Here is a 57,501-nt window from a genome sequence, read left to right on the forward strand (position 1 = left end):
CGGACACCGCCCGCCGGCCCCCGAACGATCCCGGTGATCATTCGTGCCCGTGTCGCGGGCCGGCGGTGAGGGGATGATGCCGGAGGGCCGAGGGGGTGGGGATAAGTTTTTCTGCCGGGGGTGCCGCGATGGACCGAAAGGCGGCAGACCGATGACGATGCGGCATGTCGCCCGTGCCACACCCTTGAGCGAAGCGACGGGCTTTCAAGCGTCCGTGATGGTGGAACCGATTGGCCGGACGGCGGTTTGTGTAAAAAGGTTTTCCGAAGGATGCGCCCGTAGAATGGCCGCATCGGCAAAAATACGTACAAGGCTGGAACGATGAGTGATTTCAACGAACGACTTCTGTCGCGGCGCGGCTTCCTGACGGTTGCCGGTCTCGGCGCCATGGTGGCGGGTTCGGGCTGCGCCAGCGCCTCGCGCGCGACGATCTCGACGCTGACCGCGTTTTCCGGCGGCGGAAGCTACGGCAGCTCCCGTTACCGGGCCATGTATGGCCGCATGGTCGACAATGGCGAGGTGATTCCCGCGGTCAATCTCAGCCGGGTCCCCGAGCAGTTCCTGCGCCGGGAAGTCGCCGATCCGACCGGCGAGAAGCCGGGCACGGTGGTCGTCGATACGGGTGCGAAATTCGCCTATTACGTCATGCCCGGTGGCCGGGCGATGCGCTACGGCGTCGGCGTCGGGCGTGAAGGCTTCGGCTGGAGCGGCCGCGCGGACGTCCGGATGAAGCGCATCTGGCCGACCTGGACGCCGCCCCGCGAGATGATCCAGAGGAAGCCCGAACTCGCCGAATATGCCGGCGGCATGCCCGGCGGCATCATGAACCCGCTCGGCGCCCGGGCGCTCTACCTCTTCCAGGGCGGGCGCGACACGCTGTATCGTCTGCACGGCTCGCCGGAATACTGGACCATCGGCACCAACGAATCCTCCGGCTGCATCCGCTTCATGAACCAGGACATCATCGACCTCTACGATCGGGTCAATGTCGGCGCGCCGGTCCTGGTAAAGAGCGGCGTCTACGTCTAACAGACCGGACGAGCCGAGGCCGGAGCACGCTTCCACGGCAGAGACGCGCCCGATCGAGACCGGGCGCGAACATCCCGTCCGCGTGATCCGGCAGAAGCTCATTTCCTTCCAGACCTGATTCGAGGCGAGTGGCTCAGTCACTCGCCTTTTTCATGCGCCTTCCGTCCTCCCCGTGTTCACCGCCTGTCCGGTGGCTCGCAATCGCGCGGCGCAGGCAGACCGCCGGGAACCCTCGCCGATCGACACCGTTGGCTTCGAACCATTCCAGACAGACAGGGACCGGCTCGATGCAACACGACGTCGCCGCTTTCGCCGACCTTTCCGAGGACGGCCTCCACGAAGTCGAGGCGGGCGGGATCAAGATCCTGCTTGCCCGCGACGGCGACCGGGTGCTCGCCACCGGCGCCCACTGCACCCACAAGGGCGCGCCGCTGAAGAACGGCACGCGCATCGGCACCCGCCTCATCTGCCCGTGGCATCACGCCAATTTCGACCTTGCGACCGGCGATCACATCGAGCCGCCGGGCCAGGGCTGCCTCAATCGCTTCGAGGCGGCGGTGGTGGACGGCCGCGTGCTGATCGAAGTGCCGGAGGGTGCCGGCGAGCATCGGCCGGAGGTCGACCCCGCCACTCGCAAGGCCGGCGGCAACCGGATCTTCGCCATCATCGGGGGCGGCGCGGGCGGCCTCGCCTGCGCGCAGGAACTGGTGCGCCGGGGCTTCGATGGGCGCATCGTGATGTTCTCCGACGATGGCGAGACCCCCTACGACCGCACCGCGCTGTCGAAGACCTATCTGGCGGGCAAGACCTCCGACGACGATCTTCCCCTCGTCGGCACCGGGGGGCTCGATGCGATCGGCGTCGAGCGGATCACCGAGAAAGTCGAGCGGATCGACGCGGAGAACCGCACCATCCATTTTGCCGGGAAGGAGGGCGTCGGCGAGGGCCTCGTCTACGACCGCTGCTTCGCCGCACCGGGCAGCGATTCCGCCACCCTCCCCCTCGAAAACGCCGATCTGCCGAACGTCTTCACGCTGCGCACCCATGACGACGGCAAGACGCTGAAGGCAGCGGCCGATGCTGCGCAGAACATCGTCATCGTCGGCTCCGGCTTCATCGGGATGGAGGCCGCCGCAAGCTTCGCATCGAACGGCAAGACGGTGACGGTGGTTTCGCAGGAAACGTTGCCGTTTGCGAGCAAATGGGGCGATGCGGTCGCAGGCCAGATCGTCGGCCAGCACCGCGCCAAGGGCGTCACCGTCAAGACCAACACCGGCGTCGCGGCGATCGAGGAAAAGCGCGGCCATGTGAGCGCCGTGCATCTTTCGAGCGGCGAAATGGTGTCGGCCGACATGGTGCTGATCGCCGTCGGCGCCAAGCCGCGGCTGTCGATCTTCGGCGAGGCGGCCGAGGAAGCCGGCGGCGTCGACGTCGGGCCGGATCTGTCGGTGGATGCCAGCCTCTTCGTCGGCGGCGACGTGGCGAACTTCCCGCTGCACGGGCGGGGCTACGCGACGCGGATCGAGCATTGGCGGGTGGCCGAGCAGCATGGCCGCTACGCCGCCCGGGCGATGCTCGGCGAGACCAGCCCCTTCACCGGCATCCCGTTCTTCTGGTCGGCGCAATACGGCCCGATCCACTATGTCGGCCACGCCAAGGACTATGACGAGTGCCATGTCGAGGGCGATCTTGCGGCCGGCAGCTACACCGCCTTCTACGTCAAGGACGACAGGGTGATCGCGGCGCTGGGCCGCGGCAAGGCGGATGTCACGGCCGACCTGCACGGCCTGATGCTGACGTCGGACCCGACGCCGTCGAAGACCAGCCTCCAAGCGGTCGGCTGGCAGCCGAAGCGGCTGCTGTGAGGGCGGCGTTGCGGGAGGCGATCCTGCCTCCCGCGCCTTCGCTCAGACGGGGCGCGTCGCCGGCCCGCCGCTGCCGGCCGACCGTTTCGCGAGCAGCGCGTCCAGCGACAGCCTGCCGCCGCCATAGACGATCAGCGCCAAGGCCATGGCTGCCCAGGGCAGATGGAAATTGGCCCAGCCGCCGGGAATGGTCAGCTGAATCACCGCCGTCATCGCCAGGATGGCGACGGCGGCAAAGCGGGTGCCGAGGCCGAGGACGAGGAGGATCGGCAGGACGATCTCGGCGATGCCGGCCAGCGAGGCCGACACCAGCGGCAAGGGATAGGCGAACTGGCCGCCGAGAATGTGGAGCTTGAACTCCTGCTGGAACAGGTATTTCGCGCCGGAGGACAGTTGCAGGAAGCCGTCCCACTTGGTGAGGCCCGACCGGAAGAACGGCACGGCGAGGGCAAGCCGCAGGGCGAGCAGCGGCAGGGACGCGGGGATGGCGGCGAGCATCGCCTCGACGCGGTGCAGTCTTTCAAACATGGCGAGCTTCCTTCTGAGCTGAATTCACCGCGGCCGAAAAGGCGCCGGCCGACACGAGGCGAAGCAGCGCGCGGCCGAAGTCGAAGCCGCCGCGGCTCGCCGCGTCTTCGGCGGCCGGGCCGAGCGCCTCGCCGGACAGGAGCGCTGTGGCAAAGCCCGCCTCTTCGTCCGGCAGGACCTGCAACTCGCAGCGTGTGTGGGGCCGGGTGACGAGGACGGTCTCGGCGCGCCAGTGCGTGACGGGCGAGACGGCATCCCGGTTGTGCCGGGCGTAAATCGTGCCGACCGGATACGGCGAGGAGACGAGCCGGGCGGCGGGATGGGCGGTGAGCCGGACGTCGCCGAGGTCGTCCGGCGGGATCGCCGTCAGCGCATCCATGGCGAGGCACGCCTCGTCGGCGGCATGGAAGGCCGAGGCCATGGCGTCCTCGAGCCGGGCGACGTCGGCAAGATAGGCGATGCCGGCCGCCGGCGGGAAGCTTGCGACGAACTCCGGAAACTGCGAGCCATAGGCGAGCATCACCGGCGAGGTCGGCGGGGCGAGCGCGACGGATTCCCGCGCCATCGCCCGGAAGAAGTCCTCGCCGACGAGCCGCAGCGTCACCGGATAGCGACGCTCAAGCGCCCTTGTCAGCCCGACGCCGACATTGTTGCGATAGACGGCGAAGCGGGCGGCGTCGCGCCGGCCGGAACGGGTGGAGAGACCTTCCGGCATCGCCGCCTCGCGCGGCAGGAGCGCGGCTGCGAATTGGCTCGCGCCCACCCTCTTCGCGGCGGCCCCGCTCACGCGGCGGAGCGGCGAAGCGCCGCCTCCGGCAGGCCGCGCCGAGCGTCCTCCAATGCTGCCGCAACACGCTGCGCCTCGGCAAACAGCACCGGAAACTCCGGCACGTCGTTGTCCCATTCGACGAGGGTCGGCAACGGGCCGGCCCGCTTCAGCACGTGGCGATAGAGGTCGAACACGTCGGGCAGGACCGGCGAGGCATGGGCGTCGATGAGGAGGCGCTCGCCGGCCTCGTCGACGACCTCGTCATAGCCGGCGAGATGGATCTCGCCGACCTTGTCCAGCGGGAAGCGGTCGATGTAGGCGACGGGGTCGAGGCGGTGGTTGATCGATGAGACGACGACGTTGTTGACGTCGAGCAGCAGGCCGCAGCCGGTGCGCTCGCTGACCGCGGCGAGGAAGTCGATCTCGTCGATCGTCGATTCCTCGAAGACCAGATAGGTCGAGGGGTTTTCGAGCAGCATCCGAGCCCCGAGAAACGCCTGGGTCTCGGCGACGTGGCGGGCGACCCGCTCCAGCGTTTCGGGCGTATAGGGCAGCGGCAGCAGATCGTTGAAGAAGGTGCTCGCGTGGGTCGACCAGGCGAGATGCTCGGAAAAGCTCGCGGGACGGTAGCGCTCGACGAGGCGGCGCAGGCGTTTCAGATGGTCGCGGTCGAGATCGCCCTCGCCGCCGATCGACAGGCCGACGCCGTGCAGCGACAGCGGATAGCGCCCGGCGATGGCCGCCAGCTGATGGTGGGGCAGGCCGCCCTCGCCCATGTAGTTCTCGGCATGGACCTCGAAGAAGCCGAGTTCGGGCCGCGTTGCGAGGATTTCGTCGACATGTTCCGGCTTCAGCCCGACACCTGCAGCGATCGGCAGCGCCATGGTGGTTTCTCCCGGCGGATGAAGGAGGCGGAAAGGCGGATCCGGCGCCATGCCGGACCCGCCCGTCGGATCAGGGCCGGATCAGCTCGGCAGGTCGCGGGTCAGCGGCTCGAGCGAGCCCATGCGCTCGCCCGGCAGTTCCATCGTCTCGCAGGTGCCGGCCGGCACGGCCTTCCAGGAATTGCCCTGGTAGTCGACGGTGGAGGTGCCGGCGCAGGTGGTGCCGGCGCCGGCGGCGCAGTCGTTCTGGCCGGCGAGCGCCACGCCGTAGCACTTGACGGTCTCTTCGGCGGCGGATGCGGGAACGGTGGCTGCAAGGGCCGCGGCGGCGGCGAGCGAGCCGGCGAGTGCCAGGCTGAAGGTACGACGATCCATGTCGGGTCTCCCGTTGAGGACGTTGCTTTACGAGGCCGTTCGTGGCCTCGTTCCGCCGGTTCGCCTTCGCCGGGAATTCCGTTACGATATCGCATTGCTTTCACGCGCAAGTGAAGGCAATGCGATGCCAGCCACGAAAAAATTCGGCATGGTCGAAACAAAGTCGCGGACCGCTTCGAAGGTACCCTCATGCAGCCTGCCTCCTCGTCCAAGCTCCAGGGGCTCGACGACCTTCTGCGGCGTGCGCTGGCGGGTGACGAAAGGGCCTATCGGGCGTTCCTGACCGATGCGGCGGTGATCGTCCGCCGGTTCGCGGCGAGCCGCATGCCGCGACACTCGGCCGGCTTCGACGTGGAGGATCTGGTCCAGGAAATCCTCCTGGCGGTTCACTCCAAGCGGCACACCTGGCGGCCGGGTGAGCCGGTCGCGCCATGGCTGTTCGCGATCGCCCGCTACAAGGCGATCGACGCCTACCGCCGGCGCGGCAGGCGAATCGAAATCGACATCGAGGCGATGGGTGACGTCTTCGAGGATCCGTCGGCGACGCCGACCGCCGTCGCCCACGACGTCGGCCGGGCGGTCGCCTCGCTCGGCGGCCGGCAGCAGGCCGTCGTTTCGGCGCTGTCGGTGGAAGGCAAGTCGATCAGCGAGACGGCCCGCGAGCTCGACATGAGCGAAGGGGCCGTGAGGGTGGCGTTTCACCGGGGGTTGTCAGCGATCGCCAAGAAGTTTGGAAGAGAATGATGCAGACGGACGAGTTGATCGCGGATCTGTCGGGGGAATTCACCCGGCGCAAACGTCAGGCCGGATTGCCGCTGTGGCTCGCCGCCGCCGCTTCGCCCGTCGTTGCCTTTGCCGTGTTCATGCCGCTGCTCGGCCCGCGACCGGACTTCCTCGCTTCGTTCGGGTCGATCCGCTTCGACATGAAGTTCATCGAGGCCGGCCTGCTGGCGGTGACGGCGCTCGGCCTTCTCGCCGCCCTGGCCCGGCCGGCGCGGCCGTGGCGGAGCCGCCTGCCGATGCTGCTCGTCCCCGCGCTTCTGCTGCTGGCGGCGGCCGGGGTCGAGCTCCTGGTGATGCCCGAGGCGACCTGGCCCATCCGGGCGATCGGCCAGAATGCCATGACCTGCCTGATCGCCATTCCGACGATCGGCGCGCCCGTCCTCCTGCTGCTGCTCTATGCCCTGTCCCAGCAGGCGCCGACGCGGCCGGGGCTGACGGGCGCCACCGCGGGACTCGTCGCCGCGGGGATCTCGGCGACCTTCTACGCGGCCCACTGCTCGGACGATTCGCCGCTCTTCGTCGCCATCTGGTATCCGCTGGCGACGATGATCCTGGTCGCGGCCGGCGCGCTCGCCGGCAGCCGGCTCCTGCGCTGGTAGGGCCGGCGGGCGGCGAGCGAGCAAGGGACGGGCGGGCGGCAGGGCCGCCGGGCTCGCCTCAGGCCTCGCCTTCCGGCTGCATCTGGCCGAAGGACGGCATCCCGTCGCGGATGCGCGACAGGACCCCGACGAAGGCCCGGGCAAAGCCGTGGAAGCGATCGCCCACCTCGTCCCGGTCGGCGACCCGCATGGCGTCGCCCTCGGCGTTGAGGACGGCGAAGAACACCCGGCCTCGCCCTTCGTCGGACTGGGCCATGTGGATCGCGGCGATCTCGCTCGCATCCTCGAAGGAGCCGTCGGTCGGCATGGCGAAGAGGAATTCGCCGCCGATCATCTCGGCGGCCCGCCGCACGCAATCCTCGAACAGCGTCTCGCCGATGTCGCTCGCCCCGAGCGCCAGCTCGAACTCGACCGCCTCGACGCCTTCGCCCGTCTCGAACGGATCGCCCTCGACCGCCTGATCCATCTGCATGACGAACTCCTTTTGCTTTCGTCCCTTGCCCGGGTTGTGACGAGGGGAAATGTCCAAACTTTGTCCGTGTGCCCCCGGCTGGACAAGGCGCCGGCTTTCACGACACACTGCCCGCAACGAAAAGGCTCGGCGCCGGGGATGCGGGCGATGCGAGCGAAGTTCTCAGCGGGAGGAAGACGATGCGCGGATTGATGCAGGACTGGCCGCTCTTGTGCTCGAAGGTGATCGACCATGCGGCGAACGAGCATCCGCTGCGCGAGGTCGTCAGCCGCTCGGTCGAGGGGCCGATGCACCGCACCAACTACCGCGAGGTGCGCGGACGGGCGCTGAAGATCGCCCAGCTCCTGGAGCGGGAAGGCTACGGCCTCGGCGACCGCATCGCCACCATGGCCTGGAACACCTGGCGGCATCTGGAATGCTGGTACGGCATCATGGGCATCGGGGCGATCTACCACACGCTGAACCCGCGGCTGTTCCCCGAGCAGCTCGCCTGGATCATGAACGACGCCGAGGACAAGCTCGTCTTCGTCGACCTGACCTTCCTGCCGCTGATCGAGGCTTTGGCGCCGGCCGTGCCCAGCCTGACCAAGGTGATCGTCCTCACCGACGCCGAGCACATGCCCGAGACCAAGCTTCCCAACGCCGTCGCCTACGAGGAATGGCTGAAGGGCGCCGACGGCGACTTCGCCTGGAAGGAGTTCGACGAGAACACCGCGGCGGGCATGTGCTACACCTCCGGCACGACAGGCAATCCCAAGGGCGTCGTCTATTCCCACCGCTCCAACGTCCTGCATTCGATGATCGCTCAGGCGCCGGACGCGATGAACCTCGCCTCCTCGTCCCGCATGCTGCCGATCGTGCCGTTCTTCCACGCCAATGGCTGGGGCATCGCCCTGACGACGCCGATGACCGGGGCGACGCTGGTCATGCCCGGTCCGAAGATGGACGGCGCCTCGGTCTACCAGCTGCTCACCGAGGAGCGGGTGACCTGCACCGCCGCGGTGCCGACCGTCTGGCTGATGCTGCTCCAACATCTCGAAGCCCATGGCGGCGAGCTGCCGGATCTGGAGCGCGTCATCATCGGCGGCTCGGCCTGTCCGCGCCGGGTGATCGACGCCTTCCAGAACCGCTACGGCGCGCAGGTGGTGCACGCCTGGGGCATGACCGAGATGAGCCCGCTCGGGACGCTCTGCGCCATCAAGCCGGAATATGCGGGTCTTGCCGGCGACGAGCTTCTCGCCGTCGAGGAGACGCAAGGGTTTCCGCCCTTCGGCGTCGAGATGAAGGTGACCGACGACGAGAACCGCACCCTGCCGCGCGACGGCAAGACCTTCGGCCGGCTGAAGGTGCGCGGGCCCGCCGTCGCCAAGGCCTACTACAAGGACCAGGGGGCCGAACTCTTCGATGAGGAACGCTGGTTCGACACCGGCGACGTCGCCCATATCGACCAGCACGGCTACATGAAGATCACCGACCGGGCGAAGGACGTCATCAAGTCCGGCGGCGAGTGGATCTCGTCCATCGAGATCGAGAACATCGCCGTCGGCCATCCCGACGTCGCCGAGGCCGCGGTGATCGGGCTGAAGCATCCCAAATGGGACGAGCGGCCGCTGCTCGTCTGCGTCAAGCGGGAGGGCCGGGAGCCGACCAAGGAAGAGGTGCTGGGTTATCTCGACGGCAAGATCGCCAAGTGGTGGATGCCCGACGACGTCGTCTTCGTCGAGGAGATCCCCCACACGGCGGCGGGCAAGATCCGCAAGACGGCGCTGCGCGACACGTTCCGCGACTATGTGCTGCCGACGGCGTGAGGGGGGCGGCCTTTGCCGCCACGCGGCGATTTGCGGTGTGGGATCAGGACGATGGATGCGTTTCCGGCGGGGCCCGTTTCGGCTAAGACTGGGATCATGACCATGATCGAGCCCGCTCCATGACCCTCGCCTTCGGCAATCTTCCGGTCCGCGGCCATTATCTGCGCAAGCGGCTGCGGCTCGCGGGCTTCGCCCGCTGGCTGGCGCTCTTTGCCATCGTGCTCGTCGTTGCGGGCTTCACCGTCTTCCGGCTCGGCGGCATCGAGCCGCGCGCCCTGGCCGGTCTCCTGATCCTGTCGGCGGTGATGGCGAGCCTCGGCCTGATCATCGCCGTCTGGGGGATCGCGCGGGTCTGGTTCGGCGGGCTGCTCGGCGGCGGCAAGGCGATCGGGGCCTTCGTCCTGTCGCTCCTGGCACTGGCGCCCTTCCTCTTCGCTGCGTGGCTGGCGCTCGAAAATCCCCGCGCCAACGTCGCCTACAGCGAAGGCATGGAGCCGGACGCCGTCGCCGACGTGATCGCCGCGGCCGGTCGGACGCTGCCGGGCTGGCAGCGGGCGATCAGCGCGGAGGACGCGCCCAGCATCGTCACCGGACGGCGCTATCTCGCGGCCGCCCCGGAGATCTACAAGGCCGTCCGCCTCGCGCTGGCGGAGAAGGGCTGGGAAGTCGACGACGTCGTCCTCGGCGATCCCGAGGACCTGCCGGACGGCGAGGCCGGCGACCTCGGTGTCAGCGGCACAGTCGACGTGCCGATCCCGACGTCGCGGGCGGAGGCCGAGCAGATCAGCGCCGCCGATCTCGCGGGAACCCGCGACAGCGACCAGTACCGGATCGACGCGACGGCGCGGGACATGCTCCTCGGCCTGCCGAGCGCCGTCACCATCCGCATCGTCGAGGACGGCCGGGAGACCTTCGTCGACGCCCGCTCCACCTCGCTGCAGATAGAGGTCGACTTCGGCCAGAACCGGCGGTTTCTCGAGAGCTTCTTCGCCGATCTCGACACCGCCCTCGCGGGGCAGGTGTCGACCGGTTCGTGAGGCTCGCTCAGTCCGCCGCCAGCCGGTATCGGGCGCCGCCGTCGCCGTCCGCCCGTTCCTCGCGAACCTTCCCCCGCGCCTGCAGATCGAGGAGATGGGCCAGCACCGACAGGCCGGCCGCGCCGGCAAGCCGCGGGTCGAGGCCGGGATAGGTGGCGGCGACGATGGCCGGAATCGTCTCGTCGCCGGCTTGAAGCCGCCCGAGGATCGCCGCCTCGCGCATGCGCCGATGCCGGATCAGGCCGCGCACGAAGGGGATCGGCCGCTCGACCGGGCCGCCATGGCCGGGCAGATAGCGGGTCTCGGCCCGGCCGAGGAGCTTGTCCAGCGAGACCATGTAGTCGCCCATCACGCCGTCCGGCGGGGCGACGACCGGGGTCGACCAGGCCATGACGTGGTCGCCGGACAACAGAATGCCGAGATCGGGAAACGCAAAGGCCAGGTGGTCGGAGGCATGGCCCGGCGTCGCCACCACCTCGATGGCATGGCCGCCGAGGCGGAGCGTCTCGCCGTCATCGAGGTGGCGCTGATAGGGTAAGTCGCCGGCAGGCGGGGCGTCGAGGTGCTGGATGTCACCGGCCTCGACGACGGAGCCGCGGCGCGCACCCAGAAGCGGCGCCGCGACATTCGACGAGAAGTCCGCCGCGAGCGAGGAGTGGTCGGAATGGGAATGGGTGAGGAGGACGGCGTCCACCGCCCGGCCGCCGACGGCATCCAGCAAGGCGGCGAGATGCGCCGCGTCCGCCGGGCCGGGATCGACGACGACGCAGCGATCCGCGCCACCGACGACGTAGCTGTTCGTCCCGGCAAAGGTGAAGGGAGAGGGATTGTTCGCCGTCACCCTCAGGACGCCGGGCGCGACCGGAACGGAACGGCCATGGTCGGGGGTGAAGGCGGTGGTGAATTGCGGCTCCTGCGAGTCGCCGGAAGATGCGTCTGTCATGGCGCGATCCTTATCAGAAGATCGGGGTTTTCGCGCGGCGGGGACATCACCGGGCTCCTCCTTCGACTGCAAAGAGGCCGACGGGGACGGGCATCGATCGCTCGCGCGAGTTGCCGTTCGAGCCGATCTCGCATATCTTCAAAGAGCGGGAGCCGGAGCGCTAACTCCGACCCCCTGTGCTTACCGGATGAATTGGACCCGGATCTCGACAGCCCAGCCGGTCCGGGTCCTTTCGACCCTAAGCACGACGGTCAGCGGAATCATCCACATACCCGTCACTCCTTTCGAGGACAAAGCCCCCGAACCCTGGAGGCGCCTCGGCCGCGGTGGCTCATCCTCCGCGGTCCGCGGGCTGGGACGCGGCGCTGCTTCTGCCCTCCACCCATTCATGACGTGCGAGACAAGACGGCGCAACTTCTGCGTCGAGGCTTTCGCTACGGGATCGTCTGCGATGACTGCCCGCGTCTTGGCCCGTGAAGACGGGGCCCTTGCCTCCCGGCCCGTCGGCCGGAGCGGCTTCGATATTCGCAAGGCAGAGCCACTCATGGTTGCCGACTGGCGCCCACGGACGAGCCGGCGCCTGATCGTCCTCCGTGCATCCGGCGGCGATTTCGCCAGTCCGCCAAGCGGCTTCCCGCGTTCCAGCTGCGATCCCGCCCCCTTCTCATCGGACCTCGGCTTGCCATAGGGTTGCGGCCACGACGCAGAGCGATTCGGGACAGCCTGATGGACCAAGCCAACGGAACCCGCGACACCGGCGAGGCGATCGATCTCGCCTTCCAGAGCAGGGAGATCGCGCGGCTGCGGGAGAAGCTGCTCGACCTGACCCGGCGCAACGGCCTTTTGAATTTCCGCCATTCGCGGGGCGGCGCCTTCGTGCGCGTCGTCGACGAATTGCCGGACGCGCTGCTCGAGACCCTGCGCGGCGGCGAGATGGCCTTCGAGCCGCTGCCCGACCCGGAATCCGAGCCCGCCGACGAGCGCACCGAGACATTCCAGAACGCCCTGGCGATCGGCCGGCTGACCGACGAGACCTATCTCGGCGCAACGGTGGAGCTCGGCGAGGCGGAGGCCGACACCGAAAGGCTCGCCGAGGCCGACGAGGCGCTGCGCCACCGCGTTCGCGCGTCGCTGGGCCTGCCGAAGCTCGACGGCGGCAAGAAGCTCGACATCGCCGAGCTCGCCCGGGCGAACGGCTTCGACCCGAGCTTCGAGCTGCGCCTGCCGCCCCACCGCGATCCCGAGCTCGACGGCACCGCGCCGGCCCATCTCGGCGACGACCGCATCCGCATCCTCCTCACCCGCTCCCAGGCCGAGCGGCGGCTGCGGACGATCTTCGACCGCAACCGGACGCTGGAGAACGAGACCGGCATCCACACGCTGCAGATCGCCTTCGGCTTCATCGAGTGGATCGATCCCAAGCAGCCCTCGACCGGGCCCTACCACGCGCCGCTCTTGACGATGCCGCTCAACCTGCGGCGCAAGATCGTCGGCGGCAGCTATCATTTCTGGGCCAGCGCGCCGGAGGGGGAGCTGTCGGTCAATCTGGCGCTGGCGGAGCTTCTGAAGCGCGACCATGGCGTGGCGCTCCCCGCCGTCGAGCCGGAGGAGACCCCGGAGGACTATTTCGCCCGGCTCGCGCCGGCACTGAGGGAGGCGAAGTTCCTCGGGCTGAAGCGCTTCGTGACCATCGCGATCTTCCCGTTTCCGCGCATGGGCCTGTGGGCCGATCTCGACGAGACGATCTGGCCTGGGGACGGGCTGCGCCGGCATGCGGGGCTGGCGCGGCTGATCGGCGGCCTGTCGACGGAGGGAGCGGCCGGCAGCTTCGGCGCCGACCATCCGATCGAGGACGAGGCCTGGGCCGGCCGCGTCCCGCCGCTGGTCATGCCGGCGGACGTCTCCCAGCATTCGGCGATCCTCGACGCCATGGAGGGCAAGGACCTCGTCGTCGAGGGCCCGCCGGGCACCGGCAAGAGCCAGACCATCGCCAACCTCATCGCCGCGGCGATCGGCGCCGGACGGCGCGTCCTGTTCCTCGCCGAGAAGCGCACGGCGCTCGAAGCCGTCGCCAAGCGCCTCGACGAGCGCGGCCTCGGGCCGACGCTCCTCGAACTTCACTCGGAGAAGACCTCCAAGCCCGAGGTGATGGCGTCGCTGGCGGCAGCCGTCCACAATGGCGAGACGCCGCCGGGCCGGCTCGCCGGACTGCGCGCGGAGCAGCAGCGCGAAGGCCGGCTGCTGCGGGCCTATCACGCGGCGCTGCAGGACAGGCCCGACGGCCACGAGCGCACGACCTGGCAGCTGATCTGGCAGGAAACGGCGCTGCGCCGGGCGCTGTCCGGCCGGATGGCCGAGACGATCCGGCCGCACCATGTCGCCGGCGTCGATCTCGCCGACGAAGCGGTGTTCCGTGAGACGACGGACACGCTGAAGGAACTCGCCGCGGCCGCCGAGACGGTGGCCGAGCGCCTCGGCGGCCTGCGGTCGAGCCCGTGGCACGCGGCGAGCGGCCTGCCGGTCCAGCCGCATGTCCAGGACGCGCTCTTGCGCGAGCTCGGCGAGGAGCTCGCAGGCCCGCTCCGTGCGGTCGAGGATGCGCTGGCCCCGCTCGGGCAGACGGCGGACGGATCGGCGATGTCCGACCGGGCGGCACCCGATCTGGAAAGGCTCTGCGAGGAGGTGGACGGCCTCGTTCTGCCCCCGCCCCTGCCCGAAGCCGAGCGACTGGCGGCCGCGGCGTTCGAGCAGCGGCTGGGGCCGGAGACGCTTGCCGCCGCGACGGAGCTGGCGAGACTTCGGGACGAGCGCTCGGGGCTGGTCGATGCGGCCTTTTCCGACGCGGCGGCGCTGGACATGCTCCAGCAGCAGCTGGCGGCGATGGGATTCGGCCATGTGTCGATCGAGGATCTGGACCGCCGGGCGCAGGACTACACCGGCGAGGCGGAAGCGTTCGACGCGATCGAGGCGCGGTTGCGCGAGCGGTTCGCGGGCTTCGGCGTGGATTTGCCGCCGGTGGCGGGCAGCGTCGAGACGATCGCCGGGCTCGCCGCGATCGCCCGGCGCTATCCGGGGCGCGCCTGGAGCCTGCAGTATTTCACGGCGAACAAGCGGCGGCGCGAGCATCTGGAGGAGCTGGCCGATCGCTCCAGGGCGCTGCAGGAGCGGCTGCGGCGGCTCGGCGCCGAGATCGATCTCGGCCGGGCGGCAGCCATGGGTTCCCGCGAATTGCGGCAGATCGGCGATCTGGTCGGCGATGCCGGCCTGTTCGCGCGTCTGTTCAGCAGCGACACCAAGCGCGCCCTGGCGACGGCCGGCACGCTGGCGCGCGGCACCGAGGACCGCGCGCGGCTGCGCAGCCTCCTGCACGAGGCCGCCACCACCCGCGACGAATGGGCCGCGATCCTTGCCGACGAGCAGGGCAAGGCGGCCTTCGGCGACGACTGGCAGGGGCCGGAGACGGCCTTCGACGGGCTGGACGAGGCGGCGTCGTGCCTCACGGATGTCGAGGCGTTCCTGCGTCGCCGCAGTGCCGATCACCTGATCCGGGCGGCCCTGCAGATCGAGGTGGAGGCCCTCGCCCCGGAATTGCTCTCGGCCCCGGAGGCGGCCCTGATCGAGCGCGCGCCGAAGGATACGCCGCTTTCGTCCCTCGCCGAGGGACTGCGCCAGCGGGCGGAGGAATTGCGGGCGATCGCCGCCGCCGGCCGCCGGGCCGGCATCCGGCCGTCGGCGCTGATCCTCGACGGCGAGATCCGGCTCGCCGACCAGCTGGACGGCCTTGCCCGGCAGGCCGAGGCGGCGATCGCAGCGGCGCCGGCCGAGAGCCGCGACGTGATCGAGATCGCGGCGGCCGATCCGGGGGCCACAACGATGGCGGCGGAACTTGCAGGGGCGCCGGTGCTTGCGGCCTTCTTCGGGACCGGGCCCGCCGCGAGCGGTGCGGCGCGTCTCGCCGCGATCCGCACGCTCCAGACGAATGCCCGGACGCTTCATGACAGGCTGGCGAGGCTGGAGGCCGCGAGCGCCGCGCTGCGCCAGCGTCTCGGCGAGCGCTTCGTGCCGATTGCCGAGACGGCGGGCATCGCCGCCCGCGCCGGTGATCTCGCGACGGCGCTCCGGGACGTCGAGGGGCTGCGCCTCCACGCCAATCTGGAGCGCTATCTGAGGCAGGCCGCCGCCGCGGGGGTGCTGCCGCTCTACGAGACCCAGGTCGGCGCGGGAAAGCCGGTCGCGGCGCTGGCCGACATCCTGGCGCTCTTGCGTTGCCAGAAGGCGCTGGAGGCGCCGTTCCAGGATCCCGCCTCGCCGATCCGGCAGTCGACCACCGGCCGGCTCGACACGGCCCGCAGCCGCTTCGGCCGCGCCGAGGCGGAGCTGTACCGGCTCGAGGCGGACAATGTGCTGGCGAGCGCGAGGGAGCGGACCGGGACGGCGCCCTGGGGACAGGATTCCGGCCCGGTCGGCACCTACACCCAGCTCGCCTTGATCAAGCACGAGATGAGCAAGCAGAAGCGGCACATCCCGATCCGGCACCTGATGGAGCGGGCCGGCGCCGCCCTGCAGGCGCTGAAGCCGGTCCTGATGATGAGCCCCCACGCGCTGGCGCAATACGCCCCGCCGGGCACGCTGGAGTTCGACCTCGTCGTCATCGACGAGGCCTCCCAGATGAAGCCGGAATTCGCTGTCGGAGCCCTGGCGAGAGGCGGGCAATATGTCATCGTCGGGGACCAGAAGCAGCTGCCGCCGACGGACTTCTTCGCCGCCCAGAGCGACGACGACGGGGATGGCGACGACGAGGCGGGGGCGGCCGACCTCGCCGAGAGCGTCCTCGACCTCGCCGCCTCGCGCATGCCCCACAAGCGGCGGCTGCGCTGGCACTACCGCTCGCAGCATCCGGCGCTGATCGCCTTTTCCAACCGGGAATTCTACGACCGCGAGCTGGTGATCTTTCCCGCCGCCGCCGAGAGCGAGACGGCGGGCGTGCGCTGCGTCGAGGTGGACGGCGTCTACCAGGCGAATGTCAATCCGAGGGAGGCCGAGGCGGCCATCGAGGAGGCCCGCCGGCTGATCTACAAGGCGGCCGACGACGGCAGCGACCTCTCCCTCGGCATCGCCACGATGAACCTCAAGCAGCGCGATCTCATCAACGCCGAATTCGAGCGCCTGGCCGCGAGCGACCCGATCGTGCGGGCCTATGTGGAACGCTGGGAGAATACGGTCGAGCCGGTCTTCGTCAAGAACCTCGAAAACGTCCAGGGCGACGAGCGCGACGTCATCGTCATCTCGACGCTGTTCGGCCCGGCTGAGCCCGGCGGCAAGGTCCGCCAGAACTTCGGCGCGATCAACCGCGGCGCCGGCCACCGCCGGCTCAACGTCCTGTTCACCCGGGCCAAGCGCGCGATGATCATCGTCACCTCGCTGAAGACCGGCGACATCGTGCCGACGCCGACCTCGTCGCGCGGCGTCCAGGTGTTCAAGGGGTTCCTCGACTATGCCCGCGGCGGCGCGGTCTATGACGACGCGCAATCGCGGGACGCCGAAAGCCCGTTCGAGGAGTTCGTCGCGGCCAAGCTCGCGGCGGCCGGCTACGAGGTCGTCCACCAGATCGGCGTCGAGGGGTTCCGGATCGATCTCGCGGTGCGCCATCCGGACGATCCGTCGGTCTTCGTCGCCGGCATCGAATGCGACGGTGCGCCCTTCCATACGGGGCTCACCATCCGCGACCGCGACGTCATCCGCCAGAAGGTGCTGGAAGGCCTCGGCTGGTCGATCTGGCGGATCTGGTCGACCGACTGGTACAACGACCCGGACGGCGAGGCCGAGAAGCTGGTCCGGTTCCTCGCCCGCCGCACCGCCGAGATGAGCGTCGCACGTCCCGCCACGGTGTCGGCGGACGCAGGCCGGGCGCGGCAGGCGGTCGATACCCAAGCCGCGACTGGAGCCGGGGACCGGGACGAGACGAGCGATGCCCTGTCGGCGGAGGTTGACGGCGACGAGGCGGTGGCGGAGAGCCGCTCTCACGCCGTCGCTGATCCCGGCGCCGACGGAGCTCCGACGCCCCTCGTCGTCGAGCGGCCGGAGCCGGCCGACGGTGTCCCGGCGAACGACCTGTTCGCGCACCCTGCGGCCGCCTCGGCTGCCGTCCCCTCGGCTGCGGTCCCTCCGCCTGCGGTCCCCTCGGCTGCGGCCCTCTCGGCTGCGGCTTCCCCAAGCGATGCCGGCGCGCCGGCGCCAAAGTCGCCGCCGCCGCGGGGGCGGCACATCCGCCGCAACGCCCTCGACATCTACGAGGTCATGCCCGGCCTGTTCGAGGTCCGCCGCGAGGGGATGGTGCTCGGCGAGGTCGAGCGGGTCTCCGGCGTCGGGGTGGACCGGCGCCTGACCGCCGGCTCGGCGCCGAGCCTGCCGCGGTTTCGCGGCGTGCCCGAGGGAAGCGAGGTGACCTTCACCACGACCGACATCTACGAGGCTTTCGACCGGCTGGCGCGGGAGGCTGTGGCCGAGCCCGCCTGAGACCGCAGGCTCCGGTCTTCGGCCGGCGCCGAGGGGTATACGCTCGAGCGCCGAGCAGGCTCGCTACCAGGCGCGGCCCGCCAAAGCTCCGGCGGGAGACGAGCGTCGCCGGGGCGTTCAGCCCGTGTCGCCGAGCCGCTCCAGCTCGATCGTCACATGGGCGGTGTCGCTGAAGCTCTCCGTCCGCTCGGCCCTGAAGCCGAGGTCGTGGGCGAGCTTCAGCATGGTGACGTTCTCGCGCAGGATCTCGCCATAGACGCGCTTCAGGCCGCGGGCCCGGCCATAGGCGAGGATCGCGGTCATCAGGAGATAGCCGAGCCCCTTGCCCTTCATGTCCGAGCGCACCAGCACGGCGAATTCCGCCGCCTCGTTCTCCGGGTCGGCCACCAGCCTGACGACGCCGAAGATCGCCCCCTCGCCATAGAGGCTCCCCGGCTCGATCGCGACGAAGGCCATCTCGCGGTCGTAGTCGATCTGCGAGAAGCGCGCGGCCGTCTGGTGCGGCAGCGCCTTCATCGGGCCCATGAAGCGCAGCCGCAGATCCTCGGGGGCGCATTGCAGCACCATCTCCGCCAGCGCTCCCTCGTCCTCCGGCCGGATCGGCCGCAGGAGATAATGGGCGCCGTCGCGAAGGCTGATCCTCTGCTCCAGCTCGCGCGGATAGGGCCGGATCGCCGGCCCGGCGGCGCCGGCGCCGTTGGCCCGCAGCGCGATGCGCGCGTCGAGGGCGAGGACGCCGTCGCCATCCGCCAAGAGCGGGTTGATGTCGAGTTCGGCCACCTCCGGCAGCAGCACGGCGAGTTCCGCCAGCCGCACCAGCACGTCGGTCAGCGCCTCCATCGGCACGGCGGCGACGTCCCGGAAGCCGGCGAGGAGCTTCGACACCTGCGTACACTCGACCATCCGGCGCGCCAGCACCGAATTCAGCGGCGGCAGGCCGATCGTGCGGTCGCCGATCACCTCGGTGGCCTTGCCGCCGGTGCCGAACAGGATGACCGGGCCGAAGGTCGGATCGGAGGCGATGCCGGCGATCAGTTCCTGGGCGTCCGGCCGCGACACCATGGGCTGGACGGTGAAGCCGGCGATGCGGGCGCCGGGCACGGCCTTCGCGACGTCCCGCGTCATCGCGGCGACCGCCTCGGCCATCTCGGCGGCCGAGCCGATGTTCAGCCGCACCCCGCCGACGTCGGACTTGTGGGTGACCTGCGGCGACACGACCTTGAGGACCGCCGGCGCGCCGATGGCGGCAAACTCTTGCGCCGCCGCCTCGGCCGTGGCGACGAAGGCCGTCGGCACGGTGGGGATGCCGAACAGCGCCAGCACGGCTTTCGCCTCCCACTCGCTGAGGACGGCGCGGCCCTCGTTTCGGGCGGCCGCGAGGAGGGCGCGGGCTTTCGCGACGTCCTCGGGGGCGATCATCACCCCGGCGCTCGGCGTTTCGAGCAGCAGGGCCTGGTTGTGTCGATATTCGACGAGCTGGGTGAAGGCGCGGACCGCATCGTCGGGGCTGTCGAAGGTCGCAATCTTCTCGGCGGCGAAGAAGGCCCGCACCGGCCCCGCCGCCGTGCCGCCGAGCCAGCTGGTGAGGAGCGGGAAGCGCGGCCGCCGCCGCGCCGCCTCGGCCACTGCCGCGCCGGCCTCCATGCCGTCGGCCACCGCCGTCGGGCAGTTGAGGACGAGGATGGCGTCGCTCTCGCGGCCCGCCATCAGCACATCCAGCGCCGCGCCGTAGCGCTCGCCGGTGGCGTCGCCGATGATGTCGACGGGGTTGCCGCGGGACCACATCGGCGGCAGCACGGCGTCGAGCGCGTCGCGGGTCGCATCGCTCATGTCGGCGAGATGGCCGCCGAGCTTCTCCAGCGCGTCGACGGCGAGGACGCCGGCGCCGCCGCCATTGGTCAGGATGGTCAGGCGGTCGCCGCCGATGCGGATGCCGGTCGACAGCGTCGCCGCGGCCTCGAACAGCTCCTCCATCGTGTCGACCCTGAGCACGCCGGCGCGCCGGAAGGCGGCGTCGTAGACGATGTCCGATCCGGCCAGCGCCCCGGTGTGGGATTTTGCCGCTCGCGCCCCCTCGGCGCTCCGCCCGGACTTGATGACGAGCACGGGCTTTGACCGCGCCGCGATGCGCGCCGCCGAGAGGAATTTCTTCGCGAAGGTGACGTTCTCGACATAGAGCAGGATCGAGCGGGTCGCCCGGTCGGTGGAGAGATAGTCGAGGAGATCGCCGAAGTCGGCGTCGCCCATGTCGCCGAGGGAGACGACGTGGGAAAAGCCGATGCCCCGCGCGTCGGCCCAGTCGAGGACCGCGGTGACGATGGCGCCGGACTGGCTGACGAGGGCGATGTCGCCGGCCCGCGGCGTCAGATGGGCGAAGCTCGCATTGATGCCGGACGGCGTCGAGATCAGGCCGAGGCAGTTGGGGCCGACGATCCGCATCAGATGCGGGCGCGCCGCGTCGAGCATCTCCTGGCGCAGCGTCGAGGCGCCCGACGCCTCGCTAAGGCCGGCCGAGATGACCACCGCGGCGCGGCAGCCCGCCTCGGCCAGTTCCCGCACGACGCCGGGAACGGTGCGGGCCGGCGTCGCGACGACGGCGAGGTCCGGCGGCTCGGGAAGCGCCGCGATCGAGCCATGGCAGGGCCGGCCCTCGATCTCGCGGTGATGGGGGTTCACAAGCATGACGGGGCCGGCAAAGCCTGCCGCAAGAAGGTTCCGCGCCACGACGTTGCCGACGGACCTCGGCACGTCGCTGGCCCCGACGAGGGCGATCGAACGCGGCGCGAACAGTGCGTCGAAATTGCGGATGCTCATGACACGCCTCTCGAAGCTCCGGGAATTTCGAGCAGTCTAGCCGACATTTCGGGTGCCCATGTGACCGATGCGACCGCGCAAGTGTTTTGCCGGCAGCAAAAGGGCGCGGCCCGGCACGAAAGCCGGCCGGCCGCGCCCGTCTGGCCGGTTCCGGAGGCGTCAGGACGCGGGGATCGCCGCTCCGGTGCCGGGATCGAACCAGCGCAGGCTGGCCGGCGCGAAGGCGAAGGTTCGGCGCTCGCCGGCGACCGGCGCCATCTCCGGCTTGACGCTGGCGATGACGGTCTCGCTGCCGACCCGGCCGATCACCAGCGTCTCGGCGCCGGTGAGCTCGACCACCTCCACCGTCATCGTCAGGCCGTCGGCGCCGGGACCCGCGGCCGGCTGCAGCTGTTCCGGCCGGATGCCGGCGATCACCGGCCGGCCGGGGGCCAGGGCCTGGCGCATCGCGGCGGGGATGGCGATGGAGACCGCGTCGCCCTCTGCGAGGAAGGTGGCGCCGTCCTCGGCGACGCGGCCGGCGACGAGGTTCATCGGCGGCGAGCCCATGAAGCCGGCGACGTAGAGGCTGGCCGGATTGTCGTAGATCTCCTTCGGCGCGCCGATCTGCTCGACCCTGCCCTCGCGCATCACCGCGATGCGGGTGGCCAGCGTCATCGCCTCGACCTGGTCGTGGGTGACGTAAACGACGGTCGCCTGCAGCTGCTGGTGCAGGCGCTTCAGCTCGGTGCGCATCTCGGTGCGCAGCTTGGCGTCGAGATTGGACAGGGGCTCGTCGAACAGGAACACCTTCGGGTCGCGCACCAGCGCCCGGCCGATGGCGACGCGCTGGCGCTGGCCGCCGGAGAGCTCGGCCGGCTTGCGCGACAGCAGCGGCTCGATCTGCAGGATCCCGGCGGCCTTGCGCACGGCCGCCTCGCGCTCGGCCTTCGGGACCTTGCGCATCTCGAGGCCGAAGCCGATGTTCCGCGCGACGGAAAGGTTCGGGTAGAGCGCGTAGGACTGGAAGACCATCGCGATGTCGCGGTTCTTCGGATGCACCTTGCGCACCGAGCGGCCGTCGATGCGGATGTCGCCGCCGCTCGGCTCGATCAGCCCGGCGATGATGTTGAGGAGGGTCGACTTGCCGCAGCCCGACGGCCCGAGCAGGACGAGGAACTCGCCGCTCGCAAGGTCGATGTCGATGCCCTTCAGCGTCTCCATGGCGCCGTAGGACTTGCGCACGCCCTTGAGTTCGAGGGTGCTCATGCCGGGTCTCCGAGCTCGTAGCGGCGGGGCGACGTCGAGACCGCCCGCGAAGCGAGGGTGACGCCGGCGGACAGGCTGTCGCCGAGGCTGTCCCCGGCCGCAACGCCCATCAGGAAGCCGGCATTGAAGACGTCCCCCGCGCCGATCGTGTCGACCACCGCGACCGGCGGCGCGGCGCGCCGGACCATCGGACCGGAGGGCCCGAGCGCCAGGGCGCCTTCGGCGCCGCATTTGACGACGGCGGTGCCGCCGGGCTTCAGGTGCGGCAGGAGGCTGGCGAGCGCCGCCTCGACGTCGTCGATCCGGGTCAGGCTGACGGTCTCGATCTCGTTGAGGAGCAGGTACCGGCAGCGCGGCAGCCAGGTCAGGACGGCCTTGCGGATCGCCGGCGTCCAGCCGTCCAGCGGCCAGCCGGTGTCGAGGGCGACGTCGATGCCATGAGTATCCGCCCAGTCGAAGAGCTCGGCGTAGTCGCGGGTCAGGCTGTCGGTCAGGAACGATCCGCACAGGAGCAGGATGCCGCCCGACAGCGCCGCGGGATCGAGCCCGGCCCGCAGCGACGGCAAGGAGAGCCGCGGCAGGTGGCCGCGCGAGGTGAAGAAGGTCCGCTCGCCGTTCGGGTGGGTGATCCCGACGGAGACCGTCGTCGACGTCGTCTCGACGGGCCAGTGCTGCGAGCGTTCGCCGAAGGCCTCGCGCAGCCATGTCCCGAAATGGTCGTCGCCGACATTGGCGAAGATCCGGTGCGGCCGGCCGAGCGCCGCCCAGGCGAGCGCCGTGTTGCCGGCGGCGCCGCCGACGCGCAGGTCGTCGTGCTCGACCATCGCCTCGGTGCCGGGCTCGGGCCAGGGCGCGCAGGGGCCGAGGATGAGGTCGACATTGACGTTGCCGACGACGGCGAGCGGGCGCGGGGGTTGCATCGGTATCATTCGATCCCGGTGATCTTCCTGGAGCGGCGGGGCGTGCCGACGTCCGGAACCCGTCTGGCGGCATGGGCGACCATGAAGCCCTGGGCAAGCGGCAGAGCCGCGAAGATCGCCGCCATGCCGGCGGCCTGCGGCAGGCTGAAGGTGATCGTTCCGGCGACCGGCTCGCCGCCGGAGGCATCGAAGACGACGACGGGCGAGCCAGCCTCGACAGTGGCGGCCGAAAGCGAGCGGACGAGATCGGCGGCCGTCTCGTCGGCGCAGAACTGGACGAGACCGACGCGGGACCCGAGCATTTCCATCGGCCCGTGGCGCAGCTGGCCGCCCTCCAGGGCATAGGCGGGCTCACGGGTGAGCTCGGTGAAGCCGAGGGCGATCGCCTCGGCAAGGCCGCGCAGCAGCCGGCCCGAGGCGACCACCGTGTCGACCCCGGCGAAGGCGTCGACCGCCGAGGCGACGGAGGCGTCGCTCGCCGCTTCGATCGCCGCCAGCGCCGGCGCCGGATCGGCGCCGAGGGCGGCCAGGATCGCCAGGTGCTGGGCGAAGCTGATGGTCAGGCTGCGGGTCGCGGCGAAGGCCCGCTCGGTGCCGCCGGCACCGACGAGGCAGGGCACCCGGCGGGCGAGGCTGGAATCCTGCTCGAGGGTCAGGCCGAAGACGGCGTCCCGCGGCGCGGCGTCCTCCAGCCAGCGGATCACCTCGCCGCTCTCGCCCGACTGGGAGGTCAGGAGGACGGTCCGGCCCTCGACCCTCACCGGCGAGACCAGCTGCTCGGACATCGGCACGGCGAAGGCCTCGATGCCGAGGTCGCGATAGAACGGCTCGAGGGCGCGGCCGACGGCGTGGGAGCCGCCCATGCCGAGCATCAGGAGGCGGCCGGTCGCCTGCAGCGACGCGGCGATCTCGCCGGCCCGCGCCCTGCCCGCCTCAAAGGAGGCCAGCGCGTCGCCGGCCTGGCGCGCCATTTCGCGCTCGATCGCCAGGAGCCCTTCCGGACGGTGCGATGCGGCCATGTCGTTCATCCCTTCACTCCACCTGTGGCGAGGCCGGAAATCACCGCCCTCTGCATGAAAAGCCCGATCAGCACGGGCGGCAGCGCGGCGAGGATGCCGCCCGTCGCGATCAGGCCGTAGTCGGAGACGCGGCCGCCGGCGAGATCGGCGATCGCGACGGTCACGGTCTTGGCGCGCTGGTCCGCCGTGAACAGCAGCGCGTAGAAGAATTCGTCCCAGGCCAGGAGGAAGGCGAACAGCGCCGTCGTGGCGACGATCGGCCCGGCCAGAGGCAGGGTGACGATGCGCAGCGTCTGGTCGAGCCGCGCCCCGTCGATCATCGCCGCGCTCTCGATCTCCCGGGGGATCGTGTCGAAGCCGGTCTTCAGCAGCCATGTCGCGAAGGGCGCGAGGATCGTCAGATAGACCAGCGCGAGGCCGGTGATGGTGTTGAGCAGGCCGAGATGGGCAAGGCCCATGTAGAGCGGGACCGACAGCGACACCGGCGGCAGCATGTAGGTGGCGATCACCGCATAGAGCGACCAGCCGACCGCCGGCGTGCGCGACACCGCCCAGGCGGCGGGGACGGCGATGAGGATGGCGCCGAGGGTGGCGAGGCCGGAGACGAAGAGGCTGTTGCGCAGCGAGGCGAGGAAGGCCTCGCCGGCGCTGTTCTCAGCGAGGGAAACGAGCTGGGCGTAGCGCGACAGGTCGACCTCCTGCGGCCACCAGTGGAGCGGCTGGGCGGAGAGATCGGCCGAAGAGGAGATGCTCATCAGGAACAGCCAGACGACCGGCGCGAGGATGACCACCGACAGGACGATGGCGGCGCCGTAGACGCAGAGGCTGGCGGCGAGGGAGCGACGTTCCATGGGTTCAGGCCCTCGATCCGCTGCGGCGCATCATGGCGATGTAGAAGCCGGCGAGAAGCGTGACGATCAGCGTCACCATCAGGGCGATCGAGGCGCCCGAGCCGGCCCGCTGGAAGGAGAATGCCTCCTGGTAGACGAGGATCGACAGCGTCCGGGTGGAGTTGACCGGCCCGCCCCGGGTCATCACCCAGATGATGTCGAAGACCTTGAAGGCCTCGATGGTGCGCAGCACCAGGGCGATGGTCAGGGGGCCGGCGAGATAGGGCCAGAGGACGAAGCGAAAGCGCGCGAAGGGCCCTGCCCCGTCGACGATCGCCGCGGCCTTGATGTCGCGCGGCACCGCCTGGAGCGCCGCCAGCGCGATCAGCGCCACCAGCGGAAAATTCTTCCAGCAGTCGGCGGCGACGATGGCCCACAGGGCGGCACCCGGCTCGCCGAGCCAGGAGCGGTACTCCGACAGGATGCCGAGCTGGGTGAGCAGGCTGTTCAAGGCGCCGTATTCGGGATTGTAGATCAGCCGCCAGAGCATGGCGTTGACCACCGTCGGCAGCGCCCAGGGCAGGATCATCAATGCCCGCACGAAGGCGCGGCCGCGAAACTGCTGGTCGAGCAGCAGCGCCGCGAGGACGCCCAGCGTCATCTCCGCGGCGACGGAGAAGACCGCGAAGACGGCGGTGGTCGACAGCGCCGACAGGAACGGCCTGCCGGTCAGCATCTTCACGTAGTTGGCGAGGCCGACATACTCCCCCGAGGTGCCGACCAGCCGCGTGTCGGTGAAGGACAGCCGGACGGTGTCGGCCATCGGCCAGCCGACCACCGCGATCATGACGATCAGCAGCGGCAGCATCAGCATCCAGGCTCTGGTGGTGATCCAGGCGCTCGACAAGGCGGCCTCGCGATAGGGGTCGGATGGAAAGGAAACGGCGCGGCCACACGGGCGGCCGCGCCGTGGATCGGGCTTTGGCGGTTCAGAGCCCGCTGTTGTCGGCGGCTTCGGTGAGCGCGTCCTCAGGGCTCGTCATGCCGAGGATGGCGGACTGGATCGCCAGCTGCAGCGCCGTCGACAGTTCCTGGTAGCGCGGGGTGGTCGGGCGCGGATACATCGCCGCCAGCGACTGCTTGGCCGCCGCGACCAGCTCCTCCTGGCCCTTCGTCACCGCCGGATCCTCATAGGAGGACTTCCAGATCGGCAGGCTCAGCCTGGCATACTGGTCCTGCACCTTCTGCGAGGTCATGAAGGTGACGTACTGCCAGGCCTCGTCCTTGTGCTCGCTCGTCGTGGTGACGCCGAGGCCCATCGAGCCGTTGACCGCCGAGACCTCGCTGGTGCCGGCATGGCCGGGCGCCGGCACGACGCCGACCTTGCCGGCGACCTTCGAGGTCTTCGGGTCGTTGGCGAGGTTGTACATGTAGGTCCAGTTCAGCGCGAAGGCCGCGTCGCCGTTCTCGAAGACCTTGCGGACGTCCTCCTCGAGATATTCCTTCGAGTTCGGATTGGTGATCCCGTCCTTCATCGTGGCGGCCATGTAGTCCAGCGCCTCGACGCCGCCGCCGGTCTGGAAGGCCGGCTTGCCACTCTCGTCGAGGAAGGCGCCGCCATAGGCGGAGAGGATCGTCGTATAGTCGCAGACCGCGGCTTCCGCCTGCGACCAGCTCCAGACGATCGGGGTCTCCAGCAGGCCCTTGTCCTTGATGGCCCTGGCCTGTTCGGCGAGTTCTTCCCAGGTCTTCGGCGGCGCCCCGATGCCCGCCTTCTCGAGGATTTCCTTGTTGTAGAAGAGGTACTTGGTGTCGAGGATCCAGGGCATCCCGTAGCTCTTGCCCTCGTATTCCACCGTCGTCCACGCGCCGGGCAGGACGCCGTCCTTCATCTCGGGGGTGAGCTTGTCGGTGACGTCGACGAGGATGTCGTTGGCGGCGTATTCGGCCGGCCAGATCACGTCGAAGAGCACGACGTCGTAGCCGCCGCCCGACCCTTGCGCGAGCACCGTCTTGTCATGGAGCCCCTCATAGGGGACGAATTCGAGATCGACGTCGATGCCGGGATTGGCCTTGGTGAAGGCCTCGGTCATGGCGCGGACGTCGGCCTCGCTATAGGCGGCCTGTGCCATGAACAGCGCCCGCAGCCTGGTCTCGGCGAAGGCGGGAGAAGACAGGATGCTCGCCGCGAGGGCGGCTCCCATGACCGTCGAAAAAAGGCGATGCCTCATGACCTGCTCCATGTATCCGGTTGTCTGCCGCCTTCGGTCGAGGTTTCGCGCGGCAGGGGGTTGCGAAGGGGGACGTGATTAAGCCAAACAATTTGGATTAATCGTTGCCCGAGTCTTCGGCATTGTCAACAGGTGCAAACCGAGTGGTCACGACAAATCCGATCCGCGCCAAGCAGGGCGCCAATCTCGGGGGGGCCTATGCCCACAACCGCCGGGTCGTCATCGACGCGCTGCGGGTGAACGGGGCGCTGTCGCGGGCCGAGCTGGCGCGGGCGACGGCGCTGACCGGCCAGACCGTCTCCAACATCGTCGCCGAGCTCTCGGGCGAAGGGCTGGTGGCGGCCGACGCGCCGGTCCGGATCGCCCGCGGCCAGCCGGCCCGGCCCTACCGGCTCGTCGCCGAGGGAGCCTTCGCCATCGGCGTCCAGATCGACCGGCACGTGACGCGGGCCGTCGCGGTCGACCTCCTCGGCACGGAACGGCTCCGCCTCGACGCCGCGCTGCCGAGCGGCGGACCCGAAACCGGCCTGCCGGTGGTGGCCGATCTCGTGGCGGCGACGCGCCAGCGCCTGTCGGCGCTGGTCCCATCCTTCGAGGCCCGCCTCGTCGGCCTCGGCCTCGCCATGCCCGGCCCCTTCGGCCAGGCCTTCACGGCGGACGATCCCTGGATGATGTCGGCCTGGCAGAACCGGCCGATCGCCCGGGAGCTCGCCGAGGCCGCCGGCCTCGACGTGACGCTGCAGAACGACGCGGCGGCGGCGGCGACGGCCGAGAAGCTGTCGGGGGCGGCGCGAGGGATCGACGACTTCGTCTATCTGCACTTCGGCTATGGGCTGGGGGCGGCGATCTTCGTGCGCGGCGAGATCCATCCCGGCCATCACCGCAATGCCGGCGAGATCGGCATGGCGCTGCCCTTCATGGCCGATGGCGCGGTGGGGGAGCCGATCGAGCACGGCGCCTCGCTCGCAGCGCTCTGCCGCCACCTCAAGGTCGATCCGGCCGCGCCGGATCTCTTCGCGGCGATCGACGCGGCGGTGGGCCGGGGCGATGCCGACGTCTGGCTGGATGCGGCGGGCGCGAGCCTCAGATGGGTCGTCCAGATCCTCGAGACGCTGCTCGACCCGGACACCATCGTCTTCGGCGGCGCTGTTCCGCCATCGCTGCTCGAGGCGCTTCGCCGCAAGATGGAACCGCTGCTGCCGTCGCATGCCGACCGGCCGGGCCGGGCGCTGCCGCGGCTGACGACGGGGCGGGCCGACCCGTGGATGGTGGCGATCGGGGCGGCGGCCGAGCCGATCGCCCGCAATTTCGACCCGCGGTTCTCCGCGATCCAGAACGTGTCCCCGGACGGCTGACGGGACGGCGCTCACCGGCGGCGACCGGCGGTCAGGCCCGGCCGGCCCGCCGGAGCGTTCCGATCACGGCCTTGCGGTTGGGCCGGCCGAACCACGCGATCGCCCGCGCGGTCTCGATGCACGATGCGGCCCGATCGACCGGATCGGGTCTCAGCCGAGCGAGGCGGTCATCGGGTCGTAGGCATAGACCCAGGCCGGATCTTCCGGCTCCTTCAGCCAGGTGTTGGCGTTGGAAATGGTCTGCACCTTGGTGGCGCGGTCGCGCCGGGTGCGCTCGTAGAGCTGGAACGCCTCGCCGTAGTTCTTCGTGCCGCATTCGGTGAGGCAGCGGGTCAGCACCGCGGCGTCCTCGATCGCCATGCAGGCGCCCTGCGCCATGTGCGGGCGCATCGGGTGGCAGGCGTCGCCGAGGAGGCAGAGGCGGCCGCGGCTCCACAGATTGAGCGGGTCGCGGTTCCAGAACGGCCACTTGGTGACCTCTTCCGTGGCATCGATCAGGGCGTTCACGACAGGGTGCGAGTGGCCGAAGATCGCCTCCATCTCCTCGCGCGAGGAATCGACGAAGGCGGTGTCGTGCTCCCAGCCGTCCACGGGCACGCCGGTGACGTAGTAGTATTCCGAGCCGTCGCCCTTGGTGTTGTAGGCCATGATGTGGCGGGAGGCCTCCCACCACCATTTCACGCAGGCCTCGAATTCGAGGCCCGAGGCGCGCAGCTTGTCGACATTGACCAGCGCCCGGTGGCCGATCCAGCCGGAAAAGCGCGGCTTCTCGACGCCGAGCAGCATCTCGCGGATCGCCGAATTGATGCCGTCGGCGCCGATGACCAGCTTGGCCGCGACCTGGCGGCCGTTGTCGAAGGAGAGGAGGACGTCGGCCTCGCGCTCCTCGATGGCGGTCAGCTTGTGGCCGAAATGCACCCGGTCCTGCGGCAGGGCGTCGATCTGGACGGCATGCATGTCGCCGCGATGGATGGTGATGTAGGGCGCGCCGTATTCCTTGCGGGCGAACTCGCCGAGCCGGATCTTCGACAGGTACTCGCCGGTGTTGCCGTCGCGGGAGAACCAGAAATCGGGATGCGAGCCGATCGTGGCGAGCCGGTCCTCGAGGCCGATCTCGCGGAAGATCTTCATCACGTTCGGGCCGATGTGGATGCCGGCGCCGAGACGGTTGAATTCGGGCGCCTGCTCGAAGGTGTGGACGGAAAAGCCCGCATGATCCAAGAGCGCCATGGCTGCGGCGCCGCCAAGCCCGGCTCCGATGACCGCGATGTCGACCGTTTCGATGGAAGTCATGACCCTGTCCTGTCGCTGTAATTTGTTTGTATACTAACAATTATGCCGGAGCTGTAAAGCCCCTTTCGCCTCGTGCCGCAGTGCTGCCGCCCTGCCCAGGCCCGCGTTGTCCTCGCCCCGCCCGACGGGTGGTTTCCACTCATCCGGTCGCACCCTAACGGGCCGCAGCGCCGTAGCGCGTGCGGACATAGGCGGCGAGCGCGTCGATCTGCGCGCTCGTCAGTTCCGTACCGAAACCGGGCATGTCGCGCGTCGACAGGGACAGCGGCGCCTCGATCCCGTCGCGGATGACGGTGCGCAGCGCCTCGTCGTCGCCGGAGCGCACCGCCGCGCTGCGCGACAGCGGCACCTGCGCGGCGGTCGCCAGATTGCCGACGGCCGGCTCGTGGCAGACCGCGCAGGCGCTCTCGAACAGGCGGTGCGTCGCGTCGGGCAGCGGGGTCGCCATCGGGCCGACGGCGGCATTGCGGGGCTCGTCCACTGGCGCGACGGCGGTTCCGGACACCCCTGCCGCGTCCGGCGCCAGCGAGGCGAGATAGACCGCCATCGCGCGGATATCGCTGTCCGGCAGCTCCTGCAGATTGGCGACGACCTCGGCCATCGGGCCGGCGGCGGCGGCGAGATCGCCGGCAACGCCGGTCCGCAGATACTGGTAGAAGCGTTCCGCGTCCCAGCCGAAGCTTGCGGCGGCCGTGCCGGCGATGGCCGGCGCGTACCAGCCCTTGACCGGCGCGCCGGAGAGGGCCGCGTCGCCGCCCTTCTCGGCGCCGAGCGCGTTGCGGGGCGAGTGGCAGGCGCTGCAATGGCCGGTCGCCTCGACGAGATATCGCCCGCGGTTCCATTCGGGGCTCTTCTCGGCCACCGGCGCGAGCGGCCCGGAGCCGAGATAGAGCGCGTTCCAGGCAGCATTGAGCGGCCTCAGGTTGAACGGCACGGCCATCTCGGCGGGCCGCGTTTCCCGGCGCACCGGCTCGAGCGTCTGCAGATAGGCATAGAGCGCGAACATGTCGTCGCCGCTCATCTTCGCGAAGGAGGTGTAGGGGAAGGCCGGATAGAGGTTCGTGCCGTCGCGCGAGACGCCCTTGCGCATGGCGCGCTCGAAGGCCTCGAAGCTCCAGTGGCCGAGGCCGGTCGCGGGGTCGGGCGTGATGTTGGAGGTGTAGATCGTGCCGAAGGGCGTCTCGACCGGAAGGCCGCCGGCGTTGGGCGAGCCGCCCTGCACGGTGTGGCAGTCGGCGCAGTTGCCGGCGGCGAAGACCTGTCGGCCCTTGGCGAGGAGCTCGGCCGAAAAGCTCGCGGCCGGAGGCGCCGGCGTCGGCGGGATCGCCCGGTGGATCGGCAGCGCCAGGGCGCCCGCGGTCAGCGTGCCGCCGAGAAGCGCCGCGAGGCCCATCTTGCGGGCCCCCGTGCCATTGGCGGCACTCCCCCTGGACGCAAAGCCCTTCGCCGCGAGCCGGTCGCGCCAGGAGAGGGCGGCGACGGGGCCGGCGACGGCGGCCGGCTGCGCTGAGGCCGCGATGCCGAGGGCGGCGCGCATCTTCTCCGGCGTGAACGGCGCCTCGCGCATGCGGATGCCGGTCGCGTCGAAGATCGCGTTGGCGATGGCGGCGGCGGCCGGCACAGCGGCGCTCTCGCCGACGCCGAGGGCCGGATCGCCGGAGCGCTCGACCAGCATCGTCTCGATCGCCGGCGTCTCGGGGAAGGTCTGCAGCGGATAAGTCGCCCAGCTCTGCGCCGTGATGGTGATCTCGTCGAAGCTCAGCGCCTCCTTGAGCACCCGGCCGGCGGTCTGGTTGACGTTGCCGTGGATCTGGTGGCGCACCCCGTCGGGATTGATGACGAGGCCCTGGTCCTGGCCGACGAAGACGCGGGTGAGCTGCACCTCGCCGGTCTCCATGTCCACCGCGACGTCGCAGACCCAGGCGGAGGCGGCCGCCGCCGTGCCGGGAAAGGCGCCGTGGACATAGGTCGCGAAGGCAAAGCCCTGGCCATAGGCCATGCGGCCCTCGCGGCGCTTGCGCGGCGCGGTGCGCGCCTCCCAGCCGCCCTTCTCGGCGCTCTCGCGGATGAGATGGGCGGTGCGGGGATCGTCGATATGGGCGAGGCGGAAGGCGACCGGGTCCTCCCCCGCCTCATAGGCCAGCTCGTCGACGAAACTCTCATGGGCGAAGGTGTTGGGCAGCGCCGAGACGCCGCGCATCCAGGCGGCGCGCACGATCGGCGCCATGTCGTGGACGGTGATCGCCTTGTGCGCGATCCGGTAGGGCGGGATGATCGTCCGGTCGCCCATGTCCGAAGGGCGAGGCTCGGGCGGGACGCGGCCGGTGAGGAGCAGGGCGAGGTTCGGGCCGCGATTGGACGGATACCACGTATCGAGGCCGTAGGCGTGGAAGGCGCCGTCCTTCAGACCGCCCTCGACGTCCATCACCTGGGCCGCCCCCTTCGGCTCCCAGAGATGCTCCTGGGCCCGCGTCAGCTGCACCCGCACCGGCCGGCCGGTGGCATGCGACAGGAGCAGCGCGTCGCCGCAGACGTCGTCGGCGCAGTTGCGGCCGTAGCAGCCGGCGGCCTGGTAGCGGCGGATGTCGATCCGCGCCTCGTCGAGCTGCATCAGATTGGCGAGATCGGCCCGCAGCATGTGGGGGTTCTGGGAGCCCGACCAGACGATCGGCTCGCCGGCATTCCAGTCGGCGATGGCGCAGGAGGGGCCGATCGAGCCGTGCAGGTGATAGGGCCAGACATAGGAACGCGCCAGCCGGACGTCGCATTGGGCGATCCCGGCGGCAAAGTCGCCGGTGGCGTCGCAGCTGCGCGGCGTCGCCGGCTGGCTGCGGATCGTGTCGGCGAGGCTCGCCATGTCCGGCAGCTCCGGCGGCAGCAGCCATTCCACCGGCAGGGCCTCGGCGATCGCCTCGGCCTGGTCCGCCCGCTCGGCGACGACGCCGAGGAAGTCGCCCCGCCGGACGACGGCGAGGAAGCCCGGCATCGCGCGCACCGCCGCCTCGTCGAAGCCGACGAGGCTGTGGCCGATGAAGGCGCCGGAGTCGCGGCCGTGATAGGGCGGCCGCACGACATGGCCGTGGACCATGCCGTCGACGAAGACGTCGTGGATATAGGGATGGCTGCCGGTGACCTTGGCCGGGAGATCCACCCGCGCCGCCGAGCGGCCGACGACGGTGTAGTCCTTCGGGTCCTTCACCGGCGTCGCCTCGTCCAGCCGCAGCGCGATCTCCTCGCCGGCGATCAGGCTCTCATATGTTGCCGCCGTGTCCTTCCAGCGGACCGAGCCGTCGGCCAGGGTGACGCGCGTCGCCGGCGCGTTCAGCCGCCTAGCACCGCGCAGGGCGAGTTCGCGGCGGATCTGGGCGGCGGCGTGGCGCAGCGGGATTGCGGTGATCTGGATCGTCTCGGAGGCGATCGTCGGCCCCTGGTTCGGCGTCCGGGTGGTATCGCCGAGCACCATGCGGACCCGGTCGAGCGGCAGGTCGAGCTCTTCGGCGACGATCTGCGACAGCGCCGTCTCGATACCGGTGCCGAGATCGACATGGCCGTTGAAGCCGATGGCGATGCCGAAGGTGTCGAAGGAGAGGAAGACTTCGCGTGCCGCGCCCGCCTCGCGGAAGACCAGGATGCGCCCGTAATCGCCGCTCACGCGGAGGCTCCTTCGCGGGCCTGCCGAAGGGTGCCGGCGCTTTCGCCGGGCGCCGCGTCGTCGGTCGCCGGGCTCCCGCCCGCCTCCCGCATCAGCTCGGCCGCCCGCATCACCGAGGCGACGATCTCGGCATGGGTCCCGCAGCGGCAGAGATTGTGGCGGAGCGCGGAGCGGACGTCGTCCTCGCGCGGCTCGGGATTGGCCGACAGCAGCGCCAGCGCCGACATGATCATGCCGTTCAGGCAGTAGCCGCATTGCGCGCCGGCCGCCTCGACGAAGCCCTGCTGCACCGGATGCAGCGCGCCGGTGCCGGCATCGGCAAGTCCCTCGAGGGTGGTGATCGCCGCGCCGTCCGCCTTCGCGGCGCGGAGCACGCAGCTGCGGGCCGGGGCGCCGTCCACCAGCACCGTGCAGGCGCCGCACTGGGCGAGGCCGCAGCCATATTTCGGGCTGGTGATGCCGAGGTCGCTTCTGAGGACGTCGAGGAGGCTGCGCCGGTCGTCGACGGCGAAGGCGTGGCGTGTGCCATTCACGGCAATCTCGATCGACCGATCCATCGTCCTGCGTCACCCCCGTCGGCGGATGGCTTGGCGGCAAGAAAACCGCTTGCCGCAAAAATTCACTTGTACACAAACAATTCTCGGATGAAAACCCTGTCCGGGAGCGCCGTCCGCCGGCACGGCATCGCAGCCCCCGCAACCCGCGCTTGTCGCCCATTCGCGAACGTGGCAACCAGCGATCGGACGGAACGGGAAAGGGCCTCGTCGTGGCGACAAGCAGTGGTGGAGACGACCCGTTTCTCGGCTATGTGCTCGACGAGCAGGTCGGCTTCCTGCTGCGCAAGGCCTATCAGCGCCACATGACGATCTTCGCCCGCTCGACCATCGGCGGGCTGACGCCGACCCAGTTCTCGACGCTGTTCCGGCTCTTCGCCGAGCCCGGCCCGATCTCGCAGAACGCCTTGGGGCGCCTCGTCGCCATGGATGCCGCGACGACGAAGGGGGTGATCTCGCGCCTCGAGAATCAGGGCCTCCTGACCACCGAGAAAGACCCGAACGACAAGCGGCGCTACCTGCTGCAGTCGACCGAGAAGGGCCGCGCGCTGATCCGCGACGCGATCCCGGTGGTCAAGGGCATCACCGAGGCGACGCTCGAGCCCCTGACGAAGGCCGAGCGCGAGACGTTCCTGCGGCTTCTGGCGAAGCTCTGCTGAGGGGCTCGGCGCGCATGACGCGCCGCGCCGCAGACTCACCTTCATCCAAGCCGCCGTCGCCTGGCAGAGACGATCCGGAAGGCCTCGAGGATGACGGCCTTCGCGACGGCGCACCCCCTCATCGCACTGCACAATATTTCGTCAATCAGTCATGCGAGCTGGGCGTGGATTCGCGAATTTGCCGGCTAACAGACTGATTTTCCTGACGATGCGAAAAATCTCGCCGGGGGAACTTGTTTCTATACAAACAATTGGCGTAGCATCATGGAAATGACATTATCGAGGTTGCGCCCATGACACCGATCCGCATCGGCCAGATCGTTCCGAGTTCCAACGTCACCATGGAGACGGAGATCCCGGCGCTGCTGCGCCTGCGCGAGACGATCGCACCGGAGCGCTTCACCTTCCATTCGTCGCGCATGCGGATGAAGCACGTGACCAAGGAAGAGCTCGCGGCGATGGACGGCCAGAGCGACCGCTGCGCCCTCGAACTCTCCGACGCGAGGGTCGACGTGATGGGCTATGCCTGCCTCGTCGCGATCATGTCGATGGGCCACGGCTATCACAACGAATCCGCCCGGCGCCTGCACCAGGTGACGGTCGACAACGGCAACCCGGCCCCGGTGGTCACCTCCGCCGGCGCCCTGTGCGACGGCATCAAGGCGATCGGCGCCAAGAAGGTCGCGGTCGTCGCGCCCTACATGAAGCCGCTGACCGCCATGGTGGTCGACTACATCGCCAATGAGGGGATCGAGGTCACGACCTCGCGGGCGCTGGAGATTTCCGACAATCTCGCCGTCGCCGCCCACGACACCGGCAAGCTGCCGGGCATCGTGTCGGAGCTCGAAGTCGGCGACGTCGACGCGATCGTCCTGTCGGCCTGCGTCCAGATGCCGTCCCTCGCCGCCGTCTCGATGGTCGAGGCGCAGACCGGCAAGCCCGTGCTGACGGCCGCCATCGCCACCACCTGGTCGATGCTGAAGGCCCTCGGCCTCGACACCCGCGTGCCCGGCGGCGGCACGCTGCTTTCGGGCATGTATTGATCCGGACAGAAGACGAAATCCCAGGAGGAGCCCTCATGGCCTTCGGCTACAACGTCCACGCCAACGGCATTCGCCAGCACCTGATCCGCTATCCCGGCAACGGCCCGGCGATGCTGCTCATTCCCGGCATCACCTCGCCGGCGATCACCTGGGGCTTCGTCGCCGAGCGGCTGGCCGAGACGTTCGACGTCCACGTCCTCGACGTGCGCGGCCGCGGCCTCTCACAGGCGGGCGAGCTCGACTATTCCCTCGACGCCATGGCGAGGGACGCCATCGCGGTGGCGAAGGCCGCCGGCCTCGGCACGCCGATCGTCCTCGGCCACTCGATGGGCGCGCGCAACGCCATCCGCGCCGCCCGCCTCGCCCCCGATGCCTTTTCCGGCCTCGTCCTCGTCGATCCGCCGGTCTCCGGGCCGGGACGGCGGGAATACCCGTCGAAATGGCCGTGGTACGAGAACTCGATCCTGATGGCCGACAAGGGCTGCTCGGCCGAGGACATGAAGGAATTCTGCCCGACCTGGAGCGAGGAGCAGCGGGCGCTGCGCGCCGAATGGCTGCACACCTGCCAGCTCGATGCCATCGACACGGCGTTCAAGGGCTTCCACACCGACGACATCCACCAGGACCTGCCGCATCTGACGCTGCCGATGCGCCTCGTCGTGGCGGGCGCAGCGCCGGTCATAAACGACGAGGACGTCGCCGAGATCCGGCAGCTCGCGCCGGCGATCGAGGTGCGCACCGTCGAGGGTGCCGGCCACATGATCCCGTGGGACAATCTCGAGGGCTTCCTCGAGGCGGTCCTGGATTTTTCGGCCTGACGGCCTTTCGAGACGAACAGGGAAGGACAGCGACGATGGATCCGTTCAGCTTCACCGAGATCTGCCTGCACCAGCTCAAGATGTCCGGCGTCACCGAGGGCGAGAAGCTCGTCGTCCTGACGCAGGGCTCCGAGCGGCTCGACTATGCCGACGCCTTCATGGCGGCCGGCTCGCGGCTCGGCGCCAAGATGTACCACATGCGCCTGCCCGCGGTGCCGCCGACGGGAGCCTGGGCCGTCGGCCAGACCGGGCTTGCGGCGATGCCCGACGCGGTCGAGGCGCTGAAGCGCTGCGACATGCTGATCGACTGCATCTTCCTGCTGTTCTCGCCCGAGCAGATGGCGATCCAGGCCGCCGGCACGCGCATCCTCACCGCCGTCGAGCCGCCGGAGCTTCTGGCCCGCATGCTGCCGACCAAGGAGATCCGCGAGAAGGTGGAGATCGGCGGCGAGATCCTCGCCAAGGCCAAGGTGATGCGCATCACCTCGCCGCACGGCACCGACGTCACCTACAAGCTCAACACCTATCCGACGATCACCGAATATGCCTGCACCGACGAGCCGGGCCGCTGGGACCACTGGCCCTCGGGCTTCGTCTTCACCGGCGGTGACGACGACGGCGTCGACGGCCAGATCGTCGTCGCGCCCGGCGACATCCTTTTGCCGCAGAACATGTATGTCCGCGATCCGATCACCTACACGATCGAGAAGGGCTGGATCACCGACATCCGCGGCGGCCTCGATGCCGAGCTGGTGAAGAGCTACATGGACGGCTTCAACGACAAGCGCGGCATGGGCATGAGCCATGTCGGCTGGGGCATGAACCCGCACGCCAAGTGGCACCGCATGGTGCCGGGCGAGTTCCCGGGCGGCATGGGCATGGAGCCGCGCTCCTACTACGGCAACGTGATGTTCTCGACCGGCCCGAACAACGAGCTCGGCGGCCCCAACGACACCGCCTGCCATCTCGACATCCCGATGCGCGGCTGCTCGCTGTTCCTCGACGACGAGCCGATCGTCATCGACGGCGACATCGTCGTCAAAGAGATGCAGATGGCGCGCAACTGAGCGCCTCGCCTTGCTTCCGCCGCGGTCCGAAAGGGCTCGCGGCGGTCTTCCATCATCGTCGATCGAGCCGCCGGAAAGCCGCATGACCCAGGAAACCGTCTACAAGGATGCCGGCTTCGGCGCGAGCGTCCCGCGCGGCGACAGGCCCGCGATCCTCGTCGTCGACTTCAGCTACGGCTTTTCCGACACCCAGTACCCGACCGCCGCCGACATGAGCGCCGAGATCGCCGCGACGCGGCGGCTGACGGATTTCGCCCGCTCCGCCGGCATGCCGGTGATCTACACCACCATCGCCTACACGCCGCTGGAGCGCGACAGCCTGCCCTGGCTGAAGAAGGCGACCGGCATGGCGGCGCTGATGGTCGGCACCCGCCTCGTCGAGATCGACGAAGCCTGCGGCATGACCGACAAGGACGCGCTGATCGTCAAGCACGGCGCCTCGGCCTTCTTCGGCACCAACCTCGCCGCGATCCTCACCGGCGCCGGCGTCGACACCCTCGTCGTCACCGGGGCGACGACGTCGGGCTGCGTGCGCGCCAGCGTCGTCGACGCGGTGCAGTCCGGCTTCAACGTGCTGGTGCCCGCCGATTGCTGCGCCGACCGGGCCAAGGCGCCTCACGACGCCAATCTCTACGACATGGGCCAGAAATACGCCGACGTCACCGACAGCGACGACGTGCTGGCCTGGCTGAAGGGCCTGGCAGGCCGCTAGACCCGTCCGGCACGGCGCGGCAGCAGGGCCGCAGCCGCCGGTTCCACGACAAAGTCGGTGCGCCCCGCGCCACCGCGCTGTACATCTCGACGTCGGCAGGACCGCGGTCCGGCGACGGCGAAGCCTTGCCCGATCGAATGTCCCGAAACCCCCGCTTTGTTGGGAGATGATTGCCTTGCGAAAACTCAGTCTTGGCTTGATGGCGCTGCTGATCGCAGCCTGTTACTTCGTGCCGTACGTGCTTCTCGGAAGCGTCGAGAGCTGGAAGGGCGCCTTCCTGTTCTGGACCCTCGCCGGCCTCCTGGTGATCGGCGTCAACGCCATGGCCACCGCCAGCTTCGGGAGTGACGACCAGTGACCACCACCCTCATCCTCGTCGGCGTCGCGATCTACATCGTCGCCTCCGTCGTCGTCGCCTATATGTCGCGGTCGGGCACGGCCGCCACCATGTCCGACTACTTCATCGGCGGGCGCTCGATGGGCGGCCTCGTCTCGGCCCTCTCCTATTCGGCGACGACCTATTCGGCCTTCATGATGGTCGGCCTCGCCGGCCTCACCTACAAGGGCGGCGTCGGCGCCCTCGGCTTCGAGATCGTCTATTTCGCCGGCGTCTCGCTGGTGGCGATCTTCGGCCCGCGCTTCTGGGCCGTCGGCAAGAAATACGGCTTCGTGACGCCCTCCGAAATGCTCGGCGCGCGCTATGGCAGCCGCTGGGTGGCGATGGCCGCCGCCGTGGCGAGCTGCATCTTCCTCATCCCCTACTCGGCCGTCCAGCTCGCCGGCGTCGGCTACCTGTTGTCCGGCATGAGCGACGGGGCGATCTCCTTCGGCGCCGGCATCATCGTCGCCACGGTGCTCGCCATCGCCTTCTCCTACATCGCCGGCATCCGCTCGGTGATGTGGACCGACAGCCTTCAGGCCCTCGTGATGATCGTCGCCTCGGTCGCGGTCGTCGGCTTCGTCGTCGCCGAACTCGGCGGCTTCACGGCCCTGTTCGACGCGGTGGCGGAGAGAAACCCGGCCATGCTGACGGTTCCCGGCCCGGGCCTGTTCTCCTTCACCACCTTCCTCGGCCTGACGATCCCGTGGTTCTTCTTCGCGATCTCCAACCCGCAGGTCTCCCAGCGCCTGTTCATGCCCGCCTCGCTCGGCGCGCTGCGGCGGATGCTGATGATCTTCCTCGCCTTCGGCTTCGTCTACACGCTGGTGTCGGTGCTCTGGGGCTTCTCGGCCTATGTCGCCTTCCCCGACCTCGCCAATGCCGATCTCGCCACCTCGACGCTTCTCGCCTCGGACTTCGTGCCGCCGGTGCTCGGCGTCGTCGTCATGGTCGGCATCCTGGCGGCGGCCGTCTCGACGATCGACTCGATCCTCCTGACGCTCTCCTCGATGGTCGCCCGCGACGTCTACGCCAATGTCGCGACCCGGACGGACGACCGCAAGCAGCTGATGATCGGCAAGCTGATCATCCCGATCATCTCGCTGATCGCGCTGGGCTTCGCCGCCATGCAGTTCAGCCTGATCGCGGTCCTCGCGGTCGCCGCCTCGACCGGCCTCGTGGTCATCGTTCCGGCGATCGTCGGGGCGTTCTTCTGGAAGCGCGGCACGGCGGCAGGCGCGCTCGCCTCGATCGTCGGCGGCGGCATCTTCGTCGTCGCGATGTATCTGACCGGCAATTCGATCCTCGGGCTGAACGCCGGCATCCTCGGCTTCCCGGTCTCGGCCGCCCTCTTCGTCGTCGTGAGCCTCGCGACGCGCAGCCGGACCGACCTTGCCGAGGACTTCATCGCCACCGCCGATTCCTCGCTGCGCACGCCGGGCCTTGCGGGCCGGCCCGCCGCCGCCTGATCGAGCGGACAGCCGGCGAAGCTTCGCCGGCAAGGGATGTGAGAGGCTCGCGCTCCGGCGCGGGCCTCTTTCGTTTCGGGGGGAGGCATATCCGTCCCGATGGAGCGGCCGATGCGGGAGCCCCGTGTCGCCGGAGGCCTCTCCTCATACCGCCGGCCCCGGTCTTCGAACGGCGCCGCGCGGGCTTCACACGATCGCCGTTCGTGCAGCCGGGCGCGGGCATGACGATTTTCTCCCTCGAGACCGACCGGTCCCGCGACTTCCCGATTGACACGCCGCCCCCAATCCTGAAAAGTACAAGTCCAGACAGGTTTTATGGACAGGTTCAGACAGTGGTGCGAACAGTGGCTTCCTCAGCGGTCGCCTCCGGCAAGCCGGAGAAGATCGCCCGGATCCTGGAGAAGGAGATCCGCTCCGGCCAGCTCGCCCATGGCGACCAGCTGCAGAGCGAGAACGAGCTGGTGCGGCGCTTCTCGGTCAGCCGCTCGACCGTCCGCAAGAGCCTCAGCGAGCTGGCGCGGCGCGGCCTGATCACCACCAGCGTCGGCATCGGCTCCTTCGTCACCTTCGACGGCAACGTCGTCGCCGACGAGGCGGGCTGGACCAAGGCGCTGGAAAAGGCCGGTGCCAACGCCGTCACGCGGACGCTGCGGCTGGAGATCGTCTCGGACCCGGCGCTCGCCGAAAAGCTCGGCCTGGAAAGTTCCGAATTCATCGCCCTCGACCGCATCCGCACCCATGCCGTGGACGGCCATGCGATCTCGATCGAACATTCCCGAATCCCGATGATGCCCGAGATCGAGACCCTGCCGGTGAAGGGCCTGCGCGACGGCTCGCTGCAGGCGACGCTGCGCGAGGCCGGGCTCCACCCCGATCACGGCGAGGAGTGGATCGACGTCGTGCCCCTCGGGGCCGAGGACGCCGGCATCATCGGCTGCGCGCCGGGGGCGATGTTCCTGCGCACCCGCCGCGTCATCCGCACCCGCGAAGGCCGCGTGATGGAGCACATCACCAGCCTGCTCAATCCCTCCCATTTCGCCTTGCATCGAGAGTTCTGACCATGGCCGACGCCAACGACCAGCAATTCGACCGCGCCATGGGGGCGCTCGTCGGCGGCGCGCTCGGCGACGCCCTCGGCATGCCGACGCAGCTGCTGTCGCCGGACGAGATCCGGCGGAGCTACGGCTATGTCGAGCGGTTCGTGCCGCCGAGCGAGGATCATCCGGTCTCGCGGGGGCTGCCCGCCGGCATGATCACCGACGACACCGAGCAGACGCTGCTCTTGGCCGAGCAGCTTCTGGAAAGCCCCGACCGCTTCGACCACGGCGCCTGGGTGGGCCGGCTGCTCGCCTGGGAGGCCGACGTCAAGGCGCGCGGCAGCTACGACCTCCTCGGCCCCTCCACCAAGCGGGCGATCGACCTGATCCGCGACGGCGTGGCCCCCGAAGAGGCCGGCCGCGAGGGCACCACCAACGGCGCGGCGATGCGCATCGCGCCGGTGGGAATCGCATGGCCGGTCGATCCGCTCGACCGGCTGGTCGCCAAGGTGGAAGAGAGCTGCGCTGCGACCCACGCGACGAGCGTCGCCATCGCCTCGGCCGCCGCCGTCGCCGCGGCGATCAGCGCCGCGATCGACGGGATGGGCTGGAACGAGGCGGCCGAGCGCGGCATCGAGGCGGCCCGGGCCGCCCGTCATGTCGGCGCCTGGACGGCCGCACCGGACATCGCGGCCCGCATCGCATGGGCCCGCGAGCTGGTCTCCGGCGTCAACGAACAGACGGCCATTGCAGCGATCGTCGACCTCGTCGGCACCTCGGTGGCCTCGCAGGAATCGATCCCGGCCGCCTTCGCGGTGGTGGCCGCCGCCAACGGCAATCCCTGGCGCGCCGCCGTCATCGCCGCCAATCTCGGCGGCGACACCGACACGATCGGCGCCATCGCCGGCGCCATGGCCGGCGCTGCGAGCGGCCAGTCCGGCCTGCCGGTCGCCCGGATCGCCGAGCTCGAGGGCTTCGACCTCGCTCATGCGGCACGGCTCGCCGAGGGGCTGCTCGCGCTTCGCCATGCCGCCGCGCCGACGAATCCGACGGAAGCGGCCTGACCATGGCGCGGCTCGTCCATATCGGCGGCGCGGTGATGGACTATGTCTATCACGTTCCCGGCCTGCCCCGCCGGGCGGACGAACTGATGGCGACGCGCTTCGCCCGCTCGCCGGGCGGTGCCGTCAACATGATGGTGGCGGCCCGGCGCACCGGCCTTGCCACCGCCTGCGGCGGCTATCTCGGCACCGGGCCGGACGGCGACGCGCTGCGGGCGTTCCTCGCCGCCGAGGGCATCGACGTCCTCTTGCCGCCGCTCGCCGGCATCGACAGCGGCAACTGCGTGGTGCTGATCACGCCGGATGCCGAGCGCTCCTTCGTCTCCTTTCCCGGCGCCGAGGCCCATGCCAAGGATCTGGAGACCCTCGCCGAGCTGATGGCGCCGGGCGACTGGCTGGCCGTCAGCGGCTACTTGCTGACCTATCCGGACAGCCGCGAGGCCGTTCTCGCCCTCGTCGACGCGCTCGATGAGAACGTTCAAGTCATCTTCGATCCGACACCGGTCGTCGCCGACATTCCCGCCGATGCCCTCGCCCGGATCCTGGCGCGCAGCAGCTGGATGAGCGCCAACAGGCGCGAGATCGCGGCCATCGCCGGCGGCGAGGCGAGCCTCGATGCAGCCGCCGCGATCCTCTCGCGCCGCATGCCGCGCGCCGGCGGCATCGTGCTGCGCGACGGCGAGAACGGCGCCCATCTCCTGACGCGCGAGGCCGCACCGGTCGAAGTGCCCGGCTTCGCCGTCGCAGCGATCGACACCAACGGCGCCGGCGACACCCATGTCGGCGCCTTCGTCGGAGCCCTCGCCCGCGGCCTCTCCGCCGCCGATGCGGTCAGATACGCCAATGCCGCCTCGGCGATTTCCGTGACACGGCGCGGCGGCGCCTGCGGCCCGTCCCACGACGAGATCATCCGCTTCCTGTCCCTTGCGGACCAAGACCGGCAAAGAACCGGCACGACGAACATGGGTCATTGAACCGGCCGCAGACGGCCGAAAGGAAACCAGCGATGAACAAGACAACGGCAATCCTCGCGGGCCTCGGCCTGCTCCTGTCCGCCACGACGGCGATGGCGAAGGACCTCCACGTCCTCAACTGGAAGGGCTACGGCGCCGACGAGCCCTTCGCCACCAAGGCCTTCGAGGAGATGACCGGCGACACGGTGGTCAACGACTTCTTCAACTCCGAACAGGAGATGCTGACGAAGCTCAGGACCAATCCCGGCCTCTACGACGTCGTGATGATCAACGCCGCCTTCATGCAGCAGGCGCTCGACGAAAAGCTGGTCCAGCCCATCGATACCGCCAAGATCGCCAATTACGGCGACCTCAACGAGGCGCAGGCCCAGTCGAAGATGCTGAATGTCGACGGCAAGACCTATGGCGTGCCCTGGACCTGGGGCCTGACCACCATCGCCATCAACGACAAGGCCTTCGACACCCCGCCGACCTCGATCGAGGAGATGTGGAAGGCCGACCACAAGGGCCGCGTGACGATCCGCGACGACGCCGTCGAGGCCATCCAGCTGGGGGCGCTCGCCACCGGGCAGAGCATCAACGACGTCAAGGACATCGAGGCCGTCAAGCAGTCCCTGACCGAGCTCCTGCCGAACATCCGCACCTTCTGGTCTTCGGAGAACGACTGGAACCAGATGGTCGCGTCGAACCAGATCGACCTCGGCACCTACTGGTCGGGTTCCGCGGGCCGCGCCAAGGTGAAGTTCAACCTGCCGGTCTCCCTCGCCGTGCCGCAGGAAGGCGCCGTCGGCTGGCTCGACACATTCGCCATTCCGCAAGGCTCGACCAATGTCGAGGGCGCGGAGACGTTCATCAACTACATGCTCTCGCCCGAATTCTACACCGAGTGGGACAGAAGCGTCGGCGCGCCGGTGTCGGCGAGCCAGCGGGCCGTCGCGGCGCTGCCCGAGGACAGCTTCAACCGAAAGGTCATGGGCGCACCGGAGGTCGCCGCGCGCGTCCAGTTCCAGGAGCCGATCACCGACGCGCAGCGCGAGGAATATCTGAAGGTCTGGCAGGGCCTGAAGGTCGGCGCGAACTGACGAAGCGTCTCGCCCCGGCCGCAGGCGGACCCGATTGCGGCCGGGGGACGGCCGATTGCGGCCGGGGGCGGCCGGGGGCGGCCGGGGCGAATATCGAGACGAGCGGCAGGCTGCACCGCAGCGCCGCCGGCAGGGATGAGGATCATGGCCACCACCGGCACGACTCGAGACAACGGCCTGGCGCGGGCGCTGCCGCTGCTGACGCCCGCCTATGCCTGGCTGACGCTGGCGATCTTCCTGCCTTTGTCGGCGATGGTCTATTTCTCGCTTTTGACCTCGATGTCGCCGAGCGAGCAGTCGTCGTCGCTGACGCTCGCCAACTACGCGGCGTTCTTCTCGGACCCGCTCTACGCGACGCTGCTCTGGCGCTCGCTCAAGCTCGGGCTGCTCGTGACGCTGATCTGCGTGCTGGTCGGCTTTCCCGCCGCCTATGTCCTCGCCAAGATCTTCAGGGGGCGGGCCCGCGAGGCGATCTTCCTCCTCGTCATCCTGCCGTTCTGGAGCAACTCGCTGGTGCGGGTCTTCTCCTGGTCGATGGTGCTGCGCGAGGGCGGCATCCTCGACACGGCGCTGAACGCCGTCCTGCCCTTCGAGGTCACCTTCGACCTGATGTATTCCTATCCGGCCGTCGTCATCGGGCTCGTCCACTCGTATCTGCCCTATATGGTGCTGACCTGCTATCTCAGCCTGCAGGCGATCGACGACGCCTTGATCGAGGCGGCCCGCTCGCTCGGCGCCTCGCGCTTCACCACCCTTCGCCGGGTGGTCGTGCCGCTGGCGCTGCCCGGCGTCCTCGCCGGCTCGGCGCTGATCTTCATCCCGGTCGTCGGCTCGTTCATGGAGCCGCGCATTCTCGGCGGGCGTGGCGGCACGCTCTACGGCACGGTGATCGAGGACCAGTTTACCGCCGTCTACAACTGGCCGCTGGGCGCCGCCCTCTCCTTCATCCTCCTCGCCGTCGTGCTCCTGATCCTGCTCGTCGCGGCCCCGGTCCTGAGGAAAGCCGCATGATCCGCGCCCCCGCCTTCCTGTCCGGCCTCGGCCGCGCCTATATCGGCCTCGTCCTTCTCTTCCTCTATCTGCCGCTGGTCATCATGGCGGCGATGTCCTTCAACGCCTCGCCCTTCTACCAGCTGCCCTTCGAGGGCACGACGGAGTGGTATGCGGCGCTGGCGCAGAACGACGGGCTGATCGCCGCGACGCTGAACTCGCTCCAGATCGCCGTCATGACGACGATCCTCGCCACGGTCCTCGGCACGGCCGCCTCGCTCGCTCTCTTCCGCTACGAATTTCGCGGCAAGCGGGTGCTGCAGGCGCTGCTGTTCCCGCCGATCGCCATTCCCTGGCTGATCTCCGGCACGGCGATGCTGATCTTCTTCTTCGGCACCGGCATCGGCCGCGGCCTGCATGCCATCCTGCTCGGCCATGTCGCTTTGGCGCTGCCCTACGTCATCATCGTCGTCTCGGCGCGGCTGCAGACCTTTTCCAAGGATCTCGAGGACGCCGCCGCCTCGCTCGGCGCCAGCTCATGGCAGACGACACGCAAGGTGACGCTGCCCTGCATCGCGCCGGGCATCGTCGCCGGCGGCCTCTTCGCCTTCGCGGTCTCCTTCGACCAGTTCGTCGTCTCCTATTTCCTCGCCACACCCGGCCAGACGACGCTGCCGGTCGAGATCTATGCGGCGATCCGCAAGGGCTTCACCCCCGAAATCAACGCCGTCTCGACGATCATCATCGTGTTCTCCATGAGCCTGATGCTCGTCGTATCCCGGTTTTTCCGCTTTGGAGGCGATCAGTAATGGCGCGTGTCGAAGTCCAGAACGTCAGCCTCACCTTCGGCGCCCACAAGGCGGTGGACGACGTCTCGATCGCCTTCGAGGACGGCGGCTTCTATGCCCTGCTCGGCCCCTCCGGCTCCGGCAAGACGACGCTCCTGCGCATGATCGCCGGCTTCGAGTTCCCCGACCAGGGCTCGATCCGCATCGACGGCGAGGCGGTGGAAAACGTGCCGGTGAACCGGCGGCGCATCGGCATGGTGTTCCAGAACTATGCGCTGTTTCCGAACATGAGCGTCGAGGGCAACGTCGCCTTCGGGCTCGAGGTGCGGGGCGAGACGGGCGAGGCCGTGCGCCGGGCGGTGGCCGAGGCGCTGGACCTCGTGCAGCTGGGCGCGCTTGCCAAGCGCCGGCCGCACCAGCTCTCCGGCGGCCAGCGCCAGCGCGTCGCGCTCGCCCGGGCCATCGTCACCAAGCCGCGGGTGCTGCTCCTCGACGAGCCGTTGTCGGCCCTCGACAAGGCGCTGCGCACCGACATGCAGGTGGAGCTGAAGCGGATCCAGCGCGAGGTCGGCGTCACCACCATCTTCGTCACCCACGACCAGGACGAGGCGCTGTCGATCTCCGACCGGATCGGCATCCTGAAGGACGGCAGGATCGTCCAGGAGGGCGCGCCGGAGGAGATCTATGACCGGCCGAAGAGCGAATTCGCCGCGACCTTCCTCGGTGAGGCCAACATCCTCACCGGCGAGGTTTCCGGCGGCCGGCTGCGGCTCGACGAAGTCACCGCGATCGCCCTGCCGCAGGGAACGAGCGCCGCCGCCGGCCGGCTGCGCTGCGCGATCCGCCCCGAGCGCGTGCGGATCGCGGCCGCGCCGGCAGGCGTTGACGGGGACCGGGCGGGGCAGCTTCGCGGCACCGTCGTCCGTCGCTTGTTCTCGGGCAGCGCCAGCACCTATTTCGTCGACTGCACCGGCCGGGAGATGAAGGCCATCGTCCAGCGCGGCGGCGGCGCCGACATCGCCGTCGGCACGCCCGTCGCCCTCGGCTGGGACCCGGCCGATCTGATCCCGCTTCCGGCTGCCTGAGGCGGAAGAGGACGCAAGGCCGGTCGGCCCTGCACCGGCGACGAGAACGGGGACGGTGGGGCTCGGCACGGCATCTCTCCCCTGTCATTTTCAGAGGATTGGTGCACGCGGGCGGACGACGGTCAAGAAATGGGGAGCATGCGCCGCCCGACCGGTGGCAGGGGTTCGAGATTGAACTCGCCACCGAGGCCGCTTAGGCTGCCGCGTGACCGTGGCTGCGTGCCCCGTGGTATCCAACGAGGGTTGAGTGGTCCCCCCTCACCCGGAGCAACTCGATGACCGAGCGCAAGCGTTGCACCTGGGTGCATGACAGCCTGTACATCCGGGAGAACGGCGACGTTTTTCCCTGCTGCCACCTGCAGCCCGCCGCTGTCGGCAACATCTACAAGACCAGCCTGAAGACCATCTACAATGACGAGCGCATCAAGACGTTCCGCCAGCAGGAGATCGATGGAACGCTGAAGTGCATGAAGGGCTGCACCCTGCCGCAGGTCTCGCCGGTCGAGCCGATGCTGGACCACGACTACGACCAGGACCTGAAGCGGGTGCTGTTCAGCTTCGGCGAGAAATGCAACATCCGTTGCATCATGTGCTCGCAGAATCACGACAGCCGCGTCGAGCTCACCGAAGAAGTCATCACGCAGAACATCGAGATCCCGAAGTCGCGGCCCACCGTGACCCTGCTCGGCGGCGAGCCGCTGATCCTGAAGTCGGCGAAGCGCTTCATCGATCACTGGGCCGGCCACGGCGCAAAGATGGCGCTCCTGACCAATGGGACGGCGCTGAGCGAGGATATGGCGCGCAAGATCGCCGAGAATTTCAGCATCATCTCCTTCTCGCTGAACGCCGCGACCAAGGAAATCCACGAGACCGTCAATGCCGGTTCGCGGTTCGAGAAGGTCGTTCGCAATGTCGGACGCATGATCGAGGCGAAGAAGCAGGCGAAGACGAAGGTCGTCATCGTCGGGCACATGACCATCGTCGTCGAGAACGTCCACGAAATTCCGGACTTCATCCGGAAGAGGGACGAATTCGGCTTCGAGCACATCAATTTCGGGTACGACAAGAAGGTGCCGCCCTATCTCGCGGACAATCCGGAATTGAAGGACGAGTTGATCCGGGCGATCGCGGTGGAAGTCGCCCGGGAGCACAATCCCCGGAGGATCGACCTCCACCGGTTGCGCCTGCTGGGCCTCGTCGGGCAGCCGGGCGCGCGGGCGCCGGTGCCGGTCTCGGCGCCATCGCTGGCGACCGCCTGACCCTCTTCATCGGCAGCAGACGCGGCACTGAATCACAGCAATTGGCCGGCGGCCCGTCTTCGGTCCGACGATTGCTTCCAGGCTCAGACGGTCAGGTGGCGCCGCACTTCCGCCTCGTCGCGGGCCATCACCGCACGGTCGCCGGCGACCACGACCTCGCCGCGATCCAAGACGACGAAGTCATCGGCGAGGTCGCGGGCGAAGTCGAAGTACTGCTCGACCAGGACGATCGCCATCGTGCCCTGTTCGCGCAGCCATTCGATGGCCCGGCCGATGTCCTTGATGATCGACGGCTGGATGCCCTCGGTCGGCTCGTCGAGCAGGAGCAGACGCGGCCGCGTCACGAGCGCCCGGCCGATCGCCAACTGCTGCTGCTGGCCGCCGGACAGGTCGCCACCGCGCCGCCCGAGCATCGACTTCAGCACCGGAAACAGCTCGAAGATCGTGTCGGGAATGGTGCGGTCGCGGCGGTGGAGGGGCGCGAAGCCCGTCTCGAGGTTCTCCTTCACCGACAGGAGCGGGAAGATCTCGCGTCCCTGGGGCACCATCGCCACGCCGCGCCGGGCCCGGTCATAGGGGGCGATAATGAAGGCCATCGTCCAGCGCGGCGGCAGCGCCGACATCGCCGTCGGTTCGCTTGTCGCCCTCGACTGGGACCCGGCCGACCTGATCCCGCTTCCGGCCGCCTGAGGCGGAAGAGGGCGCAAGGCAGGCGAAATGTCCGGCATGGTCCGGCTTGCGGGCTTCATCCGATGCGGCGCCTCTCCGCCTCGCGAGCCCGGTGTGTTTCCTGACAGTTGAAATCCGTTCACCCGGAGGATAGCTGCAGGGACGATGCGGGGAGTGATCGACATGTCCGGGCCAGGCGAGACGACCAGCCGAGCGAGCAAGGGCGGGAGCAAGGACGGGGGCGGCACGTCGCCGGGCCTGACGCAGGATCCCCATGCGGTCCGCGAGGCCAAGGTGAACAATCTCGAGGCGGCGATCGGCCACGAGGTCCGGGCCTTCCGCAAGAAGCTCGGCATCACCGTCAGCGACCTCGCCTCGGCGACGGGCGTCTCGCTCGGCATGCTGTCGAAGATCGAGAACGGCAACATCTCGCCGTCGCTGACGACGCTCCAGGCCCTGTCGCGGGCCCTCGGCGTGCCGCTCACCGCCTTCTTCCGGCGCTTCGAGGAGACCCGCAACGCCGTCTTCGTCCGGGCCGGCGAAGGCGTCGAGCTGGAGCGGCGCGGCACAAGGGCCGGCCACCAGTACAACCTCCTCGGCCATATCGACAACAACACCAGCGGCGTCACCGTCGAGCCCTATCTGATCACGCTGACCACCGATTCCGACGTCTTCCCGACCTTCCAGCACGACGGCATGGAGTTCCTCTACATGCTGGACGGCGAGGTCGTGTATCGCCACGCGGGCAGCCGCTACCACATGCGGCCCGGCGACAGCTTCTTCTTCGACGCCGACGCGCCGCATGGGCCGGAGGAGCTGGTGAAGCTGCCGGCGCGCTATCTGTCCATCATCTGCTACCCGCAGCAGGGCCGCACCGGCTGAGGCAGCGCGTCCGGATCGACGCCGGGAGATGGGTGCCGACCCGCGATCCCGTCTCCGCACTTCCGTCTCCGCGCTCCCGTCTCCGCGCTTTGGGAACTGCCGTCGCGCCGCCTGCCCGGCAGCTGGAGCCTGCGCACAGAATTCGTTCAGTGTGCAAATATTGCGCACGGCGCCCTTGCGCGCCGCGTCCCGATGCCGGCACAGGAGGCGGCGCCGGCAACCTTCCGCAGGGGCATTCGTTCCCAATAGCTCCCTTTCGGCGCGAAATCCTGCCCTTCAGCGGGCGGATGCGGCTGTCGGTGGAGAAAATACGCCCGGATGACGCTCTTCTTGCGCCAGCTGGCACGATTCTCGCTTCGGTGAACATCGTTTCCCCTGAGTAGTCGCCACCGGGCGACGGACTCCGACCGTGCTTCGCCGAAGGAGAATCCCATGGAACAGCAGCTCATCGAACTCGGGCAGAAGGTGGCGGCGCTCGAAGCGAGCGCCAAGATCTCCGATGCCGTCAACATGGAGATCTTCTACTGGTGGTGCACCGCCCTGATGATCACCATCCACGCCGGCTTCCTCGCCTATGAGATGGGCGCGTCGCGGGCCAAGAACGTGCTGGCGGCGGGGACCAAGAACCTCCTCGCCTTCGCCTTCGTGGTGCCGACCTTCTTCTTCTTCGGCTGGTGGATCTACAACGCCTTTCCGACCGGCCTGACCATCTCCGACGGGGCGGACGCCGCCCTGCCCTGGTCGAGCGCCATGGGCCCGAACCTGTCCGACAACGCCACCGGCGTGTTCTGGGCGGCCTTCGCGCTGTTCGCCGCGACCACCGCCTCGATCATGTCCGGCGCGGTGATCGAGCGGATCCGCCTGACCGCCTTCCTGATGCTGTCGATCGTGCTCGGCTCGGTGATCTGGATCCTCGCGGCGGCCTGGGGCTGGCATCCGGCCGGCTGGCTGACGACGGAATTCGGCTTCCACGACGTCGGCGCCGCCGGCTGCGTCCATCTCGTCGCCGGCGCCTTCACCCTCGGCGTCCTGATCAATCTCGGCCCGCGCATCGGCAAGTACAATGCCGACGGCACGCCGAACGCCATCAAGGCCCATTCGGTGCCGCTCACCGTCGTCGGCCTGATGCTGATCATCGTCGGCTTCTTCGGCTTCCTCGGCGGCTGCATCATCTACAATTCCGGCGCCCAGTGGACCAACATCTTCGGCCAGCCGACGACCCTGTCGGCCTTCGCCTTCAACACCGTCATGGGGTTTGCCGGCGGCATCATCGGCGGCTGGGTGAAGACCCGCGACCCGTTCTGGATGATGTCCTGCGGCCTCGTCGGCATCATCTCCGTGGCCTCGGGCCTCGACCTCTGGTACCCGCCGCTGGCCTTCGCCATCGCCGCCGTCGCCGGCTTCGTCGCCCCGATGATCGCCACCGCCATCGAGCGCGCCGGCATCGACGACGCGGTCGGTGCGGTCGCCGTCCATGGCGCAGGCGGAGCGATGGGCGTCCTCGCCGTCGGCCTCTTCGCCGCCGGCTACCCCAATGTCGGCGAGATGCCGCCGGTGTCGCTGACCGGCCAGCTCGTCGGCCTCGTGGTGATGGGGGCCCTCGGCTTCATCCCCGGCTACGCGATGTCCGCCGTCATGAAGGCGACGGGCACTCTGCGGGTGCCGCGGGACGTCGAGATCATGGGCCTCGACCTCGTCGAGGTGCCGATCGAGGCCTATCCGGAAGGCATGACCCGCCCGGCCGTGCCGGTGATGTCGCCGCTCGGCACCGGCACCCCGGCCGCCGTTCCCGCCGAATAGGACCGCAACGCCAGAGAAGGACACGCGACCATGAACACATCGCCCATCACCCAGTGGGACGGCACTGAAGCCTATTTCACCTTCGCCAACTCCGGCTTCGGCACGGCGGTCTGCCTCATCGCTTCGATCGCCATCGTCGCCGGGGCCATCTGGTACGGCACCCGCCACGAGAGCCGCGACTTCCAGAAGTTCCACGGCAAGGGCTGACCCCGGCGACGGGGACAGTCTCGGGGCGGCCGGCGGTCTTTCGCCGGCCCCTCGTGGTGGAAGACCGGACGACGAATGGCCCGCCGCCGGTGACCGGCGGCGGGCACCGGCTACGCCGGCTCAGAGCGTCGGCATGATTTCGCGGGCGCTGCCGGCCAGGGGTTCGACGATGTCGGCCTGGGCGGCGACGAGCCGGGCATAGGCGCCGCCGGCGGCCATGAGTTCCTTATGGGTGCCGGTCTCGACGATCTTGCCGCCGGACACGAAGCAGATCCGGTCGGCATGGCGCACGGTCGACAGCCGGTGGGCGATGACGAGGGTGGTTCGGCCCTTCGACAATTCGGCCAGCGACGCCTGGATCGCCCGCTCGGTCTCGGTGTCGAGGGCCGAGGTGGCCTCGTCGAGGATCAGGATCGCCGGGTCCTTCAGGAACATCCGGGCGATCGACAGGCGCTGCTTCTGGCCGCCGGAGAGTTTCACCCCCCGCTCGCCGACGATGGTGTCGAGGCCGTTCGGAAGGGCGGCGACGGTGTCCTCCAGCGAGGCCCGGCGCATGGCGGCGACGATCTCCTCCTCGCTGGCGTCGAGCCGGCCATAGGCGATGTTCTCGCGCACCGTGCCGCCGAACAGGAAGACGTCCTGCTGGACGACGCCGACATGGTCGCGCAGCGAGGCGAGCGTCATGTCGCGGATGTCGATGCCGTCGATGCGGATCGCCCCGGCCTCGACCTCGTAGAAGCGCGGCAGGAGGGCGCAGATCGTCGTCTTGCCGGCGCCGGACGGGCCGACGAAGGCGATCGTCTCGCCGGGCCGGGCGATGAAGCTGACGCCGTCCAGCACCGGCCGGTCGCTGAGATAGCCGAAGCGCACCCGGTCGAACTCCACCGTTCCTTCGACGCTCGCGACGGCGACCGCACCGTCGCGGTCCTCGATCTCCGGCTCGGTGTCGAGGAACTCGACATAGCGGCGAAACCCGGCGATGCCCTTCGGATAGGTCTCGATCACCGCGGCGATCTTCTCCACCGGGCGGAAGAACACCCCGACGAGCAAGAGGAAGCCGACGAAGCCGCCATTCGACAGGTCGCCATCGATGACGAACCAGGTGCCGGCCACCATGACGATGACCTGGGTCAGCCGCATGGAGAAGTAGTTCAGCGACTGGGACCAGGACATGATCTTGTAGGCGTCGAGCTTGCGCCGGCGGTATTCGGCGTTGTTGGCCGAGAACAGCCGGCGCTCGTGGCGCTCGTTGCCGAAGGCCTGGACGACCCGGATGCCGCCGACATTCTCCTCGATGCGGGCGTTGAAATCGCCGATCGAGGCGTAGATCGCCCGCCAGGTCGCCGTCATCCGCGCGCCGTAGCGGCTGGTCAGCCAGGCGCCGACGGGAACGACGAAGCCGGTGATCAGCGCCAGCTCCACATGCACGAAGAGCATCAGGATGAAGGCGCCGATGAAGGTCATGATCGCGATGAACAGGTCTTCCGGCCCGTGATGGGCGATCTCGCCGATTTCCTCGAGGTCCTTGGTCAGGCGGCCGACGAGATGGCCGGTCTTGACGTTGTCGAAATAGCCGAAGGACAGCTTCTGCAGATGGTCGAAGGCCTTGCGGCGCATCTCGGTCTCGATGTTGATCCCCAGCATGTGACCCCAATAGGTCACCACCGCCATCAGCCCGGTATTGAAGACGTAGATGAGGAGCAGGCCGACGGTCGCGGCAACGATCAGCGACCAGTCGCCGCTCGGCAGCAGCGTGTCGATGAACACCTTGACCGCGATCGGGAAGCCGAGTTCGAGCAGCCCTGCCAGGACGGCGCAGCCGAAATCGAGGAAGAACAGGCCCTTGTATGGCCGGTAATAGGCAAAGAAGCGCTTCAGCATGATGATCCGGTGTCGGCCGGCGGGGATGCGGCGGTGTCGGGCGTGCGGACGCGGGGGCGTGCGGCGCCCGGCCGGGATAGCCGACGCGCGGTGCAAAATCGAGGCTTGACTGACGAATCGTCGTGTTCGAGGCACGCCGATGATAGCTCTTCGACAGCGCCCGGACGGGCAAGGTCGCTTTCACGTCGCCTCCAGGCGAACATCCGGGGATCATCCGATGCAGTCACCCGTCGTCTTCGATGGCCACAACGATGCGCTCCTGCGCCTCTACATGGAGGGCGGCGAGGCGGCGATCGCGGCCTTCCTTGCAGGCGGCACGTCCGGCCACATCGATCTCGCCAAGGCTGCGGCGGGCAATTTTCGAGGCGGGCTCTTCGCCATCTTCCCGCCCTCGCCGCGGGGCGGGCTCGATCTGTCCCGCTTCGGGACGAACGGTTACGACATGGCGATGCCGGCGCCACTGGAGATCGCCGAAGCCACGGCCTCGACCATCGCCATGGCGTCGATCCTGTTCCGGCTGGAGCGCGGCTCGAAGGGGGCCTTCCGGGTCTGCCGGTCGGTCGCCGACATCCGCTCGGCCCTCGCAGGCGGGGCGATGGCGGCGGTGATGCACATCGAGGGCGCCGAGGCGATCGACGCCGACCTGGCAACGCTCGACGTGCTGCATGCGGCGGGGCTGCGGTCGATCGGGATGGTCTGGAGCCGCGACAACATCTTCGCCCATGGCGTGCCGATGCGGTTTCCGTCCTCGCCGGACATCGGCGAGGGACTCACAGATGCAGGAAAGCGGCTGGTCGCCCGCTGCAACGCGCTCGGCATCCTCCTCGACCTGTCGCATCTGAACGAAAAGGGCTTCTGGGACGTCGCCCGGCTGTCGGACGCGCCGCTGGTCGCAACCCACTCCAACGTCCATGCGCTCTGCCCGGTCAGCCGCAACCTCACCGACAAGCAACTCGCCGCGATCGCCGAGAGCCGGGGCGTCGTCGGGCTGAACTTCGCGACCGCCTTCCTGCGGGAAGACGGATGGATGACCGCCGACACCGGCCTCGACGTCATGATCCGCCATCTCGACGGCCTCGTCGAGCGGCTGGGCGAGGACGGCGTCGCGCTCGGCTCGGACTTCGACGGGGCGGTGATCCCCGCCCCGATCGGCGATGCGAGCGGCCTGCCGAAGCTGTTCGAGGCGATGCGTCGCCACGGCTATGGCGAGGCGCTGATCGACAAGATCGCCCATCGGAACTGGCTGGACGTGCTGGAGCGGACGTTCAGGCCGGTGTGAGTTGGCTGACCCTCAGCGCAGATAGCCGGCGATGGCGGCGCGCACAAGGCCGGTGAGTTCCTCCTCCAGCCGCTCGACGGTGACGCCGGCATAGCGGCTTTCCAGCGAGACCGTCACGACGCCGTGGACGGCGGAGAACAGCGTGCGGGCGCGCAGGAAGACGCCGTCGGCGCCGAGATCGGGATAGAGTTCGGCAAGCGGCGCGGCGGGATATTCGAACAGCCGCGCCTGGTCGGCGCGGATGTCGGAGACGAGGGCCCCCTCCTCCTGCGGCGCATATTCGAAGAGGGCGCGCCAGAGCGGCGTCTCCTCGCGAGCGAAGGCGAGGTAGCAGCGGGCGAAGGCGACGAGGCGCTCGACCGGCTGCGCCTGGGCCGCGTCCCGCTCGAGCCGCGCCTCCAGCCGGCGCAGGGTCTTCGCGTTCACCGTCATGATCGCCTCGTCGAGGGAGGCGAAGACGCCGTAGAGCTGGCCGTTCGAGACGCCGGAGCGGGCGATCACGTCGCGCAGCCGCACCGCCCGCACGCCGCGCTCGATCATCAGGCGCTCGGTGGCTTCGACCACGTCGGCCCGCACCTCATCGGCATCTCTGACGGGACCTCTGGGCATCGGCTGCATCCTCGGTTTTTTAAGAGCAACGCTCTTTTAGCGATTGACAGCCGCGAAATCCAGCGTATGGTGCCGATAAGAGCAATGCTCTTATGTCGTCAACTAGAGACCTGACCATGTTCAGACTGATGACCACCATCGCCAGGGGACGGGCCCATGAGGCGGCCGAAGACATCGCTGCGCGCAACGCGGCGACCATCCTCGGCCAGCAGATCCGCGAAGCGGCCAGCGCCCTCGACGATGCCCGCAAGGCCTTCGCCATCGCCGAGGCGGGCCTCGCCCGGGACGAGGTGCAGCTGCAGCGGCTGGACGGGCGGATCGCCGACCTCGAGACCCGCGTCGTCGCAGCCATGGGCAAGGGGCTCGAAGGCCTCGCCGGCGAAGGCGCCGAGGAGATCGCCGAGATCGAGGCGGAGCGGGACCTCTGCCGCAAGGGCGTCGAGCGGCTGCGCGGCGAATTGTCCAGGCGCAAGCCTTATCTGAGGGAATGCGAATCGCGCCTGCGCCGCCTCTGCCGCAGCCGCGACCTCGTCTCGGTGCGATCGAGGGTGCATCAGCTCGACGGGCGCACCGGCGCGGCCGGCCTGTCGCGCATCGCCGACGCCGAAAAGACGCTCCAGAGGATCGAGGACGCCCAGGCCGCCGAGGACGCGGTCATGGCGCGCCAGGGCTGCGGGACCGGATCCTCGACCATCGAGGACAAGCTGGCCGAGGCCGGCTGCGGCCCTGCCCGGCAAAACTCCGGCGCCGCCGTCATGGAGCGGCTGCGCCAGCGCGCCGGCGGCACCTCCGGGGGGTGACGCCCTCCCCCGACCTGACTTGACCTGACCTGACCTGACCTGACCTGACCTGACGAAGCGATTCCCACTCACCCGACCAAGGACAAGGACATCCCCATGAACGAGATCAAGAGCCTTCCCGGCAGCGCCTTCTCCCTCTTCACCGTCGTCGCCTTCGTCGTCGCGGCGGGCATGATGGCCGGCGGCATCTACTTCCTGGAGGCGAGCTTCGCCGCCAAGGGCTTCTACGCCATGGCCGCGATCATGCTCGTGCACACCACGGTGACCGTGACGAAGACGCTGCGCGACGCCGAGGAGGCGCGCAAGGAAGCCGCCCGGCTGGACGAACTCCGCACGGAGAAGATGCTCGGCGGGCTGTCGGGGGCCTGAGCACAGGCACTACCGGCGGCGGCGGCCACACGGTGCGCCGACTGCCTCGACCGTCGCGCGTTCGGCCGAAGGGTCCATGCCCCCACACACCTTTCGGTCCGCGGCAGCGATCCCCCCGGTCGCTGCCGCTCCGCCATTCCGGCCCCTGCCCGCGTCAGCCGTAGCTCGACACCGCCGAGCCGGCCAGCGCCGCGGTGTTGAGGAGGCCGCGCACGGTGACGCCGGGGGTGACGATATGGGCGCGGTTGCCCATGCCCATCAGGATCGGGCCGACCTCGAGGCCGCCCGACACCGATTTGAGGATGTTGCGGACCGCGCCGGCCGCGTCGGAATTGGCGTAGACGAGGACGTTCGCCCGGCCCTCCAGCCGCCCGCCCGGGAACAGCCGGTCGCGCAGCTCGTCGTCGAGGGCGGTGTCGGTGGTCATCTCGCCTTCATAGGCGAAGTCGAGCCGCTTCTCGTCGAGGATCTTCATCGCGCCGCGCATCACCCGGCCGGACTCGTTGTCGAGGTTGCCGAATTGCGAGCTCGAGCAGAGGGCGATCTTCGGCTCGACGCCGAAGCGGCGGACATGCCGTGCCGCGGCGATCACCGTCTCGGCCACCTGGCTGGCGTCCGGCGTCATGTGGACATGGGTGTCGGCGATGAACAGCGGGCCCTTGTCGAGGATGATCAGCGACAGCGCCGCCACAGGATGCAGCATCTCGGTCGAAAGGATCTGGCCGAGATGGCCGAGATGCCAGCGATACTCGCCGAAGGTGCCGCAGATCATGCTGTCGGCCTCGCCGCGATGCACCATGACGGCGGCAATGGCCGTCGTGTTGGTGCGCATCACGGCGCGGGCGAGATCGGGCGAGACGCCGCGCCGACGCATCAGCTCGTAATAGGTGCCCCAGTAGTCGCGGTAGCGCGGATCGTCCTCCGGATTGACGATCTCGAAGTCCTCGCCGGGGCGGATCTTCAGCCCCTCGCGCTCGAGCCTTGCGTTGACGACGTCCGGCCGGCCGATGAGGATCGGCCGGTCCTGGGTCTCCTCGACCATCGCCTGGGCGGTGCGC

General features: G+C 69.3%; 48 protein-coding genes and 1 pseudogene (1 of these 49 only partly in view). 29 read left to right on the forward strand and 20 right to left on the reverse strand.

The features are described from left to right. Positions 1-321 precede the first annotated feature (321 nt). Both ATO4_RS19205 and ATO4_RS19210 read left to right on the forward strand, forming a co-directional pair. Positions 322-1,029 (forward strand): L,D-transpeptidase, encoded by a 708-nt coding sequence (locus ATO4_RS19205; RefSeq protein ID WP_083593164.1) that lies wholly within the window; start codon positions 322-324, stop codon positions 1,027-1,029. 287 nt (positions 1,030-1,316) lie between these two features. After that, on the forward strand, positions 1,317-2,894 hold the full coding sequence (locus tag ATO4_RS19210; RefSeq protein WP_083593165.1) for an FAD-dependent oxidoreductase: 1,578 nt from the start codon (positions 1,317-1,319) through the stop codon (positions 2,892-2,894). Between the two features lie 42 nt (positions 2,895-2,936). Here the strand turns inward: ATO4_RS19210 and ATO4_RS19215 are convergent, their stop codons facing one another. The 4 genes from ATO4_RS19215 to ATO4_RS19230 all read right to left on the reverse strand — a co-directional run bounded on the left by ATO4_RS19215 (position 2,937) and on the right by ATO4_RS19230 (position 5,450). Further along, the gene (locus ATO4_RS19215; protein ID WP_083593166.1) at positions 2,937-3,422 is read right to left on the reverse strand and encodes a DoxX family protein; all 486 of its coding nucleotides are present in this window, start codon (positions 3,420-3,422) and stop codon (positions 2,937-2,939) included. Then, positions 3,415-4,185, reverse strand: a complete 771-nt coding sequence (locus ATO4_RS19220) for a DNA-binding domain-containing protein (RefSeq protein ID WP_176223061.1) — start codon at positions 4,183-4,185, stop codon at positions 3,415-3,417. Before ATO4_RS19220 ends, ATO4_RS19215 begins: the two co-directional genes overlap by 8 nt. A gap of 20 nt (positions 4,186-4,205) precedes the next feature. After that, positions 4,206-5,075 (reverse strand): DUF692 domain-containing protein, encoded by an 870-nt coding sequence (locus tag ATO4_RS19225; RefSeq protein WP_083593217.1) that lies wholly within the window; start codon positions 5,073-5,075, stop codon positions 4,206-4,208. A gap of 81 nt (positions 5,076-5,156) precedes the next feature. Then, a complete protein-coding gene (locus tag ATO4_RS19230; protein ID WP_083593167.1) occupies positions 5,157-5,450 on the reverse strand; it encodes a DUF2282 domain-containing protein in 294 nt (97 codons plus the stop codon). A gap of 189 nt (positions 5,451-5,639) precedes the next feature. Here ATO4_RS19230 and ATO4_RS19235 point away from each other — a divergent pair, with 189 nt between their 5' ends. Both ATO4_RS19235 and ATO4_RS19240 read left to right on the forward strand, forming a co-directional pair. Next, complete coding sequence (locus ATO4_RS19235) at positions 5,640-6,194, forward strand: sigma-70 family RNA polymerase sigma factor (protein ID WP_083593168.1); 555 nt, start codon at positions 5,640-5,642, stop codon at positions 6,192-6,194. Beyond that, positions 6,191-6,832 (forward strand): NrsF family protein, encoded by a 642-nt coding sequence (locus ATO4_RS19240; protein ID WP_245308838.1) that lies wholly within the window; start codon positions 6,191-6,193, stop codon positions 6,830-6,832. Before ATO4_RS19235 ends, ATO4_RS19240 begins: the two co-directional genes overlap by 4 nt. Positions 6,833-6,890: 58 nt before the next feature. Here ATO4_RS19240 and ATO4_RS19245 read toward each other — a convergent pair whose 3' ends face one another. Continuing rightward, complete coding sequence (locus ATO4_RS19245) at positions 6,891-7,304, reverse strand: hypothetical protein (RefSeq protein WP_083593170.1); 414 nt, start codon at positions 7,302-7,304, stop codon at positions 6,891-6,893. Between the two features lie 179 nt (positions 7,305-7,483). On the opposite strand from ATO4_RS19245, the gene ATO4_RS19250 reads away from it, so the two are divergent. Together ATO4_RS19250 and ATO4_RS19255 are read left to right on the forward strand one after the other, a co-directional pair. Continuing rightward, on the forward strand, positions 7,484-9,112 hold the full coding sequence (locus ATO4_RS19250; RefSeq protein ID WP_083593171.1) for a long-chain-fatty-acid--CoA ligase: 1,629 nt from the start codon (positions 7,484-7,486) through the stop codon (positions 9,110-9,112). Between the two features lie 119 nt (positions 9,113-9,231). Continuing rightward, complete coding sequence (locus tag ATO4_RS19255; RefSeq protein WP_083593172.1) at positions 9,232-10,149, forward strand: DUF1499 domain-containing protein; 918 nt, start codon at positions 9,232-9,234, stop codon at positions 10,147-10,149. A gap of 7 nt (positions 10,150-10,156) precedes the next feature. On the opposite strand, the gene ATO4_RS19260 is transcribed toward ATO4_RS19255, so the two are convergent. After that, a complete protein-coding gene (locus tag ATO4_RS19260) occupies positions 10,157-11,092 on the reverse strand; it encodes an MBL fold metallo-hydrolase (RefSeq protein WP_083593173.1) in 936 nt (311 codons plus the stop codon). A 726-nt stretch (positions 11,093-11,818) separates the two neighbouring features. Between ATO4_RS19260 and ATO4_RS19265 the strand changes: the two genes are divergently transcribed. Next, positions 11,819-17,608, forward strand: a complete 5,790-nt coding sequence (locus ATO4_RS19265) for a DUF4011 domain-containing protein (RefSeq protein ID WP_083593174.1) — start codon at positions 11,819-11,821, stop codon at positions 17,606-17,608. 117 nt (positions 17,609-17,725) lie between these two features. Here the strand turns inward: ATO4_RS19265 and ATO4_RS19270 are convergent, their stop codons facing one another. The 7 genes from ATO4_RS19270 to ATO4_RS19300 all read right to left on the reverse strand — a co-directional run bounded on the left by ATO4_RS19270 (position 17,726) and on the right by ATO4_RS19300 (position 26,670). Continuing rightward, positions 17,726-20,422, reverse strand: a complete 2,697-nt coding sequence (locus tag ATO4_RS19270; protein WP_083593175.1) for a bifunctional acetate--CoA ligase family protein/GNAT family N-acetyltransferase — start codon at positions 20,420-20,422, stop codon at positions 17,726-17,728. A gap of 159 nt (positions 20,423-20,581) precedes the next feature. Further along, entirely contained in the window at positions 20,582-21,670 is a 1,089-nt protein-coding gene (ugpC, locus tag ATO4_RS19275) for a sn-glycerol-3-phosphate ABC transporter ATP-binding protein UgpC (protein ID WP_083593176.1), read from the reverse strand. Then, a complete protein-coding gene (locus ATO4_RS19280; protein WP_083593177.1) occupies positions 21,667-22,590 on the reverse strand; it encodes a PfkB family carbohydrate kinase in 924 nt (307 codons plus the stop codon). Before ATO4_RS19280 ends, ugpC begins: the two co-directional genes overlap by 4 nt. Before the next feature lie 5 nt (positions 22,591-22,595). Continuing rightward, positions 22,596-23,609 carry an aminotransferase gene (locus tag ATO4_RS19285; RefSeq protein ID WP_245308839.1) on the reverse strand — a complete coding sequence of 338 codons (1,014 nt, stop codon included), beginning with the start codon at positions 23,607-23,609 and terminating at the stop codon, positions 22,596-22,598. Positions 23,610-23,614: 5 nt separating this feature from the next. After that, positions 23,615-24,460 carry a carbohydrate ABC transporter permease gene (locus ATO4_RS19290; protein WP_083593179.1) on the reverse strand — a complete coding sequence of 282 codons (846 nt, stop codon included), beginning with the start codon at positions 24,458-24,460 and terminating at the stop codon, positions 23,615-23,617. A 4-nt stretch (positions 24,461-24,464) separates the two neighbouring features. After that, a complete protein-coding gene (locus ATO4_RS19295; protein ID WP_083593180.1) occupies positions 24,465-25,346 on the reverse strand; it encodes a sugar ABC transporter permease in 882 nt (293 codons plus the stop codon). Between the two features lie 82 nt (positions 25,347-25,428). Continuing rightward, positions 25,429-26,670 carry an extracellular solute-binding protein gene (locus ATO4_RS19300; protein ID WP_083593218.1) on the reverse strand — a complete coding sequence of 414 codons (1,242 nt, stop codon included), beginning with the start codon at positions 26,668-26,670 and terminating at the stop codon, positions 25,429-25,431. A gap of 143 nt (positions 26,671-26,813) precedes the next feature. Between ATO4_RS19300 and ATO4_RS19305 the strand changes: the two genes are divergently transcribed. Continuing rightward, positions 26,814-28,025, forward strand: a complete 1,212-nt coding sequence (locus ATO4_RS19305) for an ROK family transcriptional regulator (RefSeq protein WP_083593181.1) — start codon at positions 26,814-26,816, stop codon at positions 28,023-28,025. A gap of 150 nt (positions 28,026-28,175) precedes the next feature. Here ATO4_RS19305 and ATO4_RS19310 read toward each other — a convergent pair whose 3' ends face one another. From ATO4_RS19310 to ATO4_RS19320, 3 genes are all read right to left on the reverse strand, one after another. Beyond that, entirely contained in the window at positions 28,176-29,318 is a 1,143-nt protein-coding gene (locus ATO4_RS19310) for an FAD-dependent monooxygenase (protein ID WP_083593182.1), read from the reverse strand. A 154-nt stretch (positions 29,319-29,472) separates the two neighbouring features. Then, positions 29,473-32,970, reverse strand: coding sequence for a molybdopterin cofactor-binding domain-containing protein (locus ATO4_RS19315; protein WP_083593183.1), 3,498 nt, complete (start codon positions 32,968-32,970; stop codon positions 29,473-29,475). Further along, complete coding sequence (locus ATO4_RS19320; protein ID WP_245308840.1) at positions 32,967-33,503, reverse strand: (2Fe-2S)-binding protein; 537 nt, start codon at positions 33,501-33,503, stop codon at positions 32,967-32,969. Before ATO4_RS19320 ends, ATO4_RS19315 begins: the two co-directional genes overlap by 4 nt. 233 nt (positions 33,504-33,736) lie before the next feature. Between ATO4_RS19320 and ATO4_RS19325 the strand changes: the two genes are divergently transcribed. The 15 genes from ATO4_RS19325 (at position 33,737) to ATO4_RS19395 (ending at position 47,947) form a co-directional block, all read left to right on the forward strand. Further along, positions 33,737-34,183: a MarR family transcriptional regulator gene (locus ATO4_RS19325; protein WP_245308841.1), complete on the forward strand. Its 447-nt coding sequence runs from the start codon at positions 33,737-33,739 to the stop codon at positions 34,181-34,183. Positions 34,184-34,524: 341 nt separating this feature from the next. Beyond that, entirely contained in the window at positions 34,525-35,226 is a 702-nt protein-coding gene (gene ndpH / locus ATO4_RS19330) for a maleate isomerase (protein WP_139802562.1), read from the forward strand. A gap of 35 nt (positions 35,227-35,261) precedes the next feature. Continuing rightward, a complete protein-coding gene (locus ATO4_RS19335; protein WP_139802559.1) occupies positions 35,262-36,044 on the forward strand; it encodes an alpha/beta hydrolase in 783 nt (260 codons plus the stop codon). Between the two features lie 35 nt (positions 36,045-36,079). After that, positions 36,080-37,111: a leucyl aminopeptidase gene (locus ATO4_RS19340; RefSeq protein WP_083593186.1), complete on the forward strand. Its 1,032-nt coding sequence runs from the start codon at positions 36,080-36,082 to the stop codon at positions 37,109-37,111. 82 nt (positions 37,112-37,193) lie between these two features. Beyond that, positions 37,194-37,823, forward strand: a complete 630-nt coding sequence (locus ATO4_RS19345) for an isochorismatase family protein (RefSeq protein ID WP_083593187.1) — start codon at positions 37,194-37,196, stop codon at positions 37,821-37,823. A gap of 175 nt (positions 37,824-37,998) precedes the next feature. Next, positions 37,999-38,181: a hypothetical protein gene (locus ATO4_RS19350; protein WP_139802560.1), complete on the forward strand. Its 183-nt coding sequence runs from the start codon at positions 37,999-38,001 to the stop codon at positions 38,179-38,181. Continuing rightward, entirely contained in the window at positions 38,178-39,671 is a 1,494-nt protein-coding gene (locus tag ATO4_RS19355) for a sodium:solute symporter family protein (protein WP_083593189.1), read from the forward strand. The genes ATO4_RS19350 and ATO4_RS19355 overlap by 4 nt, the downstream gene beginning before the upstream one ends. A gap of 344 nt (positions 39,672-40,015) precedes the next feature. Beyond that, complete coding sequence (locus ATO4_RS19360) at positions 40,016-40,729, forward strand: GntR family transcriptional regulator (RefSeq protein WP_245308842.1); 714 nt, start codon at positions 40,016-40,018, stop codon at positions 40,727-40,729. Positions 40,730-40,731: 2 nt separating this feature from the next. Further along, entirely contained in the window at positions 40,732-41,772 is a 1,041-nt protein-coding gene (locus ATO4_RS19365) for an ADP-ribosylglycohydrolase family protein (RefSeq protein WP_083593191.1), read from the forward strand. Between the two features lie 2 nt (positions 41,773-41,774). Further along, positions 41,775-42,743, forward strand: a complete 969-nt coding sequence (locus tag ATO4_RS19370) for a PfkB family carbohydrate kinase (RefSeq protein WP_083593192.1) — start codon at positions 41,775-41,777, stop codon at positions 42,741-42,743. Between the two features lie 32 nt (positions 42,744-42,775). Then, complete coding sequence (locus ATO4_RS19375) at positions 42,776-43,825, forward strand: extracellular solute-binding protein (RefSeq protein ID WP_083593193.1); 1,050 nt, start codon at positions 42,776-42,778, stop codon at positions 43,823-43,825. Positions 43,826-43,969: 144 nt separating this feature from the next. Further along, entirely contained in the window at positions 43,970-44,836 is an 867-nt protein-coding gene (locus ATO4_RS19380) for an ABC transporter permease (protein ID WP_083593221.1), read from the forward strand. Then, on the forward strand, positions 44,833-45,624 hold the full coding sequence (locus ATO4_RS19385; RefSeq protein WP_083593194.1) for an ABC transporter permease: 792 nt from the start codon (positions 44,833-44,835) through the stop codon (positions 45,622-45,624). The genes ATO4_RS19380 and ATO4_RS19385 overlap by 4 nt, the downstream gene beginning before the upstream one ends. Further along, positions 45,624-46,688 (forward strand): ABC transporter ATP-binding protein, encoded by a 1,065-nt coding sequence (locus ATO4_RS19390; protein ID WP_083593195.1) that lies wholly within the window; start codon positions 45,624-45,626, stop codon positions 46,686-46,688. The genes ATO4_RS19385 and ATO4_RS19390 overlap by 1 nt, the downstream gene beginning before the upstream one ends. A gap of 275 nt (positions 46,689-46,963) precedes the next feature. Next, positions 46,964-47,947: a radical SAM protein gene (locus ATO4_RS19395; RefSeq protein ID WP_083593196.1), complete on the forward strand. Its 984-nt coding sequence runs from the start codon at positions 46,964-46,966 to the stop codon at positions 47,945-47,947. Positions 47,948-48,030: 83 nt separating this feature from the next. Here the strand turns inward: ATO4_RS19395 and ATO4_RS19400 are convergent. Further along, positions 48,031-48,531, reverse strand: a pseudogene (locus ATO4_RS19400) (ATP-binding cassette domain-containing protein); the annotation flags it as partial. 268 nt (positions 48,532-48,799) lie between these two features. Here ATO4_RS19400 and ATO4_RS19405 point away from each other — a divergent pair. From ATO4_RS19405 to ATO4_RS27820, 3 genes are all read left to right on the forward strand, one after another. Beyond that, entirely contained in the window at positions 48,800-49,498 is a 699-nt protein-coding gene (locus ATO4_RS19405; protein ID WP_083593222.1) for a helix-turn-helix domain-containing protein, read from the forward strand. Positions 49,499-49,930: 432 nt separating this feature from the next. Next, a complete protein-coding gene (locus ATO4_RS19410; RefSeq protein ID WP_083593198.1) occupies positions 49,931-51,298 on the forward strand; it encodes an ammonium transporter in 1,368 nt (455 codons plus the stop codon). A 30-nt stretch (positions 51,299-51,328) separates the two neighbouring features. Then, positions 51,329-51,505 carry a hypothetical protein gene (locus tag ATO4_RS27820; RefSeq protein WP_176223062.1) on the forward strand — a complete coding sequence of 59 codons (177 nt, stop codon included), beginning with the start codon at positions 51,329-51,331 and terminating at the stop codon, positions 51,503-51,505. 120 nt (positions 51,506-51,625) lie between these two features. On the opposite strand, the gene ATO4_RS19415 is transcribed toward ATO4_RS27820, so the two are convergent. After that, on the reverse strand, positions 51,626-53,386 hold the full coding sequence (locus ATO4_RS19415) for an ABC transporter ATP-binding protein (RefSeq protein WP_083593199.1): 1,761 nt from the start codon (positions 53,384-53,386) through the stop codon (positions 51,626-51,628). A gap of 217 nt (positions 53,387-53,603) precedes the next feature. Here ATO4_RS19415 and ATO4_RS19420 point away from each other — a divergent pair, with 217 nt between their 5' ends. Then, on the forward strand, positions 53,604-54,665 hold the full coding sequence (locus ATO4_RS19420) for a dipeptidase (RefSeq protein WP_083593200.1): 1,062 nt from the start codon (positions 53,604-53,606) through the stop codon (positions 54,663-54,665). A 12-nt stretch (positions 54,666-54,677) separates the two neighbouring features. On the opposite strand, the gene ATO4_RS19425 is transcribed toward ATO4_RS19420, so the two are convergent. Further along, positions 54,678-55,274 (reverse strand): TetR/AcrR family transcriptional regulator, encoded by a 597-nt coding sequence (locus ATO4_RS19425; RefSeq protein WP_176223063.1) that lies wholly within the window; start codon positions 55,272-55,274, stop codon positions 54,678-54,680. 116 nt (positions 55,275-55,390) lie between these two features. Between ATO4_RS19425 and ATO4_RS19430 the strand changes: the two genes are divergently transcribed. Next, positions 55,391-56,074, forward strand: coding sequence for a PspA/IM30 family protein (locus tag ATO4_RS19430; RefSeq protein ID WP_176223064.1), 684 nt, complete (start codon positions 55,391-55,393; stop codon positions 56,072-56,074). A gap of 96 nt (positions 56,075-56,170) precedes the next feature. Further along, the gene (locus tag ATO4_RS19435; protein ID WP_083593203.1) at positions 56,171-56,443 is read left to right on the forward strand and encodes a YiaA/YiaB family inner membrane protein; all 273 of its coding nucleotides are present in this window, start codon (positions 56,171-56,173) and stop codon (positions 56,441-56,443) included. A 154-nt stretch (positions 56,444-56,597) separates the two neighbouring features. On the opposite strand, the gene ATO4_RS19440 is transcribed toward ATO4_RS19435, so the two are convergent. Beyond that, positions 56,598-57,501: the 3' portion of an NADP-dependent malic enzyme gene (locus ATO4_RS19440; RefSeq protein WP_083593204.1), read on the reverse strand. The gene runs 1,376 nt beyond the window's last position; only the last 904 of its 2,280 coding nucleotides appear in the window; the start codon falls outside the window, past its right edge — the gene reads right to left on this strand; its stop codon occupies positions 56,598-56,600.

Source organism: Aurantimonas sp. 22II-16-19i, from assembly GCF_002088275.1.
GTDB lineage: Bacteria > Pseudomonadota > Alphaproteobacteria > Rhizobiales > Rhizobiaceae > Jiella.

What these genes read in the sequence shown, in the direction of transcription:
- ATO4_RS19205 (WP_083593164.1), top strand. Translation starts at nt 322, where the DNA reads ATGAGTGATTTCAACGAACGACTTCTGTCGCGGCGCGGCTTCCTGACG.
- ATO4_RS19210 (WP_083593165.1), top strand. Translation starts at nt 1,317, where the DNA reads ATGCAACACGACGTCGCCGCTTTCGCCGACCTTTCCGAGGACGGCCTC.
- ATO4_RS19215 (WP_083593166.1), bottom strand. Translation starts at nt 3,422, where the DNA reads ATGTTTGAAAGACTGCACCGCGTCGAGGCGATGCTCGCCGCCATCCCC.
- ATO4_RS19225 (WP_083593217.1), bottom strand. Translation starts at nt 5,075, where the DNA reads ATGGCGCTGCCGATCGCTGCAGGTGTCGGGCTGAAGCCGGAACATGTC.
- ATO4_RS19230 (WP_083593167.1), bottom strand. Translation starts at nt 5,450, where the DNA reads ATGGATCGTCGTACCTTCAGCCTGGCACTCGCCGGCTCGCTCGCCGCC.
- ATO4_RS19235 (WP_083593168.1), top strand. Translation starts at nt 5,640, where the DNA reads ATGCAGCCTGCCTCCTCGTCCAAGCTCCAGGGGCTCGACGACCTTCTG.
- ATO4_RS19240 (WP_245308838.1), top strand. Translation starts at nt 6,191, where the DNA reads ATGATGCAGACGGACGAGTTGATCGCGGATCTGTCGGGGGAATTCACC.
- ATO4_RS19245 (WP_083593170.1), bottom strand. Translation starts at nt 7,304, where the DNA reads ATGCAGATGGATCAGGCGGTCGAGGGCGATCCGTTCGAGACGGGCGAA.
- ATO4_RS19250 (WP_083593171.1), top strand. Translation starts at nt 7,484, where the DNA reads ATGCGCGGATTGATGCAGGACTGGCCGCTCTTGTGCTCGAAGGTGATC.
- ATO4_RS19255 (WP_083593172.1), top strand. Translation starts at nt 9,232, where the DNA reads ATGACCCTCGCCTTCGGCAATCTTCCGGTCCGCGGCCATTATCTGCGC.
- ATO4_RS19260 (WP_083593173.1), bottom strand. Translation starts at nt 11,092, where the DNA reads ATGACAGACGCATCTTCCGGCGACTCGCAGGAGCCGCAATTCACCACC.
- ATO4_RS19265 (WP_083593174.1), top strand. Translation starts at nt 11,819, where the DNA reads ATGGACCAAGCCAACGGAACCCGCGACACCGGCGAGGCGATCGATCTC.
- ATO4_RS19270 (WP_083593175.1), bottom strand. Translation starts at nt 20,422, where the DNA reads ATGAGCATCCGCAATTTCGACGCACTGTTCGCGCCGCGTTCGATCGCC.
- ugpC (WP_083593176.1), bottom strand. Translation starts at nt 21,670, where the DNA reads ATGAGCACCCTCGAACTCAAGGGCGTGCGCAAGTCCTACGGCGCCATG.
- ATO4_RS19280 (WP_083593177.1), bottom strand. Translation starts at nt 22,590, where the DNA reads ATGCAACCCCCGCGCCCGCTCGCCGTCGTCGGCAACGTCAATGTCGAC.
- ATO4_RS19285 (WP_245308839.1), bottom strand. Translation starts at nt 23,609, where the DNA reads ATGGCCGCATCGCACCGTCCGGAAGGGCTCCTGGCGATCGAGCGCGAA.
- ATO4_RS19290 (WP_083593179.1), bottom strand. Translation starts at nt 24,460, where the DNA reads ATGGAACGTCGCTCCCTCGCCGCCAGCCTCTGCGTCTACGGCGCCGCC.
- ATO4_RS19300 (WP_083593218.1), bottom strand. Translation starts at nt 26,670, where the DNA reads ATGAGGCATCGCCTTTTTTCGACGGTCATGGGAGCCGCCCTCGCGGCG.
- ATO4_RS19310 (WP_083593182.1), bottom strand. Translation starts at nt 29,318, where the DNA reads ATGACTTCCATCGAAACGGTCGACATCGCGGTCATCGGAGCCGGGCTT.
- ndpH (WP_139802562.1), top strand. Translation starts at nt 34,525, where the DNA reads ATGGAGACGGAGATCCCGGCGCTGCTGCGCCTGCGCGAGACGATCGCA.
- ATO4_RS19335 (WP_139802559.1), top strand. Translation starts at nt 35,262, where the DNA reads ATGGCCTTCGGCTACAACGTCCACGCCAACGGCATTCGCCAGCACCTG.
- ATO4_RS19340 (WP_083593186.1), top strand. Translation starts at nt 36,080, where the DNA reads ATGGATCCGTTCAGCTTCACCGAGATCTGCCTGCACCAGCTCAAGATG.
- ATO4_RS19345 (WP_083593187.1), top strand. Translation starts at nt 37,194, where the DNA reads ATGACCCAGGAAACCGTCTACAAGGATGCCGGCTTCGGCGCGAGCGTC.
- ATO4_RS19365 (WP_083593191.1), top strand. Translation starts at nt 40,732, where the DNA reads ATGGCCGACGCCAACGACCAGCAATTCGACCGCGCCATGGGGGCGCTC.
- ATO4_RS19370 (WP_083593192.1), top strand. Translation starts at nt 41,775, where the DNA reads ATGGCGCGGCTCGTCCATATCGGCGGCGCGGTGATGGACTATGTCTAT.
- ATO4_RS19375 (WP_083593193.1), top strand. Translation starts at nt 42,776, where the DNA reads ATGAACAAGACAACGGCAATCCTCGCGGGCCTCGGCCTGCTCCTGTCC.
- ATO4_RS19380 (WP_083593221.1), top strand. Translation starts at nt 43,970, where the DNA reads ATGGCCACCACCGGCACGACTCGAGACAACGGCCTGGCGCGGGCGCTG.
- ATO4_RS19385 (WP_083593194.1), top strand. Translation starts at nt 44,833, where the DNA reads ATGATCCGCGCCCCCGCCTTCCTGTCCGGCCTCGGCCGCGCCTATATC.
- ATO4_RS19390 (WP_083593195.1), top strand. Translation starts at nt 45,624, where the DNA reads ATGGCGCGTGTCGAAGTCCAGAACGTCAGCCTCACCTTCGGCGCCCAC.
- ATO4_RS19395 (WP_083593196.1), top strand. Translation starts at nt 46,964, where the DNA reads ATGACCGAGCGCAAGCGTTGCACCTGGGTGCATGACAGCCTGTACATC.
- ATO4_RS19405 (WP_083593222.1), top strand. Translation starts at nt 48,800, where the DNA reads ATGTCCGGGCCAGGCGAGACGACCAGCCGAGCGAGCAAGGGCGGGAGC.
- ATO4_RS19410 (WP_083593198.1), top strand. Translation starts at nt 49,931, where the DNA reads ATGGAACAGCAGCTCATCGAACTCGGGCAGAAGGTGGCGGCGCTCGAA.
- ATO4_RS27820 (WP_176223062.1), top strand. Translation starts at nt 51,329, where the DNA reads ATGAACACATCGCCCATCACCCAGTGGGACGGCACTGAAGCCTATTTC.
- ATO4_RS19415 (WP_083593199.1), bottom strand. Translation starts at nt 53,386, where the DNA reads ATGCTGAAGCGCTTCTTTGCCTATTACCGGCCATACAAGGGCCTGTTC.
- ATO4_RS19420 (WP_083593200.1), top strand. Translation starts at nt 53,604, where the DNA reads ATGCAGTCACCCGTCGTCTTCGATGGCCACAACGATGCGCTCCTGCGC.
- ATO4_RS19425 (WP_176223063.1), bottom strand. Translation starts at nt 55,274, where the DNA reads ATGCCCAGAGGTCCCGTCAGAGATGCCGATGAGGTGCGGGCCGACGTG.
- ATO4_RS19430 (WP_176223064.1), top strand. Translation starts at nt 55,391, where the DNA reads ATGTTCAGACTGATGACCACCATCGCCAGGGGACGGGCCCATGAGGCG.
- ATO4_RS19435 (WP_083593203.1), top strand. Translation starts at nt 56,171, where the DNA reads ATGAACGAGATCAAGAGCCTTCCCGGCAGCGCCTTCTCCCTCTTCACC.